Origin of the sequence: Luteibacter sp. dw_328, assembly GCF_018449605.1 — a bacterium.
Lineage (GTDB): Bacteria > Pseudomonadota > Gammaproteobacteria > Xanthomonadales > Rhodanobacteraceae > Luteibacter.
This window is the reverse complement of the sequence record NZ_JAAVUW010000007.1, coordinates 230,023-285,017: the sequence shown is the minus strand read 5'-3', so window position 1 is coordinate 285,017 and position 54,995 is coordinate 230,023. Positions and strand designations below refer to the sequence as shown.

Below are 54,995 nucleotides of genomic sequence, written 5' to 3'. Positions count from 1 at the left end.
GATGGGCACGGCGAAGCGGTAGCGCGACAGCCACTGGGCGGTGGCGCCCGACTCGGTCAGTGCGACGATCGCGCGCACACCCACCTGGGCGGCGAGCAGCATGGCGGCGAGGGCGATGGCCTGGTCGCTGCGGTCCAGCGAGTGGGTATCCGGGCGGAGGTCGTCACGCGGCTCGAACTGGCGCTCGGCACCCAGGCAGATGCGGCGCATGGCAGCGACGGCTTTGTCCGGATGCGCACCCGCGGCGCTCTCTTCCGAGAGCATGACGGCATCGGTGCCGTCGATGACCGCGTTGGCCACGTCGAGCACTTCGGCACGCGTCGGGATCGGCGCACGCACCATCGACTGCAGCATCTGCGTCGCGGTGATCACCGAGCGGTTGCGCTGCACGGATTCGCGAATGATCTTCTTCTGCAGACCCGGCAGTTCGGCGTCGCCGATTTCCACGCCGAGGTCACCGCGGGCGACCATCACCACGTCGGACGCGTCGATGATTTCGCCGAGCACAGGGATGGCGTCGGCACGCTCGATCTTGGAGACGATGGCGGCGTCACCACCGGCCTCGCGCATCAGGCGACGGGCTTCATGAAGGTCGTCGGCGCAGCGCACGAAGGAGACCGCGAGGAAGTCCGCGCCCATCTCGGCGGCCAGCTTGATGTCGTTGCGGTCCTTGTCGGACAAGGCGCTGACGCTGAGGCCGCCGCCCTGGCGGTTGAGGCCCTTGCGTGCCGACAGGCGACCGCCGATGACCACACGGGTGCGGATTTCGCTGCCGGAGATCTCGATGACCGAGAGCGCGATCAGGCCGTCGTCGAGCAACAGCACGTCGCCGGCGACCACGTCCTTGGGCAGGTCGTAATAGCTCACGCCCACGCGGCTCTGCGTGCCGGCCGGTGCGTCGGGGCGGCAGTCGAGCACGAAGCTGTCGCCGGCCATGAGGTCGATCGGGCCGTCGGCGAACTTCTCGATGCGGATCTTCGGGCCCTGCAGGTCGGCCAGGATGCCGACCTCGCGACCGACCTTCTCCGCGGCCGCGCGCACGGCGGCAGCGCGGGCACGGTGGTCGTCCGGGGTGCCATGCGAGAGGTTCAGGCGGACGATGTCCACGCCCTCTTCAAGGATTTTCTCGAGCATGCCCGGCGCGTCCGTGGCGGGTCCGAGGGTGGCGACGATCTTGGTGCGGCGAACCTGGATATCGGTCATTTTTTTAGTCCAGCGTGTGGTTGAGCAGGTCGGCGAGACGCTTGCCTGCAAGCCGCAGGCGGGTCTCGGCGACCGGAAGGTATTTGGCGACGTAGGCGTCGTCGACCGTGTGGTTGCCCGGATAGAAGCCGTTCGCGGCGACGATCTGGCAGGACTCTTCGGCCCACTGGGCGTACGGGTTGTCCAGCGGCGGAATGGGCTTCGGGAGGGTCACCGGGCCTTCGGCGGCGAGGCGGTCGGTATAGGCCGGCCACTGCAGGTCGCGGGTATAAAGCATGCTGGAGTCCCAGACCTTGTGCAGGTTGGAGCCCTTGCCGTCGAACTGCACCTGGTAGTCGTTACCGCCCTTGTCGTCGCGGTTGCCGGCGTGGAGCGGCTGATGCACGTCACCCACGAAGTGGACGACGAACTTCAGCGCTTCGGCGCGCTCGGCATTGGACTTGTGGCGGTCGCCGAGGATGGCGACGTACTTCTCCAGGCCGCCGACGACACATTGGCCGTCCTTGCAATCCACCGGCGGCACGTAGACACACTTGCCGTCCAGGAAGTCCATGTAGTGCAGCTTGGCGGTGGCCTTGCCCAGTTCCTTCTGGTCCGGATCGTTACGCAGGTGGTCGGGCCAGCTGGCCACATCGGCCAGGGAATCGGAGCCGTCGGCCTTGAGCAGACGCTCCACTTCGGCCTTGGCCGAGGGGTCGAGCTGGCGCCAGGCCAGTTCGGCGACGATGCGGTGGCCGATGTCGCCCCAGGCCTGGACGGTGGTCGCGAAGGCGGGGACGGTGAGGGCCAGTAAGGCGGCTAGCGCGCGCTTATGAGTCGTTTTCATGGAGCTGTAAACGTTTCCGGACGGGCGAACGGCCAAGTTTGCCACATCCGGACTGAGACCCGGATGACAGATCGCGGCGGCGCAGCAAGCCGGCCCCTGCGACGTTCCGTTACCATGGACGTTTACGCCACCCGCCCTTACCTAGTCAGCACATCCCATCCGGAGGCACGCCCTATGACCATCAAGGTCGCCATCAACGGTTACGGTCGCATCGGTCGCAACATCCTGCGTTCGCTTTACGAAGCCAAGAAGAATGGCCAGGACATCCAGATCGTTGCGATCAACGATCTCGGCGATGCCAACACCAATGCCCACCTGACCCAGTACGACACGGCGCACGGTCGTTTCCCGGGTGAAGTGTCGGTTGACGGCGGCGACCTGATCGTCAACGGCGACCGCATCAAGGTCTTCGCCGAGCGCGATCCGTCCAAGCTGCCCTGGGGCGAGCACGGCGTCGACGTGGTGCTGGAATCCACCGGCTTCTTCACCTCCAAGGCGAAGGCCAGCGCGCATATCGCCGGCGGCGCCAAGAAGGTGATCATCTCGGCACCCGGCGACAAGGACGTGGACGGCACCTTCGTCATGGGCGTCAACGACGACAAGCTCACCTCGAAGCTCGAAGTCATCTCCAACGCCTCGTGCACCACCAACTGCCTGGCTCCGCTGGCCAAGGTGCTCCACGAGAAGATCGGCATCGTGCACGGCCTGATGACCACCATCCATGCCTACACGAACGACCAGGTGCTGACCGACGTCTACCACTCGGATCTTCGCCGCGCCCGTAGCGCCACGCACAGCCAGATCCCAACCAAGACCGGCGCTGCCGCCGCGGTCGGCCTGGTGCTGCCGGAACTCAACGGCAAGCTCGACGGTTTCGCCATGCGCGTGCCGACGATCAACGTGTCCGTGGTCGACCTCGTCTTCACCGCCGCCCGCGCGACGACGAAGGAAGAGATCGATGCCGTCATCAACGAAGCCGCCAATGGTTCGATGAAGGGCATCCTCGCGGTCAACACGCAGCCGCTGGTGTCGATCGACTTCAACCACAACCCGCACTCGTCGATCTACGACTCGACGCAGACGCGAGTGATGGAAGGCACGCTGGTCAAGGTCCTCTCGTGGTACGACAACGAGTGGGGCTTCTCGAACCGCATGCTCGACATGACCAAGGCGCTGATGAACGCCAAGTAATGTGGGAGCCGCTTCAGCGGCGATGGGCGCCACCGGCGCCCTACCCATGAAACAAGGCCCGCACGGCAACGTGCGGGCCTTTTCGTTTACGCCGACCGCTTCCTGTAGGAGCCGATTCATCGGCGAAGGGTGCTCGCGACAACCTCGCCCGCTGCCGCGGGATCGCCGATGAATCGGCTCCTACACAGAGCGGTTATGCCTTGGCGATGACCTGCTCTATCGCGCCGAAGATCGACGCGCCTGAGGCGTCGGTGACGTCGATCTTCACCGTGTCGCCGAAGGACAGGAACGGGGTGCTTGGCTTGCCGTCGCGCAAGGTTTCCACCGTGCGCTGCTCGGCGAGGCATGAAGCGCCCTTGCCCGTGTCCTGGTTGGCGATGGTGCCCGAGCCGACCAGCGTGCCTGCGGTCAGCGGGCGCGTCTTCGCGACGTGGGCCACCAGCTGCGAGAAATCGAACTGCATGTCGACGCCGCACTCGGCTTCGCCGAACCACGTGCCGTTGATCCAGGTGCGCATCGGCAAGTGGAGCTTGTCGTCGATCCAGGCATCCCCCAGTTCATCCGGCGTGACGAACACCGGCGACAACGCGGAACGGGGCTTGGACTGCACGAAGCCGAAGCCCTTGGCGAGTTCGCCCGGAATGAGGCCACGCAGCGAAACGTCGTTGACCAGTCCGACCAGCTGGATATGAGCGGCAGCCTGCGCCGGCGTCACGCCCATCGGCACGTCGTCGGTGATGATGAGCACCTCGGCCTCGAGGTCGATACCGAACTCTTCGCTGGCGACGACGACCGGATCGCGCGGCCCGAGAAAACCGGCACTGGTCGCCTGGTACATCAACGGATCGACGTAGAACGACTCCGGCACCTCGGCGCCACGCGCACGACGTACGCGCTCAACGTGCGGAAGGTAGGCACTCCCGTCGACGAACTCGTACGCGCGCGGAAGCGGCGCGGCAAGCCTGGCCATGTCGAGATCGAACGCGCCCTGCGCGCCCCCCTCGTTGAGGTCTTCCGACAACGCGTTGAGGCGCGGCGCGATCGTGCTCCAATCGTCCAGCGCAGCCTGCAGCGTCGGCGCAATGCCGGTAGCCTTCACGGCGCGCGACAGGTCGCGGCTGACGACGATGAGCGTGCCGTCACGGCCGCCCTCCTTCAATGAAGCGAGTTTCATGCGATTCCTTGTCGATCAGGCCGACGGCGGCGTGAAGTGTTTCTTCAGCCCGCGCCAGCATTCGTAATAATTGCCCTGCAGCGACGGCGACTCGAGCGCCTGTCGCGTCGGACGGATGACTTTGCGCGTCTCGAACATGAAGGCCATGGTGCCAACGATATGGTCGGGACGCGAGACGTCCGCATTCGATGCTTTCTCGAAGCTCGCCGCGTCGGGGCCATGGCCGCTCATGCAGTTGTGCAGGCTCGAACCACCGGGCACGAAGCCGCCTTGCTTTGCGTCGTAGGCGCCGTCGATCAGGCCCATGAATTCGCTGGCGACGTTACGGTGGAAGTACGGCGGCCGGAACGTGTGCTCGGCGACCAGCCAACGCGGCGGGAAGATCGCGAAATCCATATTCGCCGTGCCCGGTGTGTCGCTGGCCGAGGTAAGTACGGTGAAGATCGACGGATCCGGATGATCCACGGCGATGGAGCCAATGGTGTTGAAGCGCCGCAGGTCGTACTTGTACGGTGCGTAGTTGCCGTGCCAACCGACCACGTCCAGCGGCGAGTGGCCGATGCTGGCCGACCATAATTCACCCTGGAACTTGGCCACCAGTGCGAAGTCGCCTTCGAGGTCTTCGTACGCGGCGACCGGCGTCAGGAAGTCGCGCGAATGCGCGAGCCCGTTCGCACCGATCGGCCCCAGGTCCGGCAGATGCAGCGGCGCGCCGAAATTCTCGGCGACATAACCACGGGCTTCGCCGTCGGGAAGCTCCACGAGAAAGCGCACACCGCGCGGCACGACCGCGATCTCCAGCGGCTCGACCTCGACCACGCCCAGCTCGGTTCGGATGCGCAGGCGTCCTTGCTGCGGAACGATCAACAACTCGCCGTCGGCGTCGTAGAAGTAGCGCCCCTTCATCGAGCGGTTGGCACAGTACAGGTGGATACCGACGCCGGCCTGCTCTTCGGCGCCGCCATTGCCACCGAGCGTCACCAGGCCTTCGACGAAGTCGGTCGGCGTCGACGGCATCGGCAACGGATCCCAGCGCATCTGGTTGGGCGTGGCCGGCGCTTCGTGGAAGCGGTTATGGAAGGTCGTGTGCGCTAGTGCCGAAAACGGCGAATGCTGCGCGGCCGGGCGAATGCGGTACAGCCAGCTGCGTCGGTTGCGGTGGCGCGGCGCGGTGAACGCGCTGCCGGAAAGCTGCTCGGCGTAGAGGCCGTGTGCCACCCGCTGGGGAGAATTCTGGCCGGTAGGCAGCACGCCAGCCACGGCTTCCGTGGCGAACTCATTGCCGAAGCCGGTCTGGTAGCCGCGCGTGTCGTCGGTGTGGCTCATCGTGGGGATCCTTGGGATGAACGCATCGCGGCGCGGTCCGTCTCAGGACCGCGCCGCGCTTAGTCTAGCTTTCGCGAAGGCCTCGCGCGCTTAGAGCACGCCGCGGCGCATCTGGTCGCGTTCGATGGATTCGAACAGCGCCTTGAAGTTGCCGTTACCGAAGCCTTCGTTGCCCTTGCGCTGGATGATCTCGAAGAAGATCGGACCGATGGTGTTCTGCGTGAAGATCTGTAGCAACAGCTTCTTCTTGGTCTCGTCGTCGGCGTCGATCAGCAGCTTGTTCTTCTGCAGACGGGGAATATCCTCGCCATGGTCCGGCACGCGGATGTCGATCACTTCGTAGTACGTGTCCGGCGTTTCGAGGAAGGCCACGTCCAGCGCGCGCATGGCTTCCACCGACTCGTAGATATTGTCGGTGAACAGCGCGATGTGCTGGATGCCTTCGCCGTTGTACTCACGGATGTACTCGTTGATCTGCGACTTCTCGTCCGCCGATTCGTTGAGCGGAATGCGGACCATGCCGTCCGGCGCGGTCATCGCCTTGGACACCAGGCCGGTCTTCGCGCCCTTGATGTCGAAGTAGCGGATCTCGCGGAAGTTGAACAGACGCTCGTAGTAGTCCGACCACTTCTGCATGTTGCCGAAGTGCAGGTTGTGGGTCAGGTGGTCGATGAAGGTCAGGCCGAAACCCTTCGGGCGACGGTCGACGCCAGAGATAAACTCGAACTCGCTGTCGAACACGTCGCCCTTGGCGCCGTAGGTATCGATCAGGTACAGCGCGCAACCACCGATGCCCTGGATGGTCGGCACGTCCAGTGCGAGGGTGTCGGCCTTGTGCTCGACCTTCTCGGCGCCATTGGACAGCGCGGTGGCCTGCACGTCGGTCGCCGGACGGTTGAAGCGGATGGCGAAGCCACAGGCGCTCGGGCCATGCTCGGCGGCGAAGTCGGAAGCGAACGAGTTCGGCTCTTCGTTGACCAGGAAGTTGCACTCGCCCTGGCGATACAGGGTGATCTTCTTCGTCTTGTGCTTCGCCACCGCGGTGAAGCCGAGCTTCGGGAACAGCGTGTGCAGCAGGGCCGGATCCGGCGCGGCGAATTCGACGAACTCGAAGCCATCGACACCCTGCGGGTTTTCGAAGGTGGTGACTTCCATACCGATATTGGGCTGGGCGCTCATGGGCGATACTCCTGGCATTGGGCACGGCTTGCGCCGACTACCCGCACGTTATAGTTTCACTTGTAACCAATTGCAAGGACCAGCACAGCATGACCCTAGAACCCGTTGCCGCCCATGCCCCGCTGGAGCTCGAGCATTTCCTGCCCTATCGCCTGTCCATCCTGTCGAATACGGTGAGCCAGTCGATCGCCACGGAATACCAGGACCGCTTCGAGCTGAGCATGACGGAATGGCGTGTGATGACCATCCTGGCGCGGTTTCCGGAGATCTCGGCACGGGAGGTGGTGGACCGCAGCGCCATGGACAAGGTGGCGGTGAGCCGCGCGGTGGCAAGGCTGGTCGACGCGGGCCGCGTGGACCGCGGCATCCACGACGGCGATAAGCGCCGCTCGGTGCTGAAGCTGTCCGAAGCCGGCTGGGCGATTCACGACGAGGTCGCGCCGCTGGCCCGGGCGCACGAGCGGGAGCTGCTGGCCCGCCTCGACGAGGGCGAGCAGGCGCAGCTGAACAGCATCCTGGACAAGCTGCTGGCGTTGTAAGGAATCGGGCCGGCGATCTTTGAATCGGAATCGCGACGCTTGGTAGGAGCCGATTCATCGGCGATCCACGGTTGCGACACCGTTAGGGATCGCCGATGAATCGGCTCCTACCGAGCAAGGGCGATCGCCAGAGCGCGGCTTATTTGACGCCGTGCATCAGCCGGTTGATTAGCGGCGCGATGAGGAAAAGCAGGATGCCCGCGCCCACCAGCAGCTCGAAGCTGAAAGTGAAGCCGCTCAGCGCCGAGCCCACCGTCATGCCGGTTTCGCCGCTGATATGGCCAGCGAGCAGGCCCGAGAGGTTGTTGCCAATGGCCGTGGAGAGGAACCAGCCACCCATGGCCAGGCCCACCACGCGCATCGGCGCCAGCTTGGTCACCATCGACAGGCCGATGGGCGACAGGCACAGCTCACCGATGGTCTGCAGTACGTAGCACGCTGCCAGCGGCCAGAACGGGATGAGGCCGTCGCCGCCGACCAGGCTCTTCAGCGCGTACATCAGCACCAGGAAGGCCAGCGCGTTGAAGATCAGGCCGAGACCGAACTTGCGCGGGATCGACGGCTCCTTGCGGTGCCGGGCCGACCAGCCCCAGGCCAGTGCCACGAGGGGTGCGAAGACCAGGATCGCCGCCGAATTCACCGACTGGAACCAACCGGTCGGGAATTCCCAGCCGCCGAACATGTGGCGGTCGACGATGTTCTGGGCGAGGAAGTTGAAGGAACTACCGGCCTGTTCGAAGAACATCCAGAACAGCACGTTGAAGGCGAACAGCAACAGCATCGCGATCACGCGATGGATCTGGATGCGGTCGTGACGCACGGCTTCGACCACCAGCATCACGGCCACGCCGATGAACAGCACGCCGAGCAGCCAGGCGATGAAGATCGCGCCGGCCTTCGCCATCAGCAGGTACACCAGCGGAATGGCGATGAGAATGCCGATGATGACGCCGATCAGGTTCTTGCCCTCGTGGCGCTCCGGCGGCGGCAGGCCGACGCCCTTCAACTGGCGCTTGCCGATCAGGAACCAGACGAAGCAGACCACCATGCCGAAGCCGGTGGCGGCGAACACGGCCTTGTAGTTGTCCTGCAACGGCGTGTCGGTCAGTACCGAAGCGAGCCAGCCGGTCACCAACGGGGCGAGGAAGCCGCCCATGTTGATGCCCATGTAGAAGATGGTGAACCCGCGGTCGCGACGATCGTCGCCCACCGGGTAGATCTGGCCTACCAGGGACGAGATGTTCGGCTTGAACAGGCCGTTGCCGACGATCACCGTAGCCAGGCCGATGAGAAAGATGTCCTGGTTGGGCACCATCACCATGAACAGGCCGGCGCCCATGACCGCCGCGCCGACCAGGATGGATCGCTGGTAACCGAGGATGCGATCGGCCACATAGCCGCCGAAGATGGCCGACGCGTAGACCAGCGCCAGATACGAGCCGTAGGTTCGGCTGGCATAGCCCTGACCTGCCTGATCGCCGTGGAAGAACTGCGCCACGATGTACAGCGTGAGCGCCCAGCGCATGCCGTAAAACGCAAAGCGTTCCCAGAACTCGGTCATGAACAGCATCCACAGGGGACGCGGGTGACCCAGGGTCTGCGGGTAATCGGGCACGGGCCTGGCGGTGGCTGGGGCGGTCGGTGTCATGCATTTCCCTTGGGCGTGAAGACGCTTCGTGCAGGGTGTTTAACCGTCCGGGCAGCCGCCCGTCAAATATTTACGTTCCCAGGATGGTGCGTACTTCGATCAGTTCGGGGAAGAAACTCTGTTCCAGCGCCTTGCGCAGGAAGGCCACGCCGGAGGAACCGCCGGTACCGGCCCGGAAGCCGATGATGCGCTCCACGGTCTTCATGTGGCGGAAGCGCCAGAGCTGGAACGACTCTTCGATGTCCACCAGTTCCTCACTGAGATGATACTCAGGCCAATGGTGGGCGGTGTCCTCGTAGATCCGCTTGAACACGGGTAGCAGGGCGGGCTGGCTTCGCCAGGGCTGGGTCAGGTCGCGCTCCAGCAGGTCGACCGGCACGGGGTGGCCGCGGCGCGCGAGGTAACGCAGGAATTCGTCGTAAAGCCCCGGCGCCTCGAAGATCGCCTTCAGCCGCTCATGCGCCACGGGATCGTGCTCGAACACGCGAAGCATGTCGGCGTGCTTGTTGCCGAGCAGGAACTCGACCATGCGGTACTGCAGGGACTGGAAACCCGACGAGGGGCCCAGCACGTCGCGGAACTGCAGGTATTCGGCCGGTGTGAGCGTCTCCAGGACGCCCCACTGCTCGTAAAGCTGGCGCTGGATGGCCTTGACCCGGGCCAGGATCTTCAGCGTGCCGTCCACGTCGTCCGCGCGCAGGTGCGCCAGGGCGGCGTCCAGCTCGTGGATCATCAGCTTCAGCCACAGCTCCGAGGTCTGGTGCTGGACGATGAAAAGCATCTCGTCGTGGTGGGCGGGCTGGCTGCGGGGTACCTGGGCACTGAGCACCTGATCCAGCCTGAGGTACTCGCCATAGGTAAGGCGGCCGTCGAGATCGGTGCGGATACCGGGTTCGAGGTCGCGCTGGGAATTGGCCATGGACGATTTCACATTCAGGGTGGACCGGCCGCAAACGGCGCCGTGGCGCGGTTTTGGGACTGGCGATGGCCGGTTCTATGCTGCGCCGTGCCTTGCCGGGCCATAATACCCCTGATATCTAGTCCGGCTCGCAACAACCCGAAAGTCGCTCGTGCCCCACTGGATGGGCCCGTCCGCTTCCCCAATCGTGCGTGTCGTTTCTAACCCTTCCCCTGGGAGCGAGTCGTGTCCATCGCCGCCAAGTTCGAAATCGAATATCTGCAATACCTTGACCAGGACGGCAAGGAAACCGGAAAGGAACTCCCCGCATTCGCCAAGGACCTCGACCACATGGTCGAGCTCTACAAGCTGATGGTGTCCACGCGGGTGTTCGACGCCAAGTCGATCGCCCTGCAGCGCACCGGCAAGCTCGGCACCTACGCCTCGTGCCTCGGCCATGAAGCCGCTCACGTGGGCATCGGCAGCGCCATGCGCCGCGAAGACTCGCTGGCCGTGTCATATCGCGAATACGGCGCCCAGCTGTATCGCGGCGTAAAGCCGCGCGAGGTCTACACCTACTGGGGTGGCGACGAGCGTGGCAACGACTTCGCCGACGCTCCCGCCCACGACTTCGCCTGGTGCGTGCCCATCGGTACGCAGTGCCTGCACGCCGCTGGCTCCGCGCTCGCCTTCAAGATCCGCAAGGAGGCCCGCGTGGCCGTCTGCACGATCGGTGACGGCGGTTCGTCCAAGGGCGACTTCTACGGTGCGATCAACGTGGCCGGCGCGCAGCAGCTGCCGATGGTCGCCGTGATCGTGAACAACCAGTGGGCGATCTCGGTGCCGCGTCGCATCCAGAGCGGCTCGGGCACGCTGGCCCAGAAGGGTATCGCTGCCGGCCTGCCCTGCATCCAGGTGGACGGCAACGACATCATCGCCGTGCGCGCTGCCATGGAGATCGCGCTCGAGCGCGCACGCTCCGGCCAGGGCGCCAGCGTGATCGAAGCGGTGACCTACCGCCTCGGCGACCACACCACCGCCGACGATGCGCGCCGTTACCGCGGCGAGCAGGAAGTGAAGGACGCCTGGGAACGTGATCCCATCCCGCGCCTGCGCAAGTGGCTCGAAGGCAAGGGCAAGTGGGACGAGACGAAGGAAGAGGCCTGGAAGGCCGAGTGCGACGACTGGATGGACAACGAGGTCAACGCATACCTGGAGACGAAGAACCAGCCGGCAACGGCCATGTTCGACTACCTGTATGCCGAACTCCCCGCCGACCTCGAAGCGCAGCGAGAGATCGTCGCTTCCCTCGATCGCACGTCGTAAGGAACTCTTCCCATGGCACAAATCACTCTTATCGAAGCAGTGACCCAGGCGCTCGCCTACGAAATGCGCAACGACGAAAGCGTCGTGGTGCTCGGTGAGGACGTCGGCGTCAACGGCGGCGTGTTCCGCGCCACCCAGGGCCTGCAGGAACAGTTCGGCGAAATGCGCGTCATCGACACGCCGTTGGACGAAGCCACCATTGCCGGCCTGACCATCGGCCTCGCCGTGCAGGGCATGAAGCCCGTCGCGGAAGCCCAATTCGAAGGCTTCATCTACCCGATGATGGAGCACATCGCCTGCCACGCTGCCCGCATGCGCAACCGCACGCGCGGCCGCATGACCGTGCCGGCCGTGTGGCGCGCCCCGTGGGGCGGCGGCATCCGCGCACCGGAGCATCACTCCGAGGCGAACGAGCATCTGTTCACCAACATCCCGGGCCTGCGCGTGGTCATGCCGTCGTCGCCGGCGCGTGCCTACGGCCTGCTGCTCGCCGCCATCCGCGATCCGGATCCGGTGATCTTCTTCGAGCCCAAGCGCATCTATCGCCAGTACAAGGAAGAAGTGCCCGATGACGGCGAGGCACTGCCGCTCGACGTCTGCTTCGTGCTGCGCGACGGCACCGACGTGACCCTGGTGACCTGGGGCGCGCAGGTGAAGGAATGCCTCGAGGCCGCCGACGAGCTGGCACAGAAGGGCATCAGCGCCGAAGTGATCGACGTGGCCACGCTCACGCCGCTCGACTTCGACACGATCGCCGAATCGGTGACCAAGACCGGCCGCTGCGTCATCGTGCACGAAGCACCGAAGACCGCCGGTTTCGGTGCGGAAATCGCTGCCCGCCTCGCCGAAGAATGCCTGTACAGCCTGCTTGCACCGGTGCAGCGCGTTACCGGTTTCGATACCCACATCCCGCTGTTCCGCCTGGAAATGAAGTACCTGCCCAGCGTCGAACGCATCGTCGAGGCCGCCGAGCGTACGCTCGCGGCATCCTGAGGAACCTATCGCAATGGCCGACATCAAGACCTTTTACCTGCCGGACCTCGGCGAAGGCCTGCCCGACGCGACCGTCGTCGAATGGCACGTCAAGGAAGGCGACACGATCAAGCTCGACGCACCGCTGGTGTCCATGGAAACCGCGAAGGCCGTCGTCGATGTGCCCTCGCCGTATTCCGGCACCGTGAAGAAGCTGCACGGCGCCGTCGGTGACATCATCGAAACCGGCGCGTCGCTGGCCGATTTCGAGATCGACCCGAACGCACGCCAGCGCGCCGAAGCCGAATCCACCGGCCATCACCATGGCCCGAAGAAGAGCGTCGGTAGCCAGGCGCCGGACGACGCGTCCAAGGTCATCGCTTCCGACGACGGCGGCGAGATCGATTCGGACGGCCCCGCGCCGGCCAAGCGCGAAGACGAAGGTACCGTCGTCGGCGCCATGGTCAGCGGCAACGCCGTGCACACCGAGCAGGTCTCCAGCGCCGGTGGCGTCAAGGCCGTTCCGGCCGTGCGTGCCCTCGCCAAGAAGATGAAGATCGACCTCACCCGCGTGCAGCCGACCGGCGCCGGTGGTGTCATCACCATGGGCGACGTGAAGAACGCCGCCGCCAACGGCAGTGCCGCCGTGGGTTCGGCTCCGGCAGCACGCCCGGCCGCCGCGCAGCACCTCGCACCGACGCTTCCCGAGCCGGGTCCGGCGCCTTCGCGTACGCCGGTGTCCCTGGCCGGCAAGGCCGTTCGCACTTCGCCCCCGGGCAAGGAAGCGATGGGTCAGCCGGAGCAGCTCAAGGGCGTTCGCCGCAACATGGCGCGCGTCATGGCCGATGCTCACGCGCAGGTCGTCCCGACCTCCATCGTCGACGACGCCGACCTGCACGCCTGGATCGGCAAGCAGGACATCACCGCCCGCCTCATCCGCGCGGTCGTGGTGGCATGCAAGGCCGTGCCGGCGCTCAACGCCTGGTTCAACGGCAAGGACCTCACGCGCACGCTGCATCCTCACGTGGACATCGGTATTGCCGTGGATACGGACGACGGCCTCTTCGTGCCCGCTCTGCGTAATGCGGACGTGCTCGACGGTGCCGGTATCCGTGCCGCCATCAAGCGCCTGCGCAGCTCGGTCGAAGATCGCAGCATCGCGGCGTCGGAGCTCTCGGGCTACACGATCAGCCTGTCGAATTTCGGCATGTTCGCCGGCCGGTACGCCACCCCGGTGGTTGTCCCGCCGACCGTCGCCATCGTTGGCGCCGGCAAGCTCAGCCACGACGTGGTCGCGGTCATGGGCGGTATCGAAGTGCATCGCCGGATGCCGCTGTCGTTGACGTTCGATCATCGTGCGGCAACGGGTGGTGAGGCGGCTCGGTTCCTTAAGGCGATGATTGACGATTTGGGCTTGCCGAACTAAGGGCATCGCCGCTGAAGCGGCTCCTACAGAGGGGCCGCGATGATCGACGATTCCGGTATTCCGAACTAAAGTAGACGTCCGCGCCCCTTCTGGGGCGCGGACTACTTCGGGGGAAGGATTCCATGCAGTTCCTACAGATCGAGCACTTCGCGCCACACCTCAACGACACCTTCCACGTCGACGTCGGCGAAGGTGATTCCGCCTTCGTGCTGGTCGAAGTGAAGCCCCTGCAGGGCGCGGGGCCGACGATGCAGGGCGCGGTCCGCGCGGGCTTCTCGTTGCTGTTCCACAACACCGCCGCCATCGTCTTTCCGCAGCGCATCTACGCGATGAAGCACCGAGGGCTGGGCGAATTCGGCATTTTCCTGGTGGCCATCGCGCGCGACGCGAACGGCTTCATCTACCAGGCTATCTACAACTAGCGCGCATCTGCCGGTGCATGCCGCCGGCCTCACCTTCATCGACGAATCCTAGTCGCGCGTACAGACGCATGGCGGCGGGATTGTTCGTGGCCACGCTCAGTGTGACGGCGGGAGCGAGCGCCCGGGTTGCCTGGAGCAAGGCCGAACCGATGCCTTGCCCGCGTCGTTCTGCGAGGATCGCGATATCCACGACGTGCCAGGCATCGTCCTTGATGTCGAGATAGTAGCGACCGATATCGCGATCGCCGCAGCGCAGTCGCAGGAAATGGGCGTTGGGGAAATAACGCACGAAATGCGTGTGCTGCAGATCGAACTGGCTGTTGGCGAAGGCCGCCTTCGTCGCTTCCTGCCAGCCGGTGAACGCGAGTTCGTCATCGCGCGTCTGCCGATACAGGGACCGCAGGAAGGGCATGTCGCTGTCGTCACATGCATGCAGCGTGACATCCGCGATCGACAGCGACGCCGCGATGGCGCCGCTGTCCGCACGAGCCCTGGGAAATGCGGGCAGGCTCACTGGAACGCGGGGAAAGTGCCTTGAAGGGCGATGCAGAAGTTCAGCCCCAGGAAGGGCTGGCAATTCTCGTGTGGCTGATTGCCACCCGTATTGCTGACCGCCGTCGGGGCGAAGGTGGTCGTTGGCGTGGCGCCCGCAACGAACGGCGACGTGGTAGCTGGCGTCACCAGCGCGCTGCCCGGGGCGGGAACCGACGTAAGCAACGCCGCATTGTGCTGCACGTACACCGACATGCTGTGGTTGTGCGACGGCATTTCCTGCACCGTAAGCGTGTGGCCGAACTCACCGTACGTTTCACCGGCGACCCGTGGTGTCGTCGCCGGGGCGCCCGCACCGATCCCGCCGGGTGCACGGGAGGCGAGGTTCGGCAACTGGAAAGTCGACGTGCCATTGCCACCGTAGGTCGTACCGATCAGCGCGAACAACGAGGTGTTCTGTTGCAGCGCGAGGGTCGCGCCGTTACAGAAAGCCCAGTTCATCGGTGCGAAGTTGAAGCCGAAGACCTGGATTTCGCCGAGAAAGGGTTGCGTCATGAGAATGTCTTCCAGGCGAAGGTCAGGATTGCGAAGGAAAAATGCCAGCCCAGGCGATGCAGAACGCCACGCTGAGGGTCGGCATCAGATTGTTGTGCGGCCCCGAACCACCCTGTGCGCCGATCGCAGTGACGCCCAGTGGATAGGCAGTCAGACCGGCGACACTGGAGGTGTACATGGTGTCCGGAGCGATGCCGCCGAACACAACCGTGGGACCCGGCGTGGCCGTGGTACCGGTATCGGTCGTCGCCACGCAGGCGTGGTTGTGCACAGGCAACTGGTTCGGTAATAGCGTGACCGTTTCGGTACCGGTCTGCTGACCGAGCACATACCGACTCAGGCCAGGACCCTGTCCCTGTTCCACCGGAATGCGGCCCCGCAGATCGGGGACGGCGAAGGTCGTCACACCGTCTCCACCGTAGGTCGTACCGATCAAGGTAAAGAGAACCTCGTAATCGGCGATCGAAAGCAGGCTGCCATCGCAGGCTTGCCAGCCCTGGGGAACACGACTGAAACCGAACATACGGATTTCACCGACATAACACTCAGACATGATGTGGCTCCTTTGTGCTGCGTCAGCCGCGCGAGGGGTAAATGCCCGACAGCGCGATATTGAAGCCCAGCACGCTCAGCGGCTGGATGTTGCTGTGCGAGGTGCTTCCACCGTTGGGGCCCACCATGGGAGGGGCCAGCGGCGTGGGGTGCGCATTGGCTGCGTAGAACGATTCCGTGCCAGAGCCGCCATAGAGCGCATTGGCTGGAGACCTGACCGCGCCGGCTGTCGTCGTTGCGCTGAGCGGATGCGAGTGCGTCGGCATCTCCGTTTGCAAGAGTGTCACTGACTCGACGCCTGCCAACATACCCACGGTATAGGTCGGCGGCTGCCAGGCCGCATCGACCGACGAGACCGCGCCGACCGGCGTACGGCTTCGCAGGTCGGGCAGGCCGAAGGTCACGGTGCCGTTACCACCGAACTGCACACCTAAAAGTGAGAACAAGGCGGAGTTCTGGTTGATAGGCAACAGCTGACCGTTGCATTGCGCGAAGCCTCTCGGCGCGAAGTTGAACCCCGCGAGCATGATTTGCCCGAGGTAGTAATTAGACATGGTGCGTCCCCTGGTTGGTTGGCGCACGCCCCCACGCCGTGGGTCGCACTCTCGTGGATGCGATGAGGGCTAACAAGAGGCATAGCCGGCACTTTTGACGACGCTGCCGTTTCTGCACATTGCTGGATCGCACTCGCCCCGATACTACCCGCGCCGCTTCGCAAGAAGGCGCGCGTATGCGCGACAGGACAGCGGCGTCAGGGAACAGGGGACATTATGAAAACGCTTTTCTTCGGAGACCGCACGCCGGTCGCCTCCGGTCGCACGCGCGTACGCTGCGCAAGGTGGCTTGTCTTCTTTTGTCTGCTGATGCTGGGTGGTGTGGCACATGCCACCACTTGCCCGGTTGAGCACATCACTGTCACAGCGGGCGGCAGCGGCACCGCCGATGCAAGCGATTGCTCCGTATTCGGCATCGCCGGCGTGATACGTCCGCCCGAACATGGGTTCGCCCCGGATGGCCCCACGGCGAATCCAAGCAACCTCAACGGCAGCGGTATTATTTATTACACCCATACGGCCGGGGACACTGCCACCAGCGACAATTTCTCTGTTCGCGATTCTGGCGATAACACGGCGATCGAGGTGACGGTCACCATCATCCAGACGAACCCGACGATCACCACGGCTGCCTTGCCCAATGGTGCGATCGGCGCGGTCTACAACCAGACACTCGCCGCCAGCGGCGGCACTGCTCCCTATACGTGGTCGCTGAGCAGCGGCGCGCTCCCCGCGGGCATCACCGTTTCCTCGGCAGGTGTCGTCAGCGGCACACCCACGCAAGCCGGCAACTTCAGCCCGACATTCACGGTAACCGACAGCGGCAGCCACACCAGCGCGAAGAATCTTGCGTTGTCAGTGACCGCGCCGACGGCGATCAATCTGGGCGCGCTTCCGAACGGCAGCGCCGGTGTGCCGTACACCCAGACCGTCACCGCCTCCGGCGGTACGGCGCCCTACACCTTTCAGCTCATCAGCGGCGCGCTTCCCCCCGGCCTGGTGATCTCTACCTCTGGCGTCGTCTCGGGTACGCCGACGACGGCGAACGCCGCGACGTTCACCCTCAAGGCTACCGATAGCTCGACGGGTACGGGAGCACCGTTTACCGGACAGCTCGCCTACACCGTGACGCCAGCCGCTCCCGTCATCGCCATCACGCCAGCGACCTTGCCCGCGGCGACGGCAGGCGTCGCCTACTCGCAGTCGCTCAGCGCGTCCGGTGGATCGTCGCCCTACACGTTCGCCGTCACGTCCGGCTCGCTGCCCAGCGGGATAACGCTCACGGGCAACACGCTATCCGGCACCGCGATGGCGGGAGGCTCTTTCCCCATCACGATCAAGGCGACCGACGCCCTGAACTTCACGATGAGCACCGCCTATACCCTCACCGTGAACGCCCCGACGATCGCCATCGCGCCGGCGACGTTGCCAACCCCAACCGTTGGCGTTGCCTATTCGCAAGTGCTCACTGCGTCGGGTGGTACGCCTGGCTACACCTTCGCCATGACGGGCACCCTGCCCGCCGGATTGACGTTTACCGGCGATACGATAAGCGGAACGCCGACGGCGGCCGGGCCGTTCAACGTATCCGTCACGGCAACCGACAGCCTCAGCTTTTCCAGCTCACCGCGAGCGTACAGCGGCACCGTGGCTGCGCCGACGATCACCCTCACGCCAGGCAGCGTCCCTGCGGGTGTGGTGGGTCAGGCTTACTCGTCGGCGTTGATCGCCGGCGGCGGTACCGCTCCCTACACGTTCAGCTCGACGGGCACGCTTCCGCCCGGCGTTTCCCTGTCGCCGTCGACCGGCGTACTGTCAGGCCAACCCACGGCAGCGGGCACATATAACTTCACCGTCACCGTCACCGACAGCTCCACCGGCACGGGTGCACCGTTCACGAAGCAACTTGCGTACACGCTGACCGTCAGCCCACCGACAATCACGATCGCGCCGACCACCTTGCCGGCTCCCGCGATCGGGACGCCCTACACGCAGTCCGTCACGGCCACCGGGGGAAGCGGCACCTACACTTACGCGGTCACTGGAGGCGCGCTGCCGGCAGGTCTGACGCTCTCCGCGGGCGGCACGCTGTCCGGTATGCCGACTGCCGCAGGCACCTTCAGCGTCACGACGACCGCGACCGATGCCTTCGGCAGCACGGGAAGCCGGCTCTATAGCTTCACCATCGCCGCGCCGACCATCACGGTCTCGCCGGGAACATTGGCGAATGCCCATGTCGGGCAAGCCTTCACCGGAGCGTTCACCGCGAGCGGCGGCACGCCTGCTTATACGATCACCGAAACCGGTGCACTGCCCCCGGGCCTGAGTTTTGCCAACGGTACGATAAGCGGCACGCCCACCCAGGCTGGCAGCTTCCCGGTCACGGTCCATGCGACGGACAGCACGACCGGCACCGGCGCGCCCTTCAGCACGACGATCAACACGACGCTGACCGTCGATGCGGATCCGCTCGTCCTGTTGCCAGCGAGCCCGGCGCTTACGGCGACCTACGGTGTGAGCAGCAGCGTCGCCTTTACCAGTAGCGGTGGTTCAGCACCGCGCACGTTGTCGCAAACGGGTAGTTTGCCCGCGGGCATGACGTTCGATGCGGCAAGCGGACTGCTGAGCGGCACGCCGACCGTGACGGGGAGCTTCCCCTTCACCGTGTCGGTCACCGACGGCAGCGCCGTTCCCGTGACGGTCAGCCGTGCGTATACGCTGACGATCGCAGCCGTCACCGTAGGCATCTCGCCGGCTACCTTGCCGAACGGCATCGTGGCCACTGCCTACACCACGACACTGACGGGAACCGGCGGTGTCGCGGCTTACACATTCATCGTCAGCTCGGGTGCTTTACCGCAGGGCCTCACGCTATCCCCGGGCGGCATCCTTGCCGGCACCCCGACGGTACACGGCCCGGCATCGTTCACCATCCAGGCCACCGACGCGCACGGCATGACGGGGACGCATGCTTATACCGTCACGATCGGCGATGCCATACCGGTTGCCGTGGCCGATACAGCCAGCACGCCGGCTAACCAGGCCGTCTCGATTCCGGTCACCACCAACGACACCGGCGTGATCACGTCGGTCACCGTGGCGAGTAATCCCGCACACGGTGCGGCGGTCGCTAACGGCCTGTCGATCAGCTACACGCCTGCCGCCAACTTCTTCGGTACCGACACCTTCACTTACACGGCAACCGGTCCCGGCGGTACATCGAGTGCCGCCACAGTCACCGTCACCGTGCAGGCGGGTGCCGTCCCGATCGTAACCAACCAGGCCGTCACGGCGACGGCCGGCAATCCGGTCACCGTCAATGCCACCACGGGCGCCACCGGCGGCCCCTTCACCACGGTGGCTATCGTCACCGCGCCCACCGTCGGCACGGCCACCGTGAACGGCACGAATATCGTCTACGCCGCACCTGCGGATGCCAGCGGTATCCAGCACTTCACCTACACCGTGTCCAACGCCTTCGGTGCATCTCAGCCGGGCACGGTGACGGTGACGCTGCAGGAACGACCCGTCGCTCCCGCGTTGAGTGCGACGGTTGCCGCGGGACAGAACGTGCAGGTGGACCTCACGTCCGCTGCGCGTGGCGGTCCGTTCACCGACGCCACGGTGGTTTCGCTTTCACCCACGCAAGCAGGGCACGGAACGATCGTGAAGACGGCGAACGGCTATCGCCTTGACTTCGCGGCAGCGGCCGCTTTCTCCGGCCAGGCACAACTGGTCTACACGCTCGCCAACGCCTATGCGACATCGCAACCGGCGACCGTGACGATCACGGTGACCGCGCGGCCGGATCCGTCGAAGGATCCGGAAGTGCTCGGCGTCCTCGGTGCGCAGGTGGATTCCACGCGGCGCATGGCGACGGGGCAGATCTCGAACTTCCAGCAGCGCCTGGAATCGTTGCATGGGGCCGCTAACTCACGCTTCAGCAACGGGCTGAGTTTCAGTTCCGGTGGCGGTCGCACGCCTACGGATACGACTCGTCCGGGTAAGGGTGTGGCGGATGCGATGACCGATCCGAACGGCCCGAACTTCCTGCAGCCGGAGCCGAAGGGTTCGCCGGTGCAGGAAGGATCGAGCTCGCCGGATGATGTCGCCTTCTGGACCGGCGGTGCCGTGAACTTCGGTTCGACCGATCGCGGCGCCGCGACCAACGGTGTGGACTTCACGACATCAGGCGTCAGCGTCGGCGCGGACAAACGTCTGTCGAATGCCCTCACGCTGGGCCTGGGTGTCGGCTACGGCCACGACAGCAGCGACATCGGCAAGATGGGCAGCCACAGTTCCGCGACGGCTTACAACATCGCCCTCTACGCCAGCCTGCGACCAAGCGACGCGACGTATATCGACACGCTGATCGGCTACCAATGGCTGGACTTCGATGCCCGCCGCTACGTCACGGCGGATGGCGGACGCGTCACCGGCAGCCGCGACGGCAAGCAGGCATTCGCATCGGTCGCGGTCGGATACGAACACGACAACGGCAGCATGCGCCTGACGCCGTACGGACGCCTGGACCTGGCACGTGCCCAGCTGGACGGCTATACCGAGCATGGCGACTCCACGTACGCGCTCGACTACCGGGGTCAGAACGTGCGGACCTCGACCGGTGCCCTGGGCCTGCGCGCGGAATTCCGCCTCAAACGCGACTTCGGCATGTTGGTGCCGCGCGTGCGAGTGGAGTACCAGCGTGATTTCCAGGGAAGCAGCGACGCCACCATGAGCTACGCGGATCTGCTCGCCGGGCCGCTCTATCGGGCCAACGTCGGCAGCACGGCGCGCAACCACGCACTGCTCGGGATCGGCGCGCAAGCGCAGTTCAATAGCGGACTTACCTTGCGGGTGGAGTACCAGGCCCTGTTCGATGCCGCGACCCACGCCAACCAGTCGATCCTGCTGGGCATCGAAAAGACGTTCTGAGCCCGAACGGACCCGGATCAGCCTGATGGGAGAGGATTCTCTTCCACCAGGCTACCGCTTCAGCGGCGTCCTTCTGTCGGCGGGCGTCACCCTCCCAACGGCGCGGACCCTCTGTGGGAGCCGCTTCAGCGGCGATAGGACCCGCCTCAGTGCTACCCTATGCGCATGCTCAACAACGACACCCTACGCAGCATCCGCTACATGCTCGACCTCGGTGAGGTCCATGTGGTCGAGATCCTCAAGCTCACCGGCTTCGAAGCCAGCCGTGAATCCGTCGACCCCTGGTTGCTCAAGGAAGACGAACCCGGCTTCGTCGAGATGCCCGACCTGGCCATGGCCCATTTTCTCGACGGCCTGATCCTGCAGCGTCGCGGCCGCGACGAAAGCCAGCCGTCACGCCCCGTCGAAGCACGCATCAACAACAACGTAGTGCTGAAGAAGCTACGCGTCGCCTTCGAGCTGAAGGAAGACGACATCCTCGAGCTCATGGCCGCCGCCAGCTTCAAGGTGACCCGTGGCGAGATCAACGCCCTCTTCCGCCAGCCCAAGCACAGCAACTTCCGCCTCTGCGGCGACCAGTTCCTGCGTAATTTCCTCAAGGGCCTGACCAAGCGCCTGCGCGGCTGAAACCGCGCGCTTTACGGAGCGCGAGGCTTCCAGACGATCTGCCGGATGATCAGCGCGACGACCAGCACGGCAACGAACGCGCCGTAGCCCCACAACGCAGGGACGACCTGCTGCCAGATGGCACCGCTCTTCGGACCGAACTTGTCGGCAGCCGGTATGACCACGGCATCGAAGGACGTCATCGCCGCCTGCACCGCCGTGGCGACTGCCGCGACCAGGGCCAGCACGTCGAACGATCGACGCGTGACATTCTTCAGCAAGGCTTTCGGGTAAGCCCAGTAAGCCCAACCCAACACGATCAGCCAGGGCGCCAGCAGCATGAGGGCCAGATAGCGCATGGTCAGTCCTGTGCCGCGGCGAGGGCGTCCAGGGCAGTCCGCAGTCGAAGGACCGCCGCGGCACGCGCGACTTCGTCCGGATACGACGCGCCATTGGCGATCACCTCACCGTTGACCAGCAAGGCCACATGGTCGCCTTGCGATTCGATCACCGCCTTCGTCCCACCCACCGTCGACAACGTCTGGCGCAGCACGCCTGCCGCCTTGGGATCGGCAAAGGACGTCGACAGCAGCAGCTCTTCGCCATCGGTGCCAAACAGGCGGAAGCGGAAACTGCCGTCGTCGTCGCGGAAGCTGGCGAAACGCGGTGGCTTGACCTTGGTCGCCGCCTTCGTGGCGACAGGCTCGACGCTCGGAGCGCTGCGACGGCGCGCGCTGCGCAGGCCTACGGCGTCGCGTAGCGTCTCGACCAGGGGGCCGGCAATCGCACGCGCCTTGGCCGCGCCGGCAAGCAGGATGTCTTCCATGTCGTCCGGCCGGGACATCAGTGCCTCGTAGCGCTCGCGCATCGGCGCGACATCGGCCTCGACACGCTCGAACAGCACCTGCTTCGCTTCGCCCCAGCCAATGCCACGGTGCAGCGCGTCGGCAAAGGCCGAGGTTTCGGCCGGCGTGGCGAAGGCCTTGAAGATGGTGAACAGCGCGGAGTCGTCGGTGTCCTTCGGCTCGCCCGGCGCACGCGAATCGGTCACGATCTTCATGATGGCGTCGCGCAGGCCCTTCGAACCACCCTCGAAAAGCGGCACGGTGTTGTCGTAGCTCTTGGACATCTTCCGGCCATCGAGGCCGGGCAAGGTGGCGACCTGCTCTTCGATCTGCGCCTCGGGCATGACGAAGAATTCGCGCCCGAAGGTATGGTTGAAGCGTTGCGCGATGTCGCGCGCCATTTCAATGTGCTGGATCTGATCGCGTCCCACCGGCACCTTGTTCGCGTTGAACGCGAGGATGTCGGCGGCCATCAGCACCGGATACATGTACAGGCCCGCGGTGATGCCGGCGTCCGCATCTTCATTGGCCTCGACATTGCGATCCACCGCTGCCTTGTAGGCGTGGGCGCGATTGAGCAGGCCCTTGGCGGTCACGCACGTCAGCAGCCACATCAGCTCCGGCACTTCGGGAATATCCGACTGCCGGTAGAACGTGGAGGCGTTCGGGTCCAGGCCGGCGGCGATCCAGGTCGCAGCAATCTTGAAGCGCGAGGCCTCGATGCGGTCGGGGTCGTCGCTCTTGATCAGGGCGTGGTAGTCGGCCATGAAATAGAACGCGTCGACGTTCGGGTCCTTGCTGGCAAGGACGGCAGGACGAACGGCACCGACGTAGTTGCCGAGATGCGGCGTGCCAGTGGTAGTGATGCCGGTGAGGACGCGGGTATGCATGGGGACCTTGAGGGCTAGCGACGATAACCCTTTGAGTTTAGCCCGCCTCAACACCTCACCGCATCAGGGTCGACTTCCCGAACAATGACTCGACGAGATCCACCGCCAGTTTCGCCGTCTGGTTCCGCTTGTCGAACGCCGGATTCAGCTCGACGATATCCAGCGAGCCCACTCGCCCGGTATCGGCGATCATCTCCATGCACAGCTGGGCTTCGCGATAGCCGGGACCGCCACGAACGGTGGTGCCGACGCCCGGGGCGATGCTCGGGTCGAGGAAGTCGACGTCGAAGCTCACGTGCAGGTGGGTGTCCTGATCGACGCCAGCCAGCGCTTCTTCCATCGCTGCCTTCAAACCGATCTCGTCGATATAACGCATGTCGTAGATGTCGATGCCGACCTCGTGGACGAAGCGCTTCTCACCCTCGTCCACCGAGCGGATGCCGATCTGGCGGAAAACATCCGGTGTCGTCGCCGGCACGGTGCCGCCGATGTGAGTGAGCTCGTCCGGGCCGTAGCCGCAGAGGCAGGCCACGGGCATGCCGTGGATATTGCCCGACGGCGTGATCTGGCTGGTATTGAAGTCCGCGTGGGCGTCCAGCCACAGTACGCGCAGGTTCTTGCCCGCATCGCGGCAGTAGCGCGAGACCGCGGAGATCGAGCCAATGGCCAGGCAATGATCGCCGCCCAGCATGATCGGCAGGTTCCCGGCAATCAGTTCGGCGTGGACCGCTTCGTGCACGGCGGTATTCCACGCCACGGCTTCGCCCAGGTGACGATAGCCATCGATCGGCGGCAGCCATGGGTTGAGCGGGCCGGAGACATTGCCACGGTCGACCACATGCAGTCCGCGCCGGGCCAGGCGCTCGCCCAGGCGCGCCACGCGCAATGCTTCAGGACCCATGGAACTGCCGCGGTGGCCTGCGCCGATATCGGTGGGGACGCCGATCAGGGCGACGGAACGTGTAGTTGGGCTCATTCCGCAAGTTTACACCGGCCTTCAAAACACCCACGTTGCACCGCGTCAGGCGGTGAATTGGGGCAGGATAGGCCGGTATTTTCACCGGTACGCTGAGAATGATCCGACTGGATGACCTGCAAGTCTTCGTGCAGACGGCTGACGCCGGCAGCTTCTCCGCCGCCGCCCGGCTGATCGACACCACGCCAGCCATGGCCAGCAACGCCGTCCAGCGGCTCGAGCGTGAGCTCGGCGCCCGCCTGTTCGTCCGGTCCACCCGTAGCATGCGGCTCTCGGACGACGGCGAGCGTTACCTGCCCCACGCCCGCGCCATGCTGGCTTCCCTGATGGGCGGTAGCCAGGCCCTGGCCGAAGGACGGGGCGAGATTGCCGGACCGCTTCGCCTGTCCCTGCCTTCCGATCTGGGGCGCAACGTGCTCGTGCCCTGGCTGGACGAATTCCAGACACGGCATCCGGGCATCTCCCTCCAGCTGTGGATCAGTGACCGTGCCGCCGACCTGCTCCGCCATCCCATCGATGCGGCAATCCGCTACGGCGCACTGGATGATTCCGGCCTCGTCGCCCAGCCCCTCGCGCCGGATAACCGGCGTGTGCTGTGCGCCTCACCGGAATACCTCGTGCGGCATGGCTCGCCGGCACATCCGGACGATCTGCACAGCCACAATTGCCTGTGCTTTCTGTGGGGTGAGCAGATCCACGACCGCTGGACCTTCGACCTGCCCCGCGGCCCACACACGGTAAGCGTCAGCGGCAACCGCATCAGCGACGATGCCGATGTGGTCCGCCGCTGGGGCCTGGCCGGCCACGGGGTGATCTACAAATCGCGGCTGGACGTGGTGGCCGACATCGCCGCCGGCCGGCTGATCGAGCTGTTGCCGGGCCTGGGCCAGCGGGCGCCCGTGAACATGGTCAGCGCGCACCGCGCCCAGCTCACGCCCGCCGTGCAGCACCTGAGGGATTTCCTACGCGAAAAGCTGGCTGCACTGGCGCCTTAACGGGCGAATGGCCGATATCACGGCAAGCCACCATTTGGCGTAGAATATCGCTCAAATGGAGAGCGCCATGATCGCCTATATCGCCGATGCCGACCCCATGCCCTATGTCATCCGAGAAACCGTGTTCACCCGAATGGGCCGTCTGCTCGACCTCAAGCTCGAATCGGATGCCGATGCCGTTCGTCTGGTCAACAAAGGCATCACCGTCCACGCCTATAAGCACGTCGCCGAGAAGCTGCGTTTCCCGGGCAATCTGGTCGCCCCCGAAAGCACCGTCCGGCGGCGTCTCACCGAAGGCCGCTTCAGCGAGGTCGAGTCGGAGCGGGTGGTACGCGTGGCGCGCGTCTTCGCCGAGGCGGTCGAGCTCTTCGGTGACGAGGACATGGCGCTGACCTGGTTCACGACACCAGCCGACTACCTCGAGGGCGAGGAGCCCGTTACGCCGATGACGCTCGCCGCGACCGACAACGGCGCCCGCCTGATCGAATCGCGCATCCTGCGCACCGCCCACGGCATGTTCTGATGCGGCTCTGGCGTATTTCGTCCTACCCCGGCCTGAGCGGGGTGGGCGGCTACCATGCGGACGGTCGCTGGCACACGCGCGGCAAACCCGTCCTCTATGCGTCCGAGCACCCCGCGCTGGCGATGGTCGAGGCGATGGCACATATGCGCCTCGGGGTCACGGCCATACCGCTGACACTGAAGTTGATCGCCATCGATGTGGTCGACGCCGTGACTATTGCGCCGACGCCCGGGCTTCCCACGGGCTGGCAGGCCAACGAACCCACGAGCCAGGCCATCGGCGATGCATGGATCGCGCGCGCCGAGACGCTCCTCCTGCGTTTACCGTCGACCATCCTCGCGCACTCGACCAACTACCTGATCAATCCGGCGCATCCGGACGCAGCGACACAACTGAGCGAGGTCGAAGCCGAACCGTTCTGGTTCGACCGTCGCTACCTTCGTTGACGCGTTCGATCGCGGTTACTCAGAACCGAAGCGCCTGGCAGAACTCGTCCGTGCGAAGAATGCTGTTGTGACCGGCAGCGATGCGATCCCAGCGGACCGGCGGCCGCGGCAGCAACCGGACAAGTGCCTCGGTGCGCGCTGAGCCGATCACCTGGTCGTTGGCGGCCTGCAGCACGTACACGGGCACAGCGCCAAGGCGAGCAGCTGCCGGGCCGCTCTCATAGTGATCGCGCAGCAACCAGCCCAGCGGTATGCCGAAGGTCTCGCTGCCCACGTTGGTTATGCTGTCGTAGGGCGTGACGAGCACGAGTCGTTGCGGATGCTTCTCGGCGGCAACCTGTGTCGCGATACCGCTGCCTAGACTGATGCCGACAATGGCGACGTGGGCATGCTTCTTTGCTGCCTCGTCGACGAGGGCGATACCGTCGCCGACCAGGTCGCGCTCCCGCGGGGTACCCGCCTGCCCCTCGTAGCCGCGGTAGGGCAAGAGATAAATCGCGCGACCGGAGCACTGGCCCAGGCGCGATGCAAAGCGCGACAGGCTCATGCCGTTGCCACCGAAGACGACCAGCGCGTCGCTCGCTTCCGGATGCAGCACCCAGCCGCGAAGCATCAGGTCAGGACGCGCGACCGTGAGATCGCCGAAGGTCTCGGTGGCTTCAGCCCCCGGATAAAGCAGGCGGTCCTGCATCAGGTAGAGGAAAACGAACGGCGCCACGATGAGGACGATGACGATCGCGATGATCCATCGGACGAGCTTCATATTTGTCCCTTCTCGGTGGTATCTCGGTGGCCGACCGTGCCTAGTCTATGGCCTGGCGACGATCGGCAGGCAACTCTGTCACAGCGGTGACATCTGAATGCCATTGACCCGGCCAACCATCCGACCGATGCTCCGGGTTCCAAGAAACGTTAAGGACAACCGTGTCTGCCAATATCACTGAAATCGGGACTTTTGCCGTCGAGGATGCCCTCCAGTCCTATGTCGACAGCGCCTTCGCCCACGGTCTCGACCACGGGTACGAGAGCCTCCGACACCTCAATACCGAGAGCGTTGGCAAGCTGCTCCTCGGCGTTCCACCCAGGCACAAGCACGCCGCTGCCGCGCTTCCCCGCATGGCGGCCGAGGAGGTGCAACGGAACTGGACCGGCACCTCGGGGGAGGCCCTGCTCACCCAAAGCACGGCATTTATCAACGCCGTCATCGGTCGATACAAAAAGCACGTCTTCACTCCGATCTCCGAAGCGTCGGTGCTCGATTACGGTTGCGGCTGGGGACGCCTGATCCGGCTTATGTACGCACACTCGAAGCCGGAAAACCTGTTCGGTTGCGATCCTTGGGACAAATCGATCGCGCTATGCCAGGAGGCCAACCTGCGCGCGAACCTGGCGGTCAGCGATTACGTGCCGACCTCGCTGCCCTTCGAGGCGCGCTTCCATCTCATCTACGCGTTTTCGGTGTTCACCCACCTGTCGCAGCGTACGGCCGACGCCGTGATGTCGACCCTCCGGAATTACATCGACCCGTACGGCGTGCTGGTCATCACCATCCGGCCGGAAACGTACTGGCCACATGATCCGAAGTTCTCCGACCAGGCCGAGGCGTTGCAGCAGAAGCACCGCGAAGAGGGGTTCGCCTTCGTCCCGCATAAACGCGCGCCGATTGACGGTGATATCACCTACGGCGACACGTCGATGACGCTCGAATATGTGGCCGAACGCTGGCCTGACTGGAAGATCGTAGAGACCGAGGTTCACTCTTACGATCCGCACCAGCGGGTGGTGTATCTCCAACCCGTCTGAAAAGAATCTGGTGCCGACACCCGGATTCGAACTGGGGACCTACCGCTTACAAGGCGGTTGCTCTACCAACTGAGCTATGCCGGCGAAGGCGGGGAGTTTATCAGAAGCAGCCGGTCGGTTTGGCGGTCGCGCCGGGGCTGCGGATGCCCCGGCGAATATCGGCATTGGCGTCATCGGGCACGACCACGTCCAGCCACCAGACGGGCGTGACTTCGGTCCGTTCGCTCATGCGCGCCGGGAAGCCTGCGGCGATGACTTCGTCGCGGCGCTTCTTTGCATTCGCAGGGTCGTGGAACAGACCGAGGGCCACGGAGTTCTGCAGCTCGCCGGTGGCGGTGACCACGAAATAATCCTTGATGCCCTTGGCCTCGAGCCGGCGCGCTTGCGCCAGCGCCAGATCCCGCGTGGCCTGCGCCGGAAGGAAGACACGCCAGCCATGGGACTCGCTGGTCTGCTCCTGACGCTGACGGCTGCGTACCGTGCGCGGTGCGATCGCGGTACGCGTGCTGCGCAGGTCCACCTGATTGGTGAAGGGGCCGATGGCGAGGCAACGGTAGCTGCGCTTGGCGCTGGTCGCGGCGCTTGCGGTGGACGCCGCGGCGAGGAGGTCGGGACTTGCCGTGGCCTCTGCGGGTTCCTTCTTTCCCGGTTCGCGCGTCGCCGGCTTTGCCGCCGAGGCAGCCGGGGCGACAGCGGGCGCGGCGGCCACGACGGGAGCCGCCGTCGACGCCTGCGCGGGTGGCGCGACCGTCACAGTCGAGGCGGGTGCAGGAAGTTCAGCAAGCAGCTTGAGCGTGGGCACACCCTTGTCGGCCGGATCCACCGCATGCGTGCCCGATTCGCCAAGCAGCAGCCAGGCGGCTACCGCGATGTTGAGGGCGATCAGCAGAACGAACATCAGACGCAGAAGCATGGCGGCCTTGGGTTTCCGGTGAGGCCAGCGCGCGTTCCCCTGTAAGAACCGGTGGCGTCGCGATTCTAGGCGAAATGATCCGCTTGAGTGTGCGCTTTGGCCCAGACGGCCAACCCGCGCAGGACCGTATCGGGCACGAGCATCACCTCACGCTGGAGCAGGGGCGCCAGCACGGTGGCGTCACCGCCGCCCAGGGTGACGGTGGGCGCACCACCGAGCAGCGCAGCCGAGCGGTCGGCAAAGCGGTCGACCAGGGCCGCGCAGGCTTGCCAGCATCCTGACGCCAGACCGTCGGCCGTGTTGTCCGCCAGGTCGCGAACGGCACCCGGCTGGCCTGGCCGCACCTGCACGGTCGCGCCGAGCACGGACTGCTGCATGAGCAACGGGCCGGGCGCGATCCAGCCGCCGAGATGTCGACCCTCCGCGTCCAGCGCATCCAGCGTCAACGCCGTACCGACACTGGCCAGCACGCACGGAGCGCGCCCGGCGGCGTGCGCGTCGACCATGGCGAGGAAACGATCGACACCAAGACGGTGCGGCTCGGCATAGGCATTGGTCACGCCGCAGGCCTGCGCGGGTGTCCGGACCCACACAGGTTCAAGGCCGAACGCGTTGCCGGCGGCCACGGCAACCGCCGTCTCCCGCGCGGTGTCGACAACGGACGCGCCGACAATGCGCGTCGGTCGGGGCCATGCGGCCCACAGCGTTGCCAGTTCGTGGGCGATGTCCGCGTCCCAGCCGAAGGCACCGCGATGGATGAAGCTATCGCCGTCGAGCATGGCGAATTTGAGACGGGTGTTGCCAAGGTCCAGGAGCAGGATCATGCGGCACTCCGTCGGACCGAGATTTCCGCGCTATCGACGGTCACCAGCTCGCCGGTGGCGCGCCGCACGCGCAAGGCACCGCGCTCATCGACACCCTCGCCCGTGGCGTTGTACTCGCCGCGCGGATCAATCACGCGTAACGGCTGTCCCTGCAGAAGATCGTTCGCACCGTATTCCGTGGCAAATGCCGCGAAGCCGTGGCGCTCGAAACTGCGGAGGCCCTCGCTCAGCGAGGCGACCACGGCCGCTGCCACGCGATTGCGCCCCGGCGGCTGACCGCCGCTCAGCGAGGCCAGGTCGGTGATGGGCTGGTCCGCGCGCTCGTGGAGGGAATCCGGCAGACGGATGTTGAGGCCCACACCGATGATCGCCGCACACGGGCCCGAGTATTCACCGGACAACTCCACGAGGATGCCGGCCAGCTTGGCGTTACCGGCCAGGACGTCGTTGGGCCATTTGAGCCCGGCGGTCCGGATGCCCAGCTCGTCCAGCGCGCGGATGAGCATGACGCCCACGGCAAGCGAGAGGCCCGACAGCGACGCAAAGCCCGCATCGAAGCGCTTCAGGACGGACAGATAAAGGTTCATTCCCGGCGGCGAGAGCCACGTGCGCCCTCGCCGGCCACGGCCTGCCGACTGCGTCTCGGCCATGACGAACGCGAGGTCGTCCAGCACGGGAATGCGGCGCGCCAGCTCGCTCGATGTCGAGTCGATATCCCAGTGCACTTCGATCATGCCGACACCGGCCAACGCCGCGGGCGAAAGGCCGCCGCGAATACGCGGCGCGTCGAGCAGTTCGGTCGGCCATGGCAAACGGTAACCGCCGCCGACCTTGGCCTCCACGGGGACACCTTTCAGGCGCAGCGCCTCGATCTGTTTCCAGACCGCCGCGCGCGTGACGCCGGCCGTCCTGGCAAGAGTGGCGCCGGACACGGCATCGCCTCCAGCAAGGGCTTCGAGAAGATCGCGTGCGAGCATGGGTAGCCGTCGGGCCGTCAGGCGGCCGCTGTCGGGGGTGGGGAAAACCAGGACATTCGGCGATTCTAGGGCAGTAGCAAGAATTTCGCCCGTATTGGCCGGGAAAGTCCGTTTGATGGACCTCCAGCACTGGCAGCTCTGTGAAATTTCTGAGAGGATCGGTCGTCCCCCGGCATGTCCGGAGGTTTTTCAGGGTTTACCGATGAACGCCAGACCCTACATCTTCGGATGTCTGTGCCTCGTCGGTGCCACCGGCACCGCCGCCGCTTCCGACATCGACCTGACCGGTAGCCTGCTCTCGCTGGGCGGTGGGGTGTCGTCGTCGTTCGAGAGCAACAGCGCGCGTTCGTCGTCGGGCAGTCGCGACTCCAGTTCGGCCGATGCCATGTCCAATCGCTCGGGCAACGCGCCCCAGCGCAGCAATAATCCCGCGCCCGTGCCGTCCCCTGTCGACCCCGACGAAGGCCCGCACGATGGCGCTGCGCCGATGCGCTCGCCCTCGCCCAGCTGGCAGTCGATGCTCCCTGGCTCGATGCTCTGAGTCCGTCTGGTAGTCACTAATGAGCTTTGTCCAGTCGTTACTAGCGCGGTTTCGCGCGCCGGTACCCCCGATTGACGACACGCTCTGGCGGCAGGCGGTCTCCCGACTCCCCCTCGTCCGCGCACTCGACGAACCCCGCACACACTATCTACGCCAGCTCGCCGCCGGCTTCCTGCATACCAAGCGCTTCCACGCCCTGGGCGACGCGGCGCTGGACGACTTCTGGCGCCTGGTCATCGCCATGCAGGCAAGCCTTCCCGCCCTGCCACAGGGCCCGAAAGCGTTCAAAGGCTGGACCAACGTGCTCGTCTATCCCGGCGAGTTCAACGTGCGCCGCAATCACTACGACGCGCCCACCGGCGTGGTCACCGACCGTGACGACACCCTGATCGGCGAGGCCTGGGAACGCGGGCCCATGGTGTTGTCGCTTGCCGACGTGGCGCTGGACATCGACGCGCCCTGGGATGGCTTCAACGTGGTCATCCACGAGATGGCGCACAAACTCGACATGCTTGCCGGACCCGCGAACGGCGTGCCGCCGCTGCCGTCGTCGATCAATCGCCGTGAGTGGATCCAGACGATGCAACGTGGCTTCGACACCCTCTCGAAGCAGGTCGGCCGTGGCCGCAAGACAGCGATCGATCCTTACGCAGCCGAAGCGCCGGAAGAGTATTTCGCGGTCACCAGCGAGCTGCATTTCTCGCAGCCGGCTGTCCTTCGCGAAGCCGCACCTGACGTAGCGCGCCTGTTAGCCGCTTTTTACGGACCGTCACCGGCCAGTTGACCCGCCGCAACGGGATCGGCCGTGGTCAACCCGGCGGAAGACGAACACTGAAACGGGCGCCGCCGAGTTCTTCGGAGCGGTCGACATGCAGCTCGCCCTGGTATGCCTTGACGATGTCCTGCACGATCGACAGTCCGATACCGTGGCCCTGGACGCGCTCATCGCCACGCACGCCGCGCTGCAGGATTTTCTCGATCTTGTCGTCCGCGATGCCGGGGCCGTCATCTTCGACGATCAGCTCGAGACCGCTACGACCCTTCCCCTTGCCGCTACTGCGCGCGGTAAGCAGGACACGATGCGACGCCCATTTAAAGGCGTTCTCGACCAGGTTGCCCATCAGCTCGAGCAAGTCGCCCTGCTCGCCCGGAAAAGCGGCGCCATCGTCGATCTCGAATTCGCACAGGACGTTCTTGGCGGCGTAGACCTTCTCCAGGCTTTGCACCAGATCCTCGGCGTGACCCGCGATGGGCTCTTCCGCAGCGATCGTGCGACGACCTGACGTGGCCGCACGCGACAGCTGGTATGCGACGATTTCGTCCATTTTTCGCACCTGATCGAGGATGTCGCCGCGCAGGCTGCGCGCGTCGCCATCGGTTTCCAGTTGCGAGCGCACCACGGCAAGCGGTGTCTTCAGGCTATGCGCGAGATCCGCAAGCGTGTCCCGATAGCGAGACCGCTGTTCGCGCTCGCTGTCGATGAAGGCGTTGAGGCGACGCGTCAGTACGGTGAGCTCGACCGGGTACGGTCCATCGAGGTGGTCCCGGGTACCACGTTCGATGTGTGCCAGGTCACTCGACACACGACGCAGCGGCAGCAGGCTCCAGCGCAACAGGAACAGCTGCAGCAGCATGAGCATCATGCCGAGCATGGCCAGCCACAGGAACTGCGTACGCCGGTAGGTGGCCACCTGCCGCTCGAACTGATCTTCGGTCTGCGCCACGGCGAAGGTCAGCGGCACGCTGCGCTTGTCGGTGGTATCCAGCGATACACCGTAGCTGAAGACATAGAGCTTGCCGCTACGCGTCTCGACCGGTTCGAACGCGGTCTCGCCGGGCGACAACATGCGCACGAAATCGAAGTCGCGACCCAGGGCCGACGACGACTCCCAACGAAACCCATCGTTGCCCACGATGATGGCGTACAGACCCGAGCCCGGACGCGAAAAATCGGGATTGGGCTGGCTATCCGGCGTGGTGACCTTGCCGGCACGGGTCGTGTCCGTGCCGGTGATATAGGCGATGGCGTAGTTGTGCAGCCGGTCGTGCATGGCCGACAGCTCAGAGGCGTAGTTCGCCTTGTTCTGCGCCAGACCGGTCAGGCCCAGGAAGGCAGCGAGCGCGAAACCAGTCGCCAGCGCCGCGCGCGCGGCCAGCGAAAGAGGCCGACGTTTGGTGGATGAAGCGTTGTCCATGCTTCGAGCTTACCTCGGGGCGGCGCGACGTCTCGATCGCGCCGCCCCCGGATGGATCAATCTTCGTCCGCTTCGTTACGCGGGATGGCGAAACGATAGCCGCGGCCACGCACGGTCTCGATGGGCTTGAGCGCGCTTTCCGGGTCCAGCTTGCGGCGCAGGCGGCCAATGAAGACCTCCAGCACGTTGGAGTCGCGATCGAAGTCCTGCTGGTAGATGTGCTCGGTGAGGTCGGCCTTGGAGACCAGCTCGCCTGCATGCAGCATCAGGTATTCCAGCACCTTGTATTCGTAGCTGGTGAGGTCGACCTGGCGGCCTTCGACCGTCACCGTCTGCGCCGTCGTGTCCAGCTTGATCGGGCCGCAGGCCAGCACCGGCTTGGACCAGCCGCTTGCGCGACGGACCAGGGCGTTGATGCGGGCCAACAGTTCTTCGACGTGGAACGGCTTGACCAGGTAGTCGTCGGCGCCGTGCTTGAGGCCTTCGACCTTGTCCTGCCAGCTACCCCGGGCGGTGAGGATCAGGATCGGGTAGCGCTGACCGTGCTCGCGCAGGGCCTTGACCAGATCCATGCCCGACAGCTTGGGCAGACCCAGGTCGATGATGGCCAGGTCGAACGGCACCTCACGACCGAGATACAGGCCTTCTTCGCCGTCCTGGGCGGCGTCCACGGCGAAGCCGTCGCGCTTCAGGCGCGCGGCGAGGGTCTCGCGCAGCGGGGCCTCATCCTCTACAAGCAGGATTCGCATCAATGTTTCTCCTTGTTATCCCCGGCGCTCGCGTCCAGGGGCTTGGCAGTTTCGGTTCGGATCGGTACCACGCGGACGTGACCGTCCAGCGTGAGCACTTTGACCCGGTATTCGGTAAAGCGGCCGCGCTCGACGAGCCGCGTATCCGCTGACAACACCTTGCCCCCGGTGTCTTTTTGCACCTTGCTTACCGCCTGCTCCAGCGTCAGAGACTGGTCGGCCTGCACGGCAAGGGGCGACGCAAGGCAAAGTGCGGCGAAAAATAGCGGACGAAACGTGATTTTCATGTCTGGCGCAGAAAGACTGGTCGGCCGATCATGCCCACGCCCGACCAGCCCGAAGCTGAACGAAATCAGGCTGCCTGGCGAAGTGGCGCCATAGCGGCCTCGATCAGGCTCCAATCGGCACCCGGAAGGTGGGCGCCTTCGCTCAGGTGACGGCGGAAGCCGCGCGCTCCCGGCTCACCCTGGTACAGCCCCAGGATGTGCCGGGTGATGTGCTTGAGCTGGCCACCCCGCGCCAGTTCGGCCTCGATATAGATACGCATGCGCTCCAGCACCGCCCCGCGATCCGGCAGCGGCGTGCCATAGAGGTCAGCTTCCAGCTTCGCCAATACGAAGGGGTCGTGGTAGGCCGCGCGGCCGATCATCACACCGTCCACCTGGCCCAGATGCTCGCGGACCGCCTCGACGGTGGTGATGCCGCCATTGATGACGACCGTGAGCTCGGGGAATTCGCGCTTGAGGCGGTAGACGCGCTCATAGTCCAGCGGGGGAATCTCGCGATTCTCTTTCGGGCTGAGACCTTCCAGCCATGCCTTGCGAGCGTGCACGACGAGGACGCCCACCCCGGCTTCGATCATGGTGGTGGTGAAACGCTGGAGGTCGGCGTATTCGTCCTGGTCGTCCACGCCGATGCGGCACTTCACCGTGACAGGCACGTCGACCACATCGGCCATGGCCCGGACGCACTCGCCCACCAGGCCCGGTTCGCGCATGAGGCAGGCGCCAAATTTGCCTGACTGCACGCGGTCCGACGGGCAGCCCACGTTGAGGTTGATCTCGTCATACCCGGCCTCGGCGCCCATCACGGCCGCCTTGGCCAGCTCTACCGGATCGCTGCCACCCAGCTGCAGGGCCACGGGATGCTCCTCGTGGCTGTGCTCGAGGAGGCGGATCTGGTTGCCGCGCACGAGGGCCGCGCTGGTCACCATCTCGGTGTAGAGCCGGGCATGGGGGGAGAGCAGGCGGTGGAAGTAGCGGCAGTGGCGGTCCGTCCAATCCATCATGGGGGCGACGGTGAGGCGGAAGGCTGAGGGGGGAGTGGGTTGCATGGCGGCATTTTAGCCGGTTCGGGGAATTGCCATCGGACGACACGGGATCGCGTGTTGACACCTACCGAGTCGGACACCTAAGGAACTAGTGGCGTAACGCCGGACCGAAAGCGCGTATGCGTCACATGTTCATCCATCGACTCGTTCTCGCAGGAACATCAGCAGCAAGACGAAGGGCGCCACGACCGCACAACCGAATAGGGTCAACCACCCCAGATTTCCCCACCATGCGCGCATGCTCCCTCCTATGCTCACCGATGGGTAATCTCGAAGATAGGTCACCTCGACCGGGGCTCCGCTCCACGTGTCACTGCAACTGTCCGGAAGTATTTTTGCGTGTCCCCGGCCGACATACGCATTGCCACTTACTTCGAACCGGTAGTCGAACGTCGGTGTCTTCCCTGCGCACTGCGTGGCCGTGACGATACCCTCAGCGGGTACCGGGTCAAATAGGACGGGATGCACGTCAACCAGCCAGAGCACCAGGAGCGCCAGAGGCACCCCGATCACTACGTAACCCGTGCGCTTGCGATTGCCCACGACAAACCGCCAGTAGGCTGCAACGAATTCCTTAAGTGCCATCACGGCAACCCAAGTTGCCGTCCATGCCACACCTGCCTGGCGCCCGATCGACCCTTGACGGCTATCTTGTCGATCAATCCCAGTCGCTTTGCTTCGTTGCTCGGAAGCTTCAGGAAATACACGCGGTCTTGCACGACCGAAGCGCAGGTGCTCCCGCAGACAAACATGGACAGTAGAGCCGTCCAGAATCGTGACCTCATCGGATGCCGCCCCCATTGTGTCCCGAGCCGAATAGCAAGAAAGTTTCCGGCCTGTTGCTCATTTCTGAAGCTGACGGGGCGGATCCAGAGCCCAGGCCATGATGATCAGACCGACGACAGCGGGCACCAGCCACAGCAGGATGCTGGCCAGGCTCGGTGCGGCAGGCTCCAGCTCCATGGCGCTAAAGGGATTGATCGCCCCGACGGGAAGCATGATCGCGACAAGCAGGCACAGCGAAGCGGCAATGCGGCGCGCCAGTCGATGCATGCATAACAGGCCGACGCCGAGAGGACCCAGCACGGCGCAGAGGAATGCGGTCGCGAGCGGTGCGCCATTCGCCCTGAAGGCATCAAGGCAGGCGTCGAGTACGCGCCACAGGCATGCGGTGCCAGCCAGATAAGCCACCGCGCGTCGCAAGATATCGGTCGGTGTCATTGCGGTATCAACTCGATCTCCGAGTCCATGATGTCTGCGACCCAGCGAACACTTCTGTCGTCGTTGAAACAGACAACGATGCCCATCGACTCGCCGTTTGGCCCGGTGAACCCATGGTCAAGCTCGACGATGTCACCCACGGCGGGGCGGCTGCTGCCATCACCCGCCCTCATATCGACGCGCTGCATGGGAATGTCGGCGATCAGGCGGGCCTTCAGGGGAGTGCCGATTGAGGCATCCGACGCCCTGCAAGGTTCGACCGAATCATCATCGTCACTCATCAGCCAACCCTAGCCTTCTCCTAGCCCGGGCAGATCATGCCGTCGATTCGGCAACGTTGTAAATGCAGCCATCATGTCGGGAGGCGACATATGGCTGGCCCCGCGGCTCGTCGCTTAGACTCCGGGGCAGACCCACGGGGAATGACGCCATGCAACGTTCAGGGCTTCTGGCTTCCGTTTGCATGCTTATGGCTCTCGCGGCCGGAGGCCGAATGGCCTCGGCGGAGCCTGCCCGGATGGTGCACATCGCCCTTGGCCATTCGACCGCGCCCTTGAACGGGCCATGGCGATTTCAGATCGGCGATGATCCTCACTGGTCGTCGCCGGACTTCGATGATCGCTCGTGGGAAGCCGTCGATCTCACCCCTGCTCCGGGCGCACACGACGGCGATGTCGGCCTGCCGGGGTATGTCTCCGGATGGAGCCGACGCGGCCATGCCGGGTATACGGGATACGCGTGGTACCGGATGAAAGTCAGCGTCGATGCCGCTACGGATGCGCCGCTCGCGTTGGCGGGACCCACCCTGGTCGATTCCACGTACGAACTGTATATCGACGGGGAATCACTCGGTGGTTCGGGCATCTTCAGGGGCGCAACGCCAACAGTGTTCGGCGTGCGACCGAGTGTCTTTCCCCTGCCTGCGTCGCCGACAAGCACGAGAACGTACGTCATCGCATTCCGCGTGTGGATGGACCCGCTCGATGCCGGCGAGGACAACGGTGGCATCCACGTCGCGCCGGTGATCGGCGATGCCGCCGGCATCGATCTCCTGCATCAAGTGCAGTGGCTGCAGACGTTCAAAGGCTACGTGGTGGATGCGATCGAGCCGATAGCCTTTGTTCTTCTCGCGCTCATGGTCTTCGGATTGATGGCGTGCCGAACCCGTGACTCCTATGGCTGGCTCGCCGCTGCCTTGTTTCTCCTTGCACTGCTACGCGCGCATCAGGTGCTGTTCTACTGGACGGACGTCCTGAGTCTGCGCTGCTACGACACCCTGACGACCGTGATACTCAGGCCCCTCACCCTGGCAGCGTGGACGATGGCATGGCGGCACTGGTTTCGCCTGGATAAGTACCCAAAGCTGGGCCACATCATCGGCGCGCTTGCTGTGATCTACCTGGCCTTCGCATGGATCAGCCGTCCGTGGTTCGCGCCGGACGCGACCGGCGGCCTCAAGGGGGCGGCCGACATTGTGATCGAAGGCGCGCGCCTCGCGTTCGCCGCACTCTATCTGTGGATTGTCGCGTTCGGCGTACTCCGATCGGCGAGACCGTCTTCTTACATGGCAGCGCTTTGCGCCACCCTGGTCGGCATAGGTCTGTTCGCGACCGAGCTCAACGCCTTGGGCGTTCCAGGGATATGGTTTCCATATGGAACGGGCGTGGCGAGAGGCCAGTACGCCTACGCCGCCTTCATTCCACTTATGTTCGTGCTGATTGTGGTGCGTTCCGTGGGTTATGCGCGAAGCTCACCCTCCGAACGGCAAGTCGCCGGGTCATGAGATAATCGGGAGACTGATGTCCCACAGGGACGAGCAGCCTGCCAAATTATCGAATTACCCGGATTATCGCTCAATGAGTTTACCCAGCACGGAAGCGTCGTTCTCGACACCCGCCCCCGCCGCAGACAGCCCCAAGACGCCCATCCATCTGGGGTACAGACCGGATATCGATGGCTTGCGTGCCGTCGCGGTGCTTAGCGTCCTCTGCTTCCACGCGTTCAACCGGCGACTCCCGGGCGGATTCGTTGGCGTCGACATTTTCTTCGTCATCTCCGGGTTCCTGATCAGCTCGATCATTTTCAGGAACATGGAGCGCCAATCATTCAGCTTTGTTGACTTCTACGTTCGACGGACCAAACGAATCCTCCCGGTCCTGATCGTGGTCCTCGCCGCCTGCGGAGCGTACGGCTGGTTCGAGATGTTTCCGGACGAATTCCGTGCGCTGGGCAAACACGTCGCAGCAGGCGCAACGTTCAGTTCGAACTTCGTGTTGTGGAATGAGGCGGGCTACTTCGATGATGCTTCGTCGACGAAACCGCTGTTGCATCTCTGGTCGCTAGCGATCGAGGAACAGTTTTACCTGCTTTGGCCCATCCTCGCGCTGGTCAGTTTTCGCCTGCGGATGAGCTTTCTCAAGGTCAACGTGGTGATCGTGCTGGCGTCTTTTGTTGCCGGCATCTATCTGATGCACACCGATCGCACCGCGGCGTTTTATTCGCCCGTTTCCCGATTCTGGGAGATCGGTGTAGGAAGCGCCCTGGCCTGGTTCGTTTTCCGGCATCCCGTCACCTACGCAACGATCGTAGGCAAGAAGCGCCAGGCCGACGCGATCTCCTTGTTGGGCGCGCTGGCACTCGCTTTCTCGATCCTGCATTTTTCCGAACGCCTGGCGTTCCCTGGTTACTGGGCCTTACTCCCCGTCATGGGGGCGGCGGCCGTCATCTTCGCCGGGCCACAGGCACTGGTGAACAAGTGGGTCCTGTCCCATCGCGTGGCGGTCTGGGTGGGCCTGATCAGTTATCCGATCTATCTCTGGCATTGGCCGTTACTTACCGCAGCGAACTTGTCCACGTCACCGTTCGTCACCCAGCACATCACGGCGGTGAAGTTGGCCATCATGGCGGCAAGCATCCTGCTTGGCTGGTTGAGCTACACCCTGATCGAGACGCCGGTGAAGCGCGTGCGCGCGGACAAGCGGCTCGCTGCCGGCATTTTCGCCACGCTACTACTGCTGGGTGGCGCTGGCATCTACACCGTGCGTGCCGCGGGATTCCCAGAGCGCATACCTGAAAACCTGAGGGCGCTTGGCGCTATTACCAACCCCTATGCTTACTTTCAGTTCGGCGAGGCCATCCGGGTCGATACCTGCCACATCATCGTGAAGATGCCCGAAGGCTTTCAACGGCCGGCACAGTGTTTCAGCAATCAACGCCCTCTCGTGATGCTCTGGGGCGATTCCTATGCCGCAGCCCTTTATCCCGGTCTCGATGTCCTGGCCCGCACGGCAGGATTCGGCATCACCCAGGTGACGGGAGGAAACGCTTCGCCGTTCTTCGACAAGACGAAACTCGCTGCAGACAACCTCAGCCTGTACGACGAAAACATGCTCGCGCTCGACATCGCCACCCGCTCGCATCCCGATGTCATCATCATGAGCTGGATGGTCACGGGATCCAATGCCGTGCTCACGGCGAGTGGCACCGTGGATCAGAAGGGCACGCTTGCCGCTTTCGCGGACACGGTGCGGCGAATCCACGAGGCCACTCCCTCCAGCCGGATCGTCCTGGTCGGCCCTTTCCCGCACTGGGACGGAACGCTCGCGAAGGTGACGATCAACTACCTGAAGAACCATCCGCTTGGCACGCAGATGCCTATGTACACGACATTCGGGCTGCGACCGGAGATAAAGGACTGGGACGACTATTTCTCGGTGGCCATTCCGAAACTTGGGGTGACCTATGTTTCGGCCTACAAGGCGCTTTGCAATGCGTCGGGCTGCCTCACCCATGTAGGGCCGCTGCCGACCGACCTGACCGCGGTCGACTGGGGACACCTGACGAAAGCCGGGTCGGAGTACCTGTTAACCCGGATCGGTCCCGCCATCGAGGCCGAGCTCGATGCGTCGAATCGAGCCGCTGTGCCAGCGACGGCAAGCAAGCAACCTTAGGCCCGGGTCAATCGTTGGCGCCGTTCGGAACGGACCTCGTCACGACTCGACCGTCGGCTTGGGAGCGGTGACATCGTCATTCTTCGTGCCCGCTCGTAAGGCGGGGACGAAGAAGGCCGAGATGCGATCGGCGAAGAACAGCAGCGCCAGCCCCATGATCGTCTCCACGACCGCATGATTGATTTCTGCCAATACGTTCAGGCTTCCCGAATTGAGGCCTTTTTGCGTGTCGTACGCGGTCACCAGATAGCTGATGGCACTCATGATCGACGCGGCGCCGAGATAGCGCAGGACCAGTGCAAACCACATGCGTGGTGTCATATGCGTTCCCCTTCCTTGTTGAATGACAGGCGACCCCGGCATGCGGGGTGAGATCCGATTCTTTCCGATCCTCATCGATTCGGCAACTGGTGCTCCACTCGCGCCCGGGCCGTGAACACGCTTAGACTGAGACCACTTTCATCCGAGCGAATCCAAAGCGCCATGATCGTTACCGAACGCCTGATCCTCAGTCCCACGTCCGTTTCCGATTTCGACGACTGCCATGCAGCGCGAACCGATCCGGAGGTCATGCATTTCATCGGCGGCCCCGCGGCATCCGAGGACACCTGGATCAAGCTGCTACGGAACATTGGTCACTGGTCCGCCTACGGGCATGGCCTGTTCACCGTGCGGGAGAAAGAGGGTGGTCGCTTCGTCGGCGACGTCGGACTCGCAACCTTTCACCGCGACCTCGGCGACGACTTCGATCCCTTTCCGGAAGCGGCCTGGGTGCTCGCACGGTCCGCACACGGAAAAGGCTACGCCACCGAAGCCGTGCAGGCCGCGCACGACTGGTTCTTCGCGCATCGCGAGACAGGACGTACCGTCTGCATCATCAATCCCGAGAATGTTCCCTCGATTCGGGTGGCGGAACGGCTGGGCTACCGGGCGTTCGGCGAGGCGTCCTACAAGGGATCGACGGTGACGAAGTTCGAGCGCCTTCCGTAAGCCGCTCGAGGCTCAGGCCACCTCGATGTTCTGAGCTATGCGCCATAGCACACCGGTAGGGTCGATCAGCACGAAGTCGCGCATGCCCCAGGGTTGGTTCGCCGGCGGCACGACGCGCACGCCGTAGCGCTTGGCGATGTCGTGCGCCAGCACATGTTGCCACCAGGCTTCCACGTCGACGACGAGCATGTGCATCATGACGTTCTCGGCTTGTTCCTTGACGTAGAAATTCTGCAGAAGAAAGCTGGTTTCCCCTGCCCTGAGATAAGCCAGGTCGTCGGACGACCACGCCACCGTGAATCCGACGTCTCTGTAGAAGCGTTTCGACAACTCGAAATCCTTCGCAGGGACGAAGGCCTTGATCTCTACGGTTTCCATCGTCACCACGTTCTCCTCGTTGGACATGCCAGGTCAGGCGGACTCGCGATCCTTGCGTCCGATCTCCACCAGGGCAGCGAGGCCTCGTTTCAGACTTCGAAGGCCGCTGTCACCGATACGGGCGTGAAGGTCCGCGTCGATCCGGTCACGTGCGGCGCCTTGCACGGCTGCAGCGTCACGACCGCGTTCGGTCAGCGTGATGACCAGCTTGCGGCGATCGACGGGATCGCCTTCACGCGTGAGGTACCCGCGAGTGACCAAGGTATCGACGAGCTGCCCGGCGGCCTGCTTGGAGATGCGAAGCTCCTGGACTAATCGACCCAGCGGCACGTCGCCGGCGCCCTTCGCCAGTCCACCGATTACGTAGAGGCCGTTTTCGGGGATATCGTCGTAGCCGGCTTCGTCGAGCGCGCCGCGCATGGCCGAGGCGTAGGTACCGCGGGCATGCCTGAGCAGCGCAGGCACGACGATGTCTTCATACCAGGCGGGTTGACCATGGGACACGGCGGCGCACCTCATCAACGGGGTTGATAGTCAATTTAGTTGACTATCAACCCCTTCGCAAGTGCTCTGGCAGGGGCGGCCCATAAAGAAAATGGAGCACCCGGCGGCTCCCCGGCGAGCGCCCCTTTGCCGACGAATGGATCAGCAACGGCCGCAACACAACGACACCGCCGCGCTCGACCACACAAGGCACCTTGCCTGCCGCAGCCGCGGCCCGGAGAGCCTCGCTCGACAGTCGCCCCAACACGTGCGTGCCGGGCACGACTTCCAGGGGCCCTGTATCCGCCGCGTTGTCGTCGAGCTGCAGTCGCACCGCCACCATCTGTTCAAGCACGGCCACGGGCGGCTGAACGAACCACGCGCCTTCCTTGCGCGACCAACCAGACCAACCGGCCACGTCACGGCGTTCGTGAACCGGAATGCTCAGGTCCTGATGCGGCGTCACCGACCACGTGGACCCATCGGATTTGGAGAACAACGTGCACTGGACTGCTTGCGCACCGGCCGGAAGCAGCGCTGCAATCGACGGACTATTGGCCAACAGTCGTCCGAGCGACGCGACGGCATCAAGCGACAAAAGCTTTCGTGAGCCGGCACCCGTCAGCGGCGCAGCTTCGACAGCGGCGATCAGCGCATGACATGCTTCACTCGTAAGGAGGGGCGGCAGGATCGTGAATCCGTCGCGGAAGAACCCAGAGCCTGCCAGAGACTCACTGGGCGACGCGCTCACGTCAGGGGCTCGCCGCTATCGAACGTTCGAGTCGGCTCAGCCGAACGAACTCGTTAAGCAGCCACACGACGCCGGAAAGGCCCAGCAGAAACTGCAGGGTCAAGAAAACCGCGATGCCGACAGGTTGCGACATGGTCGAAAGGATGCGTGTCAACGATCCAAGATGCACCCAGGGCAATCCAACGATTGCCTGGATAAATGCAATGAAGCTCCCAGCAGCCAGTAAGAGAAGGCTCTTGTGTCGGGAACGTGCGTACGCAATCAGCTGCAGACTGAGCAGCGCCAATTGGCCGAATACCGAAACGACCATCAGGTACATATAGAAAACTGCCGCATCACCCGTCATTTGCGTGCCCCGTCCATGAAATACTCCACGGTCATGTACCCCAATGGGTTGGGCAACGTTAGGTTGGATCGCACGACATCGCAAGCGCCCCCTTGCGAGCCGAACCGTCATCCAGCAAGCTCTCTTGGCCACGCCACAGGGGAAGTGCATGTCCGAGCGCCGATGGAAGGTAAACCTGGTCTGGTTCATCATCGTTCTCGCGGGAGGCATGACGAGCTTTTGCCTGAGCTCCTATACCGTGGGGTACGTCCTCACGCAGATCGCCTGGCAGAACGACCGCGGGGAGCACTTTGGCAACGTAAAAGCGGCCGTCTGGCTGTTCACGCAGAACGACCTGGCGTCCTATCACCGGTTTTCCATGACGCAACTACGCGACGGCATCGGGCATCTCGCCGCGGAGGACGGCGATTTGCGTTGTTCCGACAACCAGCGGAGAACGTTATCGCACGCCGCGTCCTGGTTGAAAGATCACCCTGATCGCGATCCAGGTTACACGCCGCTCCAGTCGTTCATGGCGAGGGGCTTGCGCGCATGCGACAGACCATAACCATGCGAAACCTTGCCGCGTCACTCATGCGGGAAGTAAGACGACCCTGGATGGTCCATTTCTGGTGGTTCGTCGCACTGGTTGTCGTGTGCGTGACCTGCGCGACGCTGGGCCGCCGAACTCTCGACTGGGGAGTTTCACCCCTTGTATGGCAAGGCGAGCGCACAGCGCAGTTCGCCAAGATTTCAACGTCCTTGGCGGAACTGGAGACGGACGACATCGCATTCTCCGAGGGCCTCGCCATCGACAGGCTGAGAACCTCTTTCATCGCACTTGCCTCGGAGGACGATGGCTGGCGCTGCGCAAACTACGAAAACAAAACACTGTCGAACGCGAAAGTCTGGTTCGACGCCCACCCGGACCACAAAGCAACACGCGAACTCCGACCCTTCATCGCAGAAGGACTCCGTGCCTGCGAGACGCGGATGTGGCCACGGGCCGCCAGCTCATCGGCAGGTAAAGCTTAATCGCAATTCAAAGCCTTGCCTGTCGTACCAACGAACCGCGGTTTCGTGAGCACCACCTGAAACAACGCACCTGGCCACATTTCATACGAATGACCACCCGCCTTCACCGGACAACTGGAGGTGGCGAGGAGTTTCGTACCGTCGAGCGGCATGATGGCCATGTTGAATTTCAGCGGCCGATCAAACGGATTGCTGAGCGAGAGCATCATCGTGCCCTTGGCCGTCTGCTCCAGATGAGCGGTGAATGTCCTGGATGGATGCGTCACGGTGTCGACGACCCGAAAGTCCGACACTGTATCGCCAGTGACGTCCGCCTCGAGATTCACCGACTGGCCCGCGATGATCGCCAGCCCGAACGGTTGCACGGTACCCGGCAGCACGTCGAATGTCTTGTCGAACGTGCCACCATCCTTGGTTTTCAATGTGACCCGGACATCGTGCTGGCAGAGCGTGTGCTTGCACATTTCCTCCTTGCCGGCCACGTCGCTCACGTCGGCGGCGGCATGAGCGTGACCTCCGGCGAAAGCCAGACCAAACGCAAGAATCGTCCCGCACCATGGTTTCGACATCATCAACTCATTCCCCTGTCTGGCGTGACCTTCAGCGACCGGCCGTGGCTTCGGCATACGCTGCATTGATTTCCTTTGCCTTCTGCTCGGCCAGCGCGCGGATATCCGGACCGAGGTTGGCCACTTTATCCGGGTGGTACTCGCTCATCCGCGCCCGGTAGGCACTGACGATCTGCTCGTGAGTCGCATCGCGCGCCACGCCAAGCACGTCGTACCAGGGCAGCTGGCGCTGAAACAGATTCGGCGGTTCGGGGCGATGACCTTCGCTCGTTGGCTCGTCCGACTTGCTCATCATCGCCGAAACGAACTTGTAGCCGATCGCCAGGCAGACCGCGATAACGATGATGTCGACCAGGGTCATGCCAGCGCGCCTTCGATCTGGTGGAGATAGGTCGTCAGCTGAGCGTGACGCTCGCTGTCCGTGTCTTCGATGTCCATTTGCCGATGGAGCTTGGCACGGATAGTGTCGGCAAGGCGGGCCCGCTCGCTGGCATCCAGCAGCCGGTGCGCGGTGGAAACGAGGTCGAAGCGGTCGGCGACGCGCAGACCCTGTTTGCGCACCAGATCGAGTGCATAGGGCGCGCACAGGAGCGCATCGGAAGCGATGCTCGCGCACTCCTTGCCGCCCAGACCGGTGACGTTTCGAAGGCGCCACACGCGCGAGACGGCGAAGACGATGGCCGCATACAGCACGATCATCCAACCGAGCAACACGAAGGCGGAGCCCAGCAGCACGACGGGAAGCGCGGCGAAAACCACGACCAGCAACATCACCGGCGTCGCCGATGCCGCGACGCCGATTCGCCATGCACGAAGGCCACGCGGCGACGGCCGGGCCAATGGTGGTGTCTGCAACGATGACCACCGCAGACGAAGTAGGGCACGCTGCGGCGCCAGTAGAGCGGGAACGTAGACGTGCCTTCCGCCAAGCTCGAACTCGGCGCCCGCCGAGAACGACCACGTGCCGTCGCGTCGCTCGAAGAAGACGACTTCGTTGTGGTACAGCAGCAGGACGGCGTCGTAGACATACATGCCTGCGACGCCGAACAACAGCCACCAGGACGAAAGGAGCATGTCGCCTATTTCGCCTTGCGGGTGAACAAGCGCTTGATCGCCCCGCTCACTGCGGCAAAGCCGATCAGGATGAATTTCCACGCCGCAGCGAGGAACGTGCCGATGATCGCGAAGAAACCCTTCTTCGCGGCGACGGCGGCAACGCCACCGGTAATCAGCGCCGCAAGACCGTATTCGGCGACCTTGTCGCCACTATGGAAATCGGTGTACGCCTGGCCCGGTGCGAATGTGAAGCCACCCATCGTGCCCTTGAACTGATCGACGGCCGTGGTGAGCGCATTCGGGTCGGCGACGAGGACGACGTTCATCACGCCACCGCGTCCGAGAATACGCGTGTTGTAGTTCACCACTTCGGCCTGCGACTTGTCTTCGCGCGCAACGAACGACCAGGCGAGGGACTTCAGCTCGTTGTCGTACTTCGGTGGATTCTTCCAGCCAATGACAGTGAGCGTGTCCCAGCCGCGCGAACGGCGTTCCTTGTTGCTCTGCTCGGTACCCTCGCGGACATTCTTCAGGATGTCGTCGGCATCGAGCTTTTCGTCGTCCTTCACATACCCGACATCCTCGTAGGTAAAGAAGGCGATCCACGCCTTGTTGTCCGGGGCAAGCGTATACCTGTCGGCCTGGTGCGGCGGGTTATGCATCAACTCGTTGAGCCGCCTGGTGCCTTCCGGGTCGAGGAAGGCATAGCCCTTGGGTACGTCCAGCGTCGCTTGCGATCCGACCTGCACCTTGGCGGGGCCGAACTTCCAGGGCAGCTCCGATACCGGAGAAGCCTGCGCGACGAGTACCACCAACGACAGCGCGAGCGCGGCTGCCAACTTCCTTGCAAATCCAGTCATCGTGTTCTTCCCAAACCGTGCGCCGAGCGCAAGCGCGATCAGACGCGCGCCGTGGCGCGTATCCGGTGTCCTTCATGGGTCGTGGAAGCCCCTGTCACGACAGTTATAAGTTTGCAACAAAAGCCGGCCGGAGGGAATCGGACGCACCGAAGCCCCTGCCCCCTCCGGGGGCTTCCGGTAGAATGGAGGGTTGTGGTTTACAGGGCAGCTCCTCATGCACATCGTCGTCAACGAAGAACTCAAGGCTTACATCGACCCGCTGACACCCGACGAGTACGAGTCGCTGGAGCGCAGTCTGCTCGCCGAGGGCTGCCGCGACGCGCTGGTGCTCTGGGGCGACACCCTGGTCGACGGCCACAACCGCTACGGCATCTGCCGCAAGCACGACATTCCCTTCCAGACCGTACAGAACGAACGTTTCCGCTCGATCGACGATGTCCACCTGTGGATGATCGAGCAACACCTGGGCCGGCGCAGCGTGTCGGACTTCCAGCGCGGCGTGCTCGCGCTGCGCAAGCGCGAGATCCTCGCCGAGCGCCGGGCGCAGCTGGCCGAGTCGGACGTGCCCTTCGACACCACCGATGCGCAGCCGGCCGCCCCCAAGCCGCCCAAGACCGCACCGGCCGATAGCCGCAAGGACATCGCCCGCGAGGCGCGGATCAGCAGCACCCAGGTCGGCATGATCGAGAAGATCCGCAAGGAAGCTGCCCCCGAGGTGGTCGCCGCAGTGAAGTCCGGCGCCCTCTCGATCAGCGCGGCCGCTGCGGTGGCCAGTCTGCCTGAGGACGAGCAGCGCGCGGCCGCCACCGGAGGCGACGATGAGCTGAAGCAGGCCGCCAAGCGGGTGCGTGAGTCCAAACGGAAGCCCCGGGAGAAGCCCTCGGACGATGTCATGGCCTTGCGCGAGCAGGTGGCCGACCTGGAAGCCGAGAATCGCAACCTTCGCCGCGAGATCGATGCCCTGCGCGCCCGCCTGGGCGAAAGCGTGCCCGAGGACGCCGACGAAGCGCTCGCGGAGTAAGGTGAACCGTGCCGGCCGGGAACTCCGACCGGCATCCGGCGATCAAAGGCCGGTACACCGGACGCGCTCTCGAGCGTTCGAGAGTCTGTCCCCGGAGCGCTCCCATGAAAGCCATCATCGTCCTCGCCGCCCTCTCCCTCGCCGCCACGTCCACATGGGCGCAGGACACCAGCAAGCCCCTGAACCTGCGACTGCCCGCCGACTATGTGCCCGCACCGGCCAGCAGCACGGCAGCCGCCCCTGCGGCGGCCAGCAGCGTTGCCGGCACCGCACCGAAGAACGGCGGCAGCGTGGCGGTCACCCCCACCCGCCCGAAAGACCCCCCGGGTGCCTACTACGGCGACACCAGCGGCCGCATGGCCAACACCGAGACCGACAGTGGCGTGCCGCGCTGCGACGACGCCACCTATAACAAGCCTCAGGTCCACGGCAGCCTCACCACTGGCGTGGTCAGCGCCAGCCATGGCGGCAGCGGCAGCTACCAGGGCGGCGCGGTCAGCCTCAGCCAGGCCTTCGGTAGTTGCGAGCACCCGACCGGCGGCGTCAGCATCTCCGTCGGCGGCATGAACAACAACTTCGGGGGCGGTCGCGGGCGCTGGTAAGCCTAGGGCCGGGAACGAAACACCACGATGCGATCCGTCGCCGACGGATCGGGATCGTCGCAATAGAGCCAGGGCATCCGCGCGAACGTGCGCGCACAGGGCCCGAGCGCCACAACCCGAACCGGCCGCCGGGCTGCCTCAGCTTCGATCCTTGCCAGCACGTCACGCAGCACGGTGCCAAGGAAGGGAGTGAACAGGTAGAACACGTCGACGCCGGCAAGATCCACCTCCCGGGCGTCCGCCGCGATGAACGTCACCTCGGCCAGGGCCAAGGCTGAGGCCGCCCTGGTGGCGCAGTCCACGTACACGACCTCACGCTCCACGCCGCGCGTACGCGCGCCGGTGAGCAAGTGGACCAGCATCGGAACGTGACCGAGCCCCGAACCCAGGTCGAGCACCACATCGCCAGCGGAGATGCGCGCTCGCCGGATACCGTCCACGATGTGTCGCGCCGGACTCGGCTGGTAGCGCACCATCTCGGGCGGGAGTGACGCGCTATCGATCTCAGGCTCGTCGATGGCCAATAGATCGGCAAGCAACGCGTCCAGCGCGTCGTAGTGCTGGCCCGGCAACACTTCCGTCCTGATCCAGGGCGACAAGGCAGCGCCACCTTCGCCACGACGAACGCGCTCGCGCAGATCGTCGTAGAACACGCTATCGATCGCCTCCATCGCCTCGATCAGGCGCTCCGCGCTGTCGCGCGAATCGCCCGGCTCCACGCCCACCAGGTAGAGGTCGAGACGATCCATCGCATCGGCGCGGCTAAAGAAGGCTTCCGGCTCGCGCCAGCGCCGATCCGCCGCAAGCTCGGCGATCAACAAGGACAGCGGCGTCTCGTCACCCATGCTGCCCCAGGCCCTGCGCGAGATACTCGATAAAAGCACGTGCCGCGGCGGTCGCGGCACGTCCGGCGGGAAACACCGCATAAAGGCGCGAGGGAGAGAGCGCCCAGTCCCGTAGCAACGGCACCAGTTGGCCGGCGTCCAGCTCGTTGCGACACCCCCAGTATCCTGTCGACACGACACCGAGCCCGGCGACCGCGGCAGCGACCGCGCCTTCGTTCGAGGTCACGGTGAGTTGGCTCTCCACCGTCACGGCAACCGTACGGCCGTCCTTTTCGAACGTCCAGGCGCCCGCTGTGGTTCCCGGCGGACCAAGCACGATGCGATGCGCGCGGAGATCGTCGGGGTGCGTCAGCTCACCAGCCTGCGCCAGATACGAAGGCGCAGCGGCGAGAAGCCGGGGATTCGACCCGACCACCCGGGCCACGGCAGAGGAATCGGCCAGGACACCGAAGCGAAGCGCCACGTCGATGCCTTCACGCAGCAGATCCTGTCGCTGGTCCTCGACGCGCAGTTCGATGCGGAGCGCCGGGTGCGCACTGATGAAAGCGGGCAACCGTGGCACGACTTCCCGTGACGCCAGGCTGGTCGGCAGCGCGACACGGAGCAGGCCACGCAGGGCGCCCGTGCCGCGCGCCGCTTCATCGGCTTCGTCGAGACCTGCAAGAAGTATCTCGATGCGAGCGAGATAATCCGCTCCCGCATCGGTCAGCACCACGGCGCGCGTGGAACGCGTGAAAAGAGCAACACCGACGTCCGCCTCGAGCGCGGCGATCGCCCGCGAGGCGGACGGCTGCGAAAGCCCAAGCTCGCGGCCCGCACGCGAAAAACTCCGGGTCCGAGCCACACGGACGAAAAGACGGAGCGCAGCGAGACGGTCACTCATGTCGCCCACGTATAAGAATAAGTCGTCTGGACATACTACACGCGACTGAGCGCATGAATCACAGTAGCGCCATCCTTTCCATCCCAGAGATAATTCCCATGAATGCTCAGGTCAAATCCGCTTCCCAGCCCCGCCTCGCCGGCAAAGTCGCCCTCGTCACCGGCGCGTCCAAAGGCATCGGCGCCGCCATCGCTCGTGAACTCGCCGCCCAGGGCGCGTCCGTCGTCGTCAACTACGCGTCGAGCAAAGCGGACGGCGAGCGCGTGGTCGCCGAGATCAAGGCCGCTGGTGGTGAAGCCGTCGCCGTCGGCGCAAGCGTCGCCACCGAAGAAGGCATCGAGGCACTGTTTGAAGGTGTTCGCACCGCTTACGGCCGTCTCGACATCCTGGTGAACAACGCCGGTGTCTACACTTTCGGACCGCTCGAAGGCGTCACTCGCGCCGACATCGCCAGGATGTTCGACGTCAATGTCGGCGGCCTGATCATGGCTAGCCAGGCGGCACTCAAGCTGTTCCCGGCAGAAGGCGGCAACATCGTCAACGTCGGTTCGGTAGTCGGCGAGATGGCCCAGCCTAACTCGGTAGTCTACGCGGGGACCAAGGGCGCGCTGAACACGATCACGCGCGTGCTGGCGAAGGAGCTCGGTGCGCGGAATATTCGCGTCAACGCGGTGAATCCCGGCGCGACGGCTACCGAAGGCTTCAACAGCATGGAAGGCAGCGCGGATTTCGAGAAGATGGTGATCGGCACGACGCCGCTCGGCCGCCTTGGCCAGCCGAATGATGTCGCCACGGTCGTTGCGTTTCTCGCGTCGGAGGACTCGCAGTGGGTTACCGGCTCCCTGGTCGACGCGGCCGGCGGTTGGCGCTGAATCACCGGCGGGAGCGCGCTAGCCGCGTTTCCGCCACCAACGGCGCCACCATCCGGCCCGCGAAGGAAACACGCGGTTCATCGCCGCACGCACGATGACCTCGGTCCCGCCTTCCACGCGCGACGCAAACGCCGCGGTTCCGCCAATGGCGTGAGCGCGCTCCTGGATCCCGCGCAGGCCCCAGTGGCCCGCGCGACCGCCACCGCGGAGGACGGCATCATCGATACCCCGGCCGTCGTCGCGAATGCTCATCACCAGCTCGGCACCCTCCGTTTCGATGACCACGTCGATACGCGATGCCTCGGCGTGGGCGATCGCGTTATGCACGGCCTCCCGCGCGATGCCATAGAGTTCGTCACGCGCCAGCGGATCCATGTCACGCATGTCGATCGACGCTTCCACCAACACAGGTACGGTGTGTTCCGTGCGGAAGACACGCGCCAGCTCGACAAGCGCGACATCCAGGGAGAACGACTCGCCAGCGTGGCCGCGCAGGTCACGCACGCGATCGCGTGCTTCCACGAGGGCCTCTTCAGCGCGATCCAGTGCCCCCTCCATCGCGATCCGCAACGGTTGCTCATCGGGCACGCGATTGGCGATGGCCTGAAAACGCATCGTCAAGCCCTGGATACTCTGCAGCAGGGTGTCGTGCAACTCGCGGGCGATGCGTTCGCGCTCGGCGTGGCGCTCGTGCAGACGGGCACGTAGCTGCGCTTCCATCCGACGCATACGCAGGTAGAAGGCGAGCCAAAGCGCGGCGAACGCGATCAACAGGCAGATGACGACGAACCAGGTCGTCTGGAAGAACGTCGGCGCGACGACGATCGTGATCGAGGCGCCCTCCTCGTTCCACACGCCGTCCTCGTTGGCCGCAGTGACGCGGAACCGATAGCTGCCCGGCGGCGGGTCCGTATACACCGCCTCGCGCTCTGTCCCCGCATCACGCCAACGCGTGTCGATACCCTCCATGCGGTAACGGAAGCGTACGCGCTCGGGCATGGAAAGACTGGTCGCCGTATAGCTGATGCGCAGGCGCTCCGTGTGCGCGGGAAGATCCACCGTGGCAGCCACAGGCCAGGTTCCCGCATCCGTGGTAACGGAGCGAATCGACACGGGCGGGGGCAAGGGATTGCGCGACACGTTGGCCGGATCGATCGAAACGACGCCACTGGTGGTGGCGAACCACAGGCGCCCGTCGTCGGCGACCACCGCCGTAGGCAACGGACGGAACTGGGCCGGCGTGCCGGGAAGGCCGTCCAGCGAATCGAACAGGCTGACCGGCGGACGGTACGACGGATCCTGCAACGCGCGCGCCATGTGAGCGGCGGCGATGCGCGCCACACCCTGCGCAGTGTTCGCCCAGAAGTCGCCGCGCGCATCGCGAACCAGACCCGAGACGCCGCGCAACGGTTCCCCCAGCGTGGACACCGTTCGTGCCTGCCTGCCGACGACCACGCCGATACCGAGTTCGCCGCCCAACCACACCGCGTCGCGATCCTCGAGCAGGGCCGTGACGTTGCCGACGGCCAGGCCATCCGATGGCCCCAGCACCATATCGTGCCCCGATTCGCGAATGACGACGGTGTTGCGGGCGAAGGCCATCCACAGGCGCCCGTGCGAATCGTTCATGAGGACCAACGGAGCCGGATCGTTGGCGATGGTCGGCATCGGGTCGTGCACCCATTTGCCCTCGGTGAAGTGATAGATGCCCGGCCGGTTGATCGACAGCCACGCACCACCCTTGCCGTCACCCACGATGGCCTGCACACCGGTGTAATCCTCGGCGGGCAGCGGTGCGAATCGGTCGGGAACGCCGTCCTTCAGGCGCCACACCCCTTGCGGCCCGCCCAGCCAGGTCCCTTCGCGATCGCGCGATGCCGCCGTAATCGCTTCGGGAAAATCGCCCGGATCCACTCTGGTGGCGTCTACACGCGTCAACGGGCGATTCTTCGTACCGACCCAGACACCGTGGCCTTGCGCGGCCACCAGTGCGAAGTCCGTCGCTCCCGGCGACAGCGGCGCGGGAAGAAGACGGCTGACGCGAAAACGGTCGAGCCCTCGACTGCCGCCGACCCAGATGTTGCCCTCACGATCCTGGATGACCGCCGTGAGATAGTCGGAGCTGAGCCCGTCGCGCTCGACGAACCGCTGTGCCGCCGTGCCGCTCGCCTCGATCTGTTCGCGCGGCAGGTCGACGACGCGCGGCACGCGACGAATGCCGTCGCCGAGCGTGGGCATCCACAGGGCGCCATCGCGATCGAACAACAGGCCCGCCGATGAGAGATTAAGGCTCGGGCCATGGTCTTCCGGCAATGACGCGCTGACCCAGGCCGGTCGCACGCCGCCATCGGCCTCCGCGACCCAGATCGAGCCGTCCGGCGCTTCAGCGATGCGATTGATCCGACCGACCGAACGCGTCGCCAGCTCGAAACGCGTGCCGCCCCGGGGCAGCCAGGCGAGCGCCTGGTCGGTGGCGACCCAGAGGCGTCCTTCGCGGTCGACCGACAGGTTGCGCGCACGATTACCGGGTAAACCCATCGACGCGCCGACGAGGGACCAGTGTTGCCCGTCGAGACGCGCAAGGCCATTGAATGTCGCTGCCCAGATGCGCCCGTCCGGCGTGCCGCCGATAGCGTAGATGGTGGCCGTGGGCAATCCTGAGGACGCGGCGTAGTGGGTCGCGCGGTCGCCTTCGATGAAACTGGCCACGCCATAGCGAAACCCGACCCACAGCCCACCGGAGGGTGGCGCGTAAAGGGACGCGACGGTGGAGGCAAGGAAGTCGCCGCCTTCGCGCGGCCGGTAACGCTCGAAGGTCACACCGTCGAAGCGGTAGAGACCCGTCTGGGTGCCCAGCCAGAGATAGCCATCGCTGGTCTGCGCCAGCGCCGTGACCTGGCCAGGCGCGCCTTCGCGGACGGTCCAGGCCGTGTGATAGAACTGGTCGATCGCGCGATCGCGACTGTCGGCCGCGCGAACACCGGGCACGGCGAGGCTCCAGCCGACGACCAGCCATAACCACACAGCCACCCCGCGAGCCAAGCGCACCCGTTCACCCCCACACCCTTCAAGGGCCAAAGATAACGCGTGGCAGCTTCACTGCGTTAGACCGACGTCGCGCAGGAAGGCCAGCGAATCGGCGAGGACACGCGCCGCCGCCGGCGAGCGTTCGGGTGACGCAAGCACATGCGCTGCATGATCGTAAGCCACCGTCCGACGTTGTGACGCCGGCGTACCCAGCCAGCCAAACGCAAGCCGCATGGCGCTCACCGAGTTAAGCGTGTCGCGATCTCCCTCGCCGCCATCCCACATGCCGAAGAAGA

General features: G+C 64.6%; 59 protein-coding genes and 1 tRNA gene (2 of these 60 only partly in view). 22 read left to right on the top strand and 38 right to left on the bottom strand.

Features of this window, described 5'->3' with window-relative positions; translation table 11 throughout:
- Together pyk and HB634_RS18155 are read right to left on the bottom strand one after the other, a co-directional pair.
- On the bottom strand, window positions 1-1,203 hold the 5' portion of the coding sequence (gene pyk / locus HB634_RS18160; protein ID WP_063570843.1) for a pyruvate kinase. The gene continues 267 nt to the left of window position 1, outside the view; only the first 1,203 of its 1,470 coding nucleotides appear in the window; the start codon lies at window positions 1,201-1,203; its stop codon lies beyond the left edge, outside the window.
- 4 nt (window positions 1,204-1,207) lie between these two features.
- On the bottom strand, window positions 1,208-2,029 hold the full coding sequence (locus HB634_RS18155) for a S1/P1 nuclease (RefSeq protein ID WP_213949613.1): 822 nt from the start codon (window positions 2,027-2,029) through the stop codon (window positions 1,208-1,210).
- Between the two features lie 174 nt (window positions 2,030-2,203).
- On the opposite strand from HB634_RS18155, the gene gap reads away from it, so the two are divergent.
- Entirely contained in the window at window positions 2,204-3,220 is a 1,017-nt protein-coding gene (gene gap, locus HB634_RS18150; RefSeq protein ID WP_063570845.1) for a type I glyceraldehyde-3-phosphate dehydrogenase, read from the top strand.
- Between the two features lie 193 nt (window positions 3,221-3,413).
- Here gap and HB634_RS18145 read toward each other — a convergent pair whose 3' ends face one another.
- From HB634_RS18145 to hppD, 3 genes are all read right to left on the bottom strand, one after another.
- The gene (locus HB634_RS18145) at window positions 3,414-4,394 is read right to left on the bottom strand and encodes a fumarylacetoacetate hydrolase family protein (protein ID WP_213949612.1); all 981 of its coding nucleotides are present in this window, start codon (window positions 4,392-4,394) and stop codon (window positions 3,414-3,416) included.
- A gap of 15 nt (window positions 4,395-4,409) precedes the next feature.
- Window positions 4,410-5,720 carry a homogentisate 1,2-dioxygenase gene (hmgA, locus tag HB634_RS18140; RefSeq protein WP_213949611.1) on the bottom strand — a complete coding sequence of 437 codons (1,311 nt, stop codon included), beginning with the start codon at window positions 5,718-5,720 and terminating at the stop codon, window positions 4,410-4,412.
- A 90-nt stretch (window positions 5,721-5,810) separates the two neighbouring features.
- On the bottom strand, window positions 5,811-6,899 hold the full coding sequence (gene hppD, locus HB634_RS18135; RefSeq protein WP_063570849.1) for a 4-hydroxyphenylpyruvate dioxygenase: 1,089 nt from the start codon (window positions 6,897-6,899) through the stop codon (window positions 5,811-5,813).
- 89 nt (window positions 6,900-6,988) lie between these two features.
- On the opposite strand from hppD, the gene HB634_RS18130 reads away from it, so the two are divergent.
- Complete coding sequence (locus HB634_RS18130) at window positions 6,989-7,438, top strand: MarR family transcriptional regulator (RefSeq protein WP_063570850.1); 450 nt, start codon at window positions 6,989-6,991, stop codon at window positions 7,436-7,438.
- Window positions 7,439-7,577: 139 nt separating this feature from the next.
- Here HB634_RS18130 and HB634_RS18125 read toward each other — a convergent pair whose 3' ends face one another.
- A complete protein-coding gene (locus tag HB634_RS18125) occupies window positions 7,578-9,086 on the bottom strand; it encodes a peptide MFS transporter (RefSeq protein WP_213949610.1) in 1,509 nt (502 codons plus the stop codon).
- A gap of 70 nt (window positions 9,087-9,156) precedes the next feature.
- Complete coding sequence (locus tag HB634_RS18120; RefSeq protein ID WP_213949609.1) at window positions 9,157-10,005, bottom strand: tryptophan 2,3-dioxygenase family protein; 849 nt, start codon at window positions 10,003-10,005, stop codon at window positions 9,157-9,159.
- Window positions 10,006-10,230: 225 nt separating this feature from the next.
- Between HB634_RS18120 and pdhA the strand changes: the two genes are divergently transcribed.
- From pdhA to HB634_RS18100, 4 genes are all read left to right on the top strand, one after another.
- Complete coding sequence (pdhA, locus tag HB634_RS18115; RefSeq protein ID WP_063573736.1) at window positions 10,231-11,310, top strand: pyruvate dehydrogenase (acetyl-transferring) E1 component subunit alpha; 1,080 nt, start codon at window positions 10,231-10,233, stop codon at window positions 11,308-11,310.
- 12 nt (window positions 11,311-11,322) lie between these two features.
- Window positions 11,323-12,303, top strand: a complete 981-nt coding sequence (locus tag HB634_RS18110; protein ID WP_063573737.1) for an alpha-ketoacid dehydrogenase subunit beta — start codon at window positions 11,323-11,325, stop codon at window positions 12,301-12,303.
- A gap of 13 nt (window positions 12,304-12,316) precedes the next feature.
- Window positions 12,317-13,708: a dihydrolipoamide acetyltransferase family protein gene (locus HB634_RS18105; RefSeq protein WP_213949608.1), complete on the top strand. Its 1,392-nt coding sequence runs from the start codon at window positions 12,317-12,319 to the stop codon at window positions 13,706-13,708.
- Between the two features lie 122 nt (window positions 13,709-13,830).
- Entirely contained in the window at window positions 13,831-14,130 is a 300-nt protein-coding gene (locus HB634_RS18100) for a hypothetical protein (protein ID WP_213949607.1), read from the top strand.
- Here HB634_RS18100 and HB634_RS18095 read toward each other — a convergent pair.
- From HB634_RS18095 to HB634_RS18080, 4 genes are read right to left on the bottom strand one after another with little or no spacing between them, the layout of a single operon-like run.
- Window positions 14,117-14,644, bottom strand: coding sequence for a GNAT family N-acetyltransferase (locus HB634_RS18095; protein WP_213949606.1), 528 nt, complete (start codon window positions 14,642-14,644; stop codon window positions 14,117-14,119). The genes HB634_RS18100 and HB634_RS18095 overlap by 14 nt on opposite strands.
- Window positions 14,641-15,177 (bottom strand): tail fiber protein, encoded by a 537-nt coding sequence (locus HB634_RS18090; RefSeq protein WP_213949605.1) that lies wholly within the window; start codon window positions 15,175-15,177, stop codon window positions 14,641-14,643. Before HB634_RS18090 ends, HB634_RS18095 begins: the two co-directional genes overlap by 4 nt.
- A gap of 22 nt (window positions 15,178-15,199) precedes the next feature.
- Window positions 15,200-15,730 (bottom strand): tail fiber protein, encoded by a 531-nt coding sequence (locus tag HB634_RS18085; protein WP_213949604.1) that lies wholly within the window; start codon window positions 15,728-15,730, stop codon window positions 15,200-15,202.
- A 22-nt stretch (window positions 15,731-15,752) separates the two neighbouring features.
- Window positions 15,753-16,283 (bottom strand): tail fiber protein, encoded by a 531-nt coding sequence (locus HB634_RS18080; RefSeq protein WP_213949603.1) that lies wholly within the window; start codon window positions 16,281-16,283, stop codon window positions 15,753-15,755.
- A 216-nt stretch (window positions 16,284-16,499) separates the two neighbouring features.
- On the opposite strand from HB634_RS18080, the gene HB634_RS18075 reads away from it, so the two are divergent.
- Both HB634_RS18075 and HB634_RS18070 read left to right on the top strand, forming a co-directional pair.
- On the top strand, window positions 16,500-21,218 hold the full coding sequence (locus HB634_RS18075; RefSeq protein ID WP_213949602.1) for a putative Ig domain-containing protein: 4,719 nt from the start codon (window positions 16,500-16,502) through the stop codon (window positions 21,216-21,218).
- Window positions 21,219-21,383: 165 nt separating this feature from the next.
- Window positions 21,384-21,845, top strand: coding sequence for a DUF1456 family protein (locus HB634_RS18070; RefSeq protein WP_063573948.1), 462 nt, complete (start codon window positions 21,384-21,386; stop codon window positions 21,843-21,845).
- A gap of 11 nt (window positions 21,846-21,856) precedes the next feature.
- Here the strand turns inward: HB634_RS18070 and HB634_RS18065 are convergent, their stop codons facing one another.
- The 3 genes from HB634_RS18065 to rocF are packed head-to-tail and all read right to left on the bottom strand — an operon-like array spanning window position 21,857 to window position 24,535.
- Window positions 21,857-22,183 (bottom strand): hypothetical protein, encoded by a 327-nt coding sequence (locus HB634_RS18065; protein ID WP_213949601.1) that lies wholly within the window; start codon window positions 22,181-22,183, stop codon window positions 21,857-21,859.
- 2 nt (window positions 22,184-22,185) lie between these two features.
- Window positions 22,186-23,559: a tryptophan--tRNA ligase gene (locus HB634_RS18060; protein ID WP_213949600.1), complete on the bottom strand. Its 1,374-nt coding sequence runs from the start codon at window positions 23,557-23,559 to the stop codon at window positions 22,186-22,188.
- Between the two features lie 55 nt (window positions 23,560-23,614).
- Window positions 23,615-24,535, bottom strand: coding sequence for an arginase (gene rocF, locus HB634_RS18055; protein ID WP_213949599.1), 921 nt, complete (start codon window positions 24,533-24,535; stop codon window positions 23,615-23,617).
- Window positions 24,536-24,633: 98 nt separating this feature from the next.
- Between rocF and HB634_RS18050 the strand changes: the two genes are divergently transcribed.
- The 3 genes from HB634_RS18050 (at window position 24,634) to HB634_RS18040 (ending at window position 26,499) form a co-directional block, all read left to right on the top strand.
- Window positions 24,634-25,530 carry a LysR family transcriptional regulator gene (locus tag HB634_RS18050; protein WP_213949598.1) on the top strand — a complete coding sequence of 299 codons (897 nt, stop codon included), beginning with the start codon at window positions 24,634-24,636 and terminating at the stop codon, window positions 25,528-25,530.
- A gap of 67 nt (window positions 25,531-25,597) precedes the next feature.
- Entirely contained in the window at window positions 25,598-26,053 is a 456-nt protein-coding gene (locus tag HB634_RS18045) for an antitoxin Xre/MbcA/ParS toxin-binding domain-containing protein (protein WP_213949597.1), read from the top strand.
- Window positions 26,053-26,499, top strand: coding sequence for an RES family NAD+ phosphorylase (locus HB634_RS18040; protein WP_213949596.1), 447 nt, complete (start codon window positions 26,053-26,055; stop codon window positions 26,497-26,499). Before HB634_RS18045 ends, HB634_RS18040 begins: the two co-directional genes overlap by 1 nt.
- Before the next feature lie 19 nt (window positions 26,500-26,518).
- Here the strand turns inward: HB634_RS18040 and HB634_RS18035 are convergent, their stop codons facing one another.
- The gene (locus HB634_RS18035) at window positions 26,519-27,262 is read right to left on the bottom strand and encodes a hypothetical protein (protein ID WP_213949595.1); all 744 of its coding nucleotides are present in this window, start codon (window positions 27,260-27,262) and stop codon (window positions 26,519-26,521) included.
- A gap of 161 nt (window positions 27,263-27,423) precedes the next feature.
- On the opposite strand from HB634_RS18035, the gene HB634_RS18030 reads away from it, so the two are divergent.
- Window positions 27,424-28,302: a class I SAM-dependent methyltransferase gene (locus tag HB634_RS18030; protein WP_213949594.1), complete on the top strand. Its 879-nt coding sequence runs from the start codon at window positions 27,424-27,426 to the stop codon at window positions 28,300-28,302.
- 8 nt (window positions 28,303-28,310) lie between these two features.
- Here HB634_RS18030 and HB634_RS18025 read toward each other — a convergent pair.
- From HB634_RS18025 to HB634_RS18010, 4 genes are all read right to left on the bottom strand, one after another.
- Window positions 28,311-28,386 (bottom strand) — tRNA-Thr (locus tag HB634_RS18025).
- Between the two features lie 16 nt (window positions 28,387-28,402).
- Window positions 28,403-29,215, bottom strand: coding sequence for an SPOR domain-containing protein (locus HB634_RS18020; RefSeq protein WP_213949593.1), 813 nt, complete (start codon window positions 29,213-29,215; stop codon window positions 28,403-28,405).
- Between the two features lie 65 nt (window positions 29,216-29,280).
- Window positions 29,281-30,039 (bottom strand): type III pantothenate kinase, encoded by a 759-nt coding sequence (locus HB634_RS18015; RefSeq protein ID WP_213949592.1) that lies wholly within the window; start codon window positions 30,037-30,039, stop codon window positions 29,281-29,283.
- Complete coding sequence (locus tag HB634_RS18010) at window positions 30,036-31,016, bottom strand: biotin--[acetyl-CoA-carboxylase] ligase (protein WP_213949591.1); 981 nt, start codon at window positions 31,014-31,016, stop codon at window positions 30,036-30,038. Before HB634_RS18010 ends, HB634_RS18015 begins: the two co-directional genes overlap by 4 nt.
- 202 nt (window positions 31,017-31,218) lie before the next feature.
- Here HB634_RS18010 and HB634_RS18005 point away from each other — a divergent pair, with 202 nt between their 5' ends.
- Window positions 31,219-31,557: a hypothetical protein gene (locus tag HB634_RS18005; protein WP_063572488.1), complete on the top strand. Its 339-nt coding sequence runs from the start codon at window positions 31,219-31,221 to the stop codon at window positions 31,555-31,557.
- 19 nt (window positions 31,558-31,576) lie between these two features.
- Entirely contained in the window at window positions 31,577-32,341 is a 765-nt protein-coding gene (locus HB634_RS18000; protein WP_213949590.1) for a M90 family metallopeptidase, read from the top strand.
- Window positions 32,342-32,366: 25 nt separating this feature from the next.
- On the opposite strand, the gene HB634_RS17995 is transcribed toward HB634_RS18000, so the two are convergent.
- The 6 genes from HB634_RS17995 to HB634_RS17970 form a co-directional block, all read right to left on the bottom strand.
- Window positions 32,367-33,752: an ATP-binding protein gene (locus tag HB634_RS17995; RefSeq protein ID WP_213949589.1), complete on the bottom strand. Its 1,386-nt coding sequence runs from the start codon at window positions 33,750-33,752 to the stop codon at window positions 32,367-32,369.
- A gap of 56 nt (window positions 33,753-33,808) precedes the next feature.
- On the bottom strand, window positions 33,809-34,501 hold the full coding sequence (locus tag HB634_RS17990; protein WP_036115892.1) for a response regulator transcription factor: 693 nt from the start codon (window positions 34,499-34,501) through the stop codon (window positions 33,809-33,811).
- A complete protein-coding gene (locus tag HB634_RS17985; RefSeq protein ID WP_213949588.1) occupies window positions 34,501-34,788 on the bottom strand; it encodes a hypothetical protein in 288 nt (95 codons plus the stop codon). The genes HB634_RS17990 and HB634_RS17985 overlap by 1 nt, the downstream gene beginning before the upstream one ends.
- Before the next feature lie 65 nt (window positions 34,789-34,853).
- Window positions 34,854-35,834 (bottom strand): tRNA dihydrouridine(20/20a) synthase DusA, encoded by a 981-nt coding sequence (dusA, locus tag HB634_RS17980; RefSeq protein ID WP_213949587.1) that lies wholly within the window; start codon window positions 35,832-35,834, stop codon window positions 34,854-34,856.
- 840 nt (window positions 35,835-36,674) lie between these two features.
- Entirely contained in the window at window positions 36,675-37,052 is a 378-nt protein-coding gene (locus tag HB634_RS17975) for a hypothetical protein (protein ID WP_213949586.1), read from the bottom strand.
- Entirely contained in the window at window positions 37,049-37,333 is a 285-nt protein-coding gene (locus HB634_RS17970) for a hypothetical protein (protein WP_213949585.1), read from the bottom strand. The genes HB634_RS17975 and HB634_RS17970 overlap by 4 nt, the downstream gene beginning before the upstream one ends.
- A 236-nt stretch (window positions 37,334-37,569) precedes the next feature.
- Between HB634_RS17970 and HB634_RS17965 the strand changes: the two genes are divergently transcribed.
- Window positions 37,570-38,835, top strand: coding sequence for a glycoside hydrolase family 2 (locus tag HB634_RS17965; protein ID WP_213949584.1), 1,266 nt, complete (start codon window positions 37,570-37,572; stop codon window positions 38,833-38,835).
- A 73-nt stretch (window positions 38,836-38,908) separates the two neighbouring features.
- Complete coding sequence (locus HB634_RS17960) at window positions 38,909-41,002, top strand: acyltransferase family protein (protein WP_213949583.1); 2,094 nt, start codon at window positions 38,909-38,911, stop codon at window positions 41,000-41,002.
- 39 nt (window positions 41,003-41,041) lie between these two features.
- Here the strand turns inward: HB634_RS17960 and HB634_RS17955 are convergent, their stop codons facing one another.
- Window positions 41,042-41,323, bottom strand: a complete 282-nt coding sequence (locus HB634_RS17955) for a hypothetical protein (RefSeq protein ID WP_213949582.1) — start codon at window positions 41,321-41,323, stop codon at window positions 41,042-41,044.
- Window positions 41,324-41,485: 162 nt separating this feature from the next.
- On the opposite strand from HB634_RS17955, the gene HB634_RS17950 reads away from it, so the two are divergent.
- Window positions 41,486-41,992, top strand: a complete 507-nt coding sequence (locus HB634_RS17950; protein WP_063571659.1) for a GNAT family N-acetyltransferase — start codon at window positions 41,486-41,488, stop codon at window positions 41,990-41,992.
- A 12-nt stretch (window positions 41,993-42,004) separates the two neighbouring features.
- Here HB634_RS17950 and HB634_RS17945 read toward each other — a convergent pair whose 3' ends face one another.
- The 4 genes from HB634_RS17945 to HB634_RS17930 are packed head-to-tail and all read right to left on the bottom strand — an operon-like array spanning window position 42,005 to window position 43,950.
- Window positions 42,005-42,397: a VOC family protein gene (locus HB634_RS17945; RefSeq protein WP_255548676.1), complete on the bottom strand. Its 393-nt coding sequence runs from the start codon at window positions 42,395-42,397 to the stop codon at window positions 42,005-42,007.
- A gap of 6 nt (window positions 42,398-42,403) precedes the next feature.
- On the bottom strand, window positions 42,404-42,874 hold the full coding sequence (locus HB634_RS17940; RefSeq protein ID WP_213949581.1) for a MarR family transcriptional regulator: 471 nt from the start codon (window positions 42,872-42,874) through the stop codon (window positions 42,404-42,406).
- Window positions 42,875-42,920: 46 nt separating this feature from the next.
- Window positions 42,921-43,604 (bottom strand): phytanoyl-CoA dioxygenase family protein, encoded by a 684-nt coding sequence (locus tag HB634_RS17935; protein ID WP_213949580.1) that lies wholly within the window; start codon window positions 43,602-43,604, stop codon window positions 42,921-42,923.
- Window position 43,605: 1 nt separating this feature from the next.
- Window positions 43,606-43,950, bottom strand: coding sequence for a hypothetical protein (locus tag HB634_RS17930; protein WP_213949579.1), 345 nt, complete (start codon window positions 43,948-43,950; stop codon window positions 43,606-43,608).
- Between the two features lie 148 nt (window positions 43,951-44,098).
- Between HB634_RS17930 and HB634_RS17925 the strand changes: the two genes are divergently transcribed.
- Together HB634_RS17925 and HB634_RS17920 are read left to right on the top strand one after the other, a co-directional pair.
- On the top strand, window positions 44,099-44,497 hold the full coding sequence (locus HB634_RS17925) for a hypothetical protein (protein ID WP_213949578.1): 399 nt from the start codon (window positions 44,099-44,101) through the stop codon (window positions 44,495-44,497).
- The gene (locus HB634_RS17920; protein ID WP_213949577.1) at window positions 44,482-44,964 is read left to right on the top strand and encodes a hypothetical protein; all 483 of its coding nucleotides are present in this window, start codon (window positions 44,482-44,484) and stop codon (window positions 44,962-44,964) included. Before HB634_RS17925 ends, HB634_RS17920 begins: the two co-directional genes overlap by 16 nt.
- On the opposite strand, the gene HB634_RS17915 is transcribed toward HB634_RS17920, so the two are convergent.
- The 4 genes from HB634_RS17915 to HB634_RS17900 are packed head-to-tail and all read right to left on the bottom strand — an operon-like array spanning window position 44,961 to window position 47,449.
- Window positions 44,961-45,599, bottom strand: coding sequence for a hypothetical protein (locus HB634_RS17915; RefSeq protein WP_213949576.1), 639 nt, complete (start codon window positions 45,597-45,599; stop codon window positions 44,961-44,963). The genes HB634_RS17920 and HB634_RS17915 overlap by 4 nt on opposite strands.
- Window positions 45,565-45,894 (bottom strand): J domain-containing protein, encoded by a 330-nt coding sequence (locus HB634_RS17910; RefSeq protein WP_063571653.1) that lies wholly within the window; start codon window positions 45,892-45,894, stop codon window positions 45,565-45,567. The genes HB634_RS17915 and HB634_RS17910 overlap by 35 nt, the downstream gene beginning before the upstream one ends.
- Window positions 45,891-46,607, bottom strand: a complete 717-nt coding sequence (locus HB634_RS17905; protein ID WP_063571652.1) for a hypothetical protein — start codon at window positions 46,605-46,607, stop codon at window positions 45,891-45,893. The genes HB634_RS17910 and HB634_RS17905 overlap by 4 nt, the downstream gene beginning before the upstream one ends.
- A gap of 5 nt (window positions 46,608-46,612) precedes the next feature.
- Window positions 46,613-47,449, bottom strand: a complete 837-nt coding sequence (locus HB634_RS17900; RefSeq protein ID WP_082879014.1) for a DUF2167 domain-containing protein — start codon at window positions 47,447-47,449, stop codon at window positions 46,613-46,615.
- A gap of 214 nt (window positions 47,450-47,663) precedes the next feature.
- On the opposite strand from HB634_RS17900, the gene HB634_RS17895 reads away from it, so the two are divergent.
- Both HB634_RS17895 and HB634_RS17890 read left to right on the top strand, forming a co-directional pair.
- The gene (locus HB634_RS17895; protein ID WP_213949575.1) at window positions 47,664-48,470 is read left to right on the top strand and encodes a plasmid replication/partition related protein; all 807 of its coding nucleotides are present in this window, start codon (window positions 47,664-47,666) and stop codon (window positions 48,468-48,470) included.
- Window positions 48,471-48,574: 104 nt separating this feature from the next.
- Entirely contained in the window at window positions 48,575-49,072 is a 498-nt protein-coding gene (locus HB634_RS17890) for a hypothetical protein (protein ID WP_213949574.1), read from the top strand.
- A 2-nt stretch (window positions 49,073-49,074) separates the two neighbouring features.
- On the opposite strand, the gene HB634_RS17885 is transcribed toward HB634_RS17890, so the two are convergent.
- A complete protein-coding gene (locus tag HB634_RS17885) occupies window positions 49,075-49,917 on the bottom strand; it encodes a hypothetical protein (protein ID WP_213949573.1) in 843 nt (280 codons plus the stop codon).
- Window positions 49,910-50,800 (bottom strand): LysR family transcriptional regulator, encoded by an 891-nt coding sequence (locus HB634_RS17880; RefSeq protein WP_063573880.1) that lies wholly within the window; start codon window positions 50,798-50,800, stop codon window positions 49,910-49,912. Before HB634_RS17880 ends, HB634_RS17885 begins: the two co-directional genes overlap by 8 nt.
- Window positions 50,801-50,898: 98 nt before the next feature.
- On the opposite strand from HB634_RS17880, the gene HB634_RS17875 reads away from it, so the two are divergent.
- Window positions 50,899-51,672, top strand: a complete 774-nt coding sequence (locus HB634_RS17875) for a glucose 1-dehydrogenase (RefSeq protein ID WP_213949572.1) — start codon at window positions 50,899-50,901, stop codon at window positions 51,670-51,672.
- Between the two features lie 18 nt (window positions 51,673-51,690).
- On the opposite strand, the gene HB634_RS17870 is transcribed toward HB634_RS17875, so the two are convergent.
- Both HB634_RS17870 and HB634_RS17865 read right to left on the bottom strand, forming a co-directional pair.
- Window positions 51,691-54,702 carry a sensor histidine kinase gene (locus tag HB634_RS17870; RefSeq protein ID WP_213949571.1) on the bottom strand — a complete coding sequence of 1,004 codons (3,012 nt, stop codon included), beginning with the start codon at window positions 54,700-54,702 and terminating at the stop codon, window positions 51,691-51,693.
- Window positions 54,703-54,768: 66 nt separating this feature from the next.
- A protein-coding gene (locus HB634_RS17865; RefSeq protein ID WP_213949570.1) for an alpha/beta fold hydrolase crosses the window boundary here: on the bottom strand, window positions 54,769-54,995 show its end. 631 nt of this gene lie beyond the right edge of the window; 227 of the gene's 858 nt are visible here — the last part of the coding sequence; its start codon lies beyond the right edge, outside the window — the gene reads right to left on this strand; it ends in the stop codon at window positions 54,769-54,771.

Bases quoted from the DNA above. Each gene is read 5' to 3' on its own strand.
- HB634_RS18155 (WP_213949613.1), bottom strand. From the start codon at position 2,029: ATGAAAACGACTCATAAGCGCGCGCTAGCCGCCTTACTGGCCCTCACC.
- gap (WP_063570845.1), top strand. From the start codon at position 2,204: ATGACCATCAAGGTCGCCATCAACGGTTACGGTCGCATCGGTCGCAAC.
- HB634_RS18145 (WP_213949612.1), bottom strand. From the start codon at position 4,394: ATGAAACTCGCTTCATTGAAGGAGGGCGGCCGTGACGGCACGCTCATC.
- hmgA (WP_213949611.1), bottom strand. From the start codon at position 5,720: ATGAGCCACACCGACGACACGCGCGGCTACCAGACCGGCTTCGGCAAT.
- hppD (WP_063570849.1), bottom strand. From the start codon at position 6,899: ATGAGCGCCCAGCCCAATATCGGTATGGAAGTCACCACCTTCGAAAAC.
- HB634_RS18130 (WP_063570850.1), top strand. From the start codon at position 6,989: ATGACCCTAGAACCCGTTGCCGCCCATGCCCCGCTGGAGCTCGAGCAT.
- HB634_RS18125 (WP_213949610.1), bottom strand. From the start codon at position 9,086: ATGACACCGACCGCCCCAGCCACCGCCAGGCCCGTGCCCGATTACCCG.
- HB634_RS18120 (WP_213949609.1), bottom strand. From the start codon at position 10,005: ATGGCCAATTCCCAGCGCGACCTCGAACCCGGTATCCGCACCGATCTC.
- HB634_RS18110 (WP_063573737.1), top strand. From the start codon at position 11,323: ATGGCACAAATCACTCTTATCGAAGCAGTGACCCAGGCGCTCGCCTAC.
- HB634_RS18105 (WP_213949608.1), top strand. From the start codon at position 12,317: ATGGCCGACATCAAGACCTTTTACCTGCCGGACCTCGGCGAAGGCCTG.
- HB634_RS18100 (WP_213949607.1), top strand. From the start codon at position 13,831: ATGCAGTTCCTACAGATCGAGCACTTCGCGCCACACCTCAACGACACC.
- HB634_RS18090 (WP_213949605.1), bottom strand. From the start codon at position 15,177: ATGACGCAACCCTTTCTCGGCGAAATCCAGGTCTTCGGCTTCAACTTC.
- HB634_RS18085 (WP_213949604.1), bottom strand. From the start codon at position 15,730: ATGTCTGAGTGTTATGTCGGTGAAATCCGTATGTTCGGTTTCAGTCGT.
- HB634_RS18080 (WP_213949603.1), bottom strand. From the start codon at position 16,283: ATGTCTAATTACTACCTCGGGCAAATCATGCTCGCGGGGTTCAACTTC.
- HB634_RS18075 (WP_213949602.1), top strand. From the start codon at position 16,500: ATGAAAACGCTTTTCTTCGGAGACCGCACGCCGGTCGCCTCCGGTCGC.
- HB634_RS18070 (WP_063573948.1), top strand. From the start codon at position 21,384: ATGCTCAACAACGACACCCTACGCAGCATCCGCTACATGCTCGACCTC.
- HB634_RS18065 (WP_213949601.1), bottom strand. From the start codon at position 22,183: ATGCGCTATCTGGCCCTCATGCTGCTGGCGCCCTGGCTGATCGTGTTG.
- HB634_RS18060 (WP_213949600.1), bottom strand. From the start codon at position 23,559: ATGCATACCCGCGTCCTCACCGGCATCACTACCACTGGCACGCCGCAT.
- rocF (WP_213949599.1), bottom strand. From the start codon at position 24,535: ATGAGCCCAACTACACGTTCCGTCGCCCTGATCGGCGTCCCCACCGAT.
- HB634_RS18050 (WP_213949598.1), top strand. From the start codon at position 24,634: ATGATCCGACTGGATGACCTGCAAGTCTTCGTGCAGACGGCTGACGCC.
- HB634_RS18045 (WP_213949597.1), top strand. From the start codon at position 25,598: ATGATCGCCTATATCGCCGATGCCGACCCCATGCCCTATGTCATCCGA.
- HB634_RS18040 (WP_213949596.1), top strand. From the start codon at position 26,053: ATGCGGCTCTGGCGTATTTCGTCCTACCCCGGCCTGAGCGGGGTGGGC.
- HB634_RS18035 (WP_213949595.1), bottom strand. From the start codon at position 27,262: ATGAAGCTCGTCCGATGGATCATCGCGATCGTCATCGTCCTCATCGTG.
- HB634_RS18020 (WP_213949593.1), bottom strand. From the start codon at position 29,215: ATGCTTCTGCGTCTGATGTTCGTTCTGCTGATCGCCCTCAACATCGCG.
- HB634_RS18015 (WP_213949592.1), bottom strand. From the start codon at position 30,039: ATGATCCTGCTCCTGGACCTTGGCAACACCCGTCTCAAATTCGCCATG.
- HB634_RS18010 (WP_213949591.1), bottom strand. From the start codon at position 31,016: ATGCTCGCACGCGATCTTCTCGAAGCCCTTGCTGGAGGCGATGCCGTG.
- HB634_RS18005 (WP_063572488.1), top strand. From the start codon at position 31,219: ATGAACGCCAGACCCTACATCTTCGGATGTCTGTGCCTCGTCGGTGCC.
- HB634_RS18000 (WP_213949590.1), top strand. From the start codon at position 31,577: ATGAGCTTTGTCCAGTCGTTACTAGCGCGGTTTCGCGCGCCGGTACCC.
- HB634_RS17995 (WP_213949589.1), bottom strand. From the start codon at position 33,752: ATGGACAACGCTTCATCCACCAAACGTCGGCCTCTTTCGCTGGCCGCG.
- HB634_RS17990 (WP_036115892.1), bottom strand. From the start codon at position 34,501: ATGCGAATCCTGCTTGTAGAGGATGAGGCCCCGCTGCGCGAGACCCTC.
- HB634_RS17985 (WP_213949588.1), bottom strand. From the start codon at position 34,788: ATGAAAATCACGTTTCGTCCGCTATTTTTCGCCGCACTTTGCCTTGCG.
- dusA (WP_213949587.1), bottom strand. From the start codon at position 35,834: ATGCAACCCACTCCCCCCTCAGCCTTCCGCCTCACCGTCGCCCCCATG.
- HB634_RS17975 (WP_213949586.1), bottom strand. From the start codon at position 37,052: ATGACACCGACCGATATCTTGCGACGCGCGGTGGCTTATCTGGCTGGC.
- HB634_RS17970 (WP_213949585.1), bottom strand. From the start codon at position 37,333: ATGAGTGACGATGATGATTCGGTCGAACCTTGCAGGGCGTCGGATGCC.
- HB634_RS17965 (WP_213949584.1), top strand. From the start codon at position 37,570: ATGGTGCACATCGCCCTTGGCCATTCGACCGCGCCCTTGAACGGGCCA.
- HB634_RS17960 (WP_213949583.1), top strand. From the start codon at position 38,909: ATGAGTTTACCCAGCACGGAAGCGTCGTTCTCGACACCCGCCCCCGCC.
- HB634_RS17955 (WP_213949582.1), bottom strand. From the start codon at position 41,323: ATGACACCACGCATGTGGTTTGCACTGGTCCTGCGCTATCTCGGCGCC.
- HB634_RS17950 (WP_063571659.1), top strand. From the start codon at position 41,486: ATGATCGTTACCGAACGCCTGATCCTCAGTCCCACGTCCGTTTCCGAT.
- HB634_RS17945 (WP_255548676.1), bottom strand. From the start codon at position 42,397: ATGTCCAACGAGGAGAACGTGGTGACGATGGAAACCGTAGAGATCAAG.
- HB634_RS17930 (WP_213949579.1), bottom strand. From the start codon at position 43,950: ATGACGGGTGATGCGGCAGTTTTCTATATGTACCTGATGGTCGTTTCG.
- HB634_RS17925 (WP_213949578.1), top strand. From the start codon at position 44,099: ATGTCCGAGCGCCGATGGAAGGTAAACCTGGTCTGGTTCATCATCGTT.
- HB634_RS17920 (WP_213949577.1), top strand. From the start codon at position 44,482: ATGCGACAGACCATAACCATGCGAAACCTTGCCGCGTCACTCATGCGG.
- HB634_RS17915 (WP_213949576.1), bottom strand. From the start codon at position 45,599: ATGCAGCGTATGCCGAAGCCACGGCCGGTCGCTGAAGGTCACGCCAGA.
- HB634_RS17910 (WP_063571653.1), bottom strand. From the start codon at position 45,894: ATGACCCTGGTCGACATCATCGTTATCGCGGTCTGCCTGGCGATCGGC.
- HB634_RS17905 (WP_063571652.1), bottom strand. From the start codon at position 46,607: ATGCTCCTTTCGTCCTGGTGGCTGTTGTTCGGCGTCGCAGGCATGTAT.
- HB634_RS17900 (WP_082879014.1), bottom strand. From the start codon at position 47,449: ATGACTGGATTTGCAAGGAAGTTGGCAGCCGCGCTCGCGCTGTCGTTG.
- HB634_RS17895 (WP_213949575.1), top strand. From the start codon at position 47,664: ATGCACATCGTCGTCAACGAAGAACTCAAGGCTTACATCGACCCGCTG.
- HB634_RS17890 (WP_213949574.1), top strand. From the start codon at position 48,575: ATGAAAGCCATCATCGTCCTCGCCGCCCTCTCCCTCGCCGCCACGTCC.
- HB634_RS17885 (WP_213949573.1), bottom strand. From the start codon at position 49,917: ATGGGTGACGAGACGCCGCTGTCCTTGTTGATCGCCGAGCTTGCGGCG.
- HB634_RS17880 (WP_063573880.1), bottom strand. From the start codon at position 50,800: ATGAGTGACCGTCTCGCTGCGCTCCGTCTTTTCGTCCGTGTGGCTCGG.
- HB634_RS17875 (WP_213949572.1), top strand. From the start codon at position 50,899: ATGAATGCTCAGGTCAAATCCGCTTCCCAGCCCCGCCTCGCCGGCAAA.